This window comes from Xanthomarina sp., assembly GCF_035306605.1.
Lineage (GTDB): Bacteria > Bacteroidota > Bacteroidia > Flavobacteriales > Flavobacteriaceae > Xanthomarina.
Map to the genome: position 1 here is coordinate 114,272 of NZ_DATGNR010000047.1, position 57,671 is coordinate 171,942.

Genomic DNA, 57,671 nt, shown 5'->3' on the forward strand with positions numbered 1-57,671 from the left:
TATATAAGATGAGTAATTTTTAAAGAAATTAGATTGTAAGGAATATACTCCGGCCTCATGCACTCGATAAACTGCCGATTCAAAGTCCATAAAAACTCCTTTTCCGTTCTGTAAAACTAGAATATAAAGAGAATTGTCTTTAGAGTGTTTTAGTGATTTTAATAATTCTAAATTTAAAGCCTCTTTTTTAAATACAGTTGTTAAAGTTAAGGTGCAATATGGCGAAAAAAGATTATCGTAATCAATAGTAGTATTCGCTTCTTGATGATTAAAATTATTAGAAGAATAACTTTTTCCGTTAAAAATTTGATAGTTCGTCCATGATATTACATAATCAGGATTAACCTCTAAAAAATCCACTTGCTTTTGAAGCTTTAAGGGATCAGTCCAATAATCATCTCCTTCACATAAAGCAATGTACTTACCTTGTGCTTTTGGAAATAAATAATTAGGCCAAATTTTAATGTTTTGGGAATATTGATTTTCAGTTTGAAGTATAGAAACTATCCTACTATCTTTTTTTGCATACTCTTGTATTATTTCAACAGTTCTATCTGTTGAAGCATCGTCATGAATAACAATTTCGAAGGAAAAATTAGTTTGTTGAGCAAGAAACCCTTCTAAAGTCTTTTCTAAAAACTTTTCATGATTAAAAGTGGTACAACAAATACTTAGTAAGGGCTTCATTTAATTAACCTCTTTTATTTTCCTTGCCGGATTACCAACAAGCACACATTTTTCTGGAAAAGATTTGGTGACATTCGATTTTGATCCAATTATACAATCGTCGCCAATACTTAATTTTAAAGGAATTACTAAGGCGTTCATTCCTAGTAAAACTCGTTTTCCTAAGCTACAATATGAGCCAACCATAGCCATAGAAGACATATAACAAGCATCTCCTAAAGTTGCATGATGCGCTACCAAACTATTAAAGTCTATAACACAATCATTTCCTAGTTTGCAGTTGGTGCTAATTTTTGCGTTTAAATGAATAAAGCAACCTTGACCTAAAACTGCGGAAGGACTAATAAAAGCTCTTGGGTGAATTAAATTAGGGGTAATTCCTCCAAAACTTCTAAGTTTTGAAGCAATTTCGTTTCGCAGTTTGTTGTTCCCCATAGTTACCGTAAAGTTTTTCCCTTTAATTTCTGTGGTGTATAAGTCTTCTGTACAACCAATAATAGGAAAACCCATTACCGACTCTCCTACTCGATCATTATTATAATGATATAAGCCTTTTATATTAAAACCACAATCCAAAGCAAGTTCTATTATAACTTCTGTATAATTACCAACCCCTATTAAATACAAGTCTTTTTGCATCAGCTTAATTTTTCTTTAACAATGGTACTTATGGTATCTATTTGTTCTTTGGTTAAATCATAAAACAAAGGTAAACATAGTATTCTTTTAGAAATAGATTCTGCAATTGGCATTTCCTGGCCCTGCAAGTAGTTAACCGTATTTAAAGCAGGATAAAAATACCTTCTAGGAAAAATATTAGCATGATTCAAACCTTCTATAACCCGTAATAATTGCGCTTCATTTTCAAACAACACAGGAATATAGGAATAATTATACTTGGTGTTTTCTAATATTTTTTGAAAACCTAAAGAGGTATTCTTTAAAAGCTCTTTATAATGTGCATAGGCAGCTTTTCTTTTCTCTATGATTTGATCAATATATGGCAAAATAGTTAAACCCATGGCACCTTGAAGCTCACTCATTTTAGCGTTTATTCCTAAACCGTGAAAAGCTTCTGGCCCGTTATGTCCAAAGTTATGAAGGTGATACATGTGTTCATGAAGCGTTTCATTATTAGTAAAAAGCGCTCCTCCTTCACCTGTATGAAATATTTTGGTTGCATGAAAACTACAGGTACTTATGTCACCGTAGCTAAATATAGATTTTCCCTTATGCTCCACACCAAAAGCATGAGCAGCATCATAAATAGTTTTTAGTCCGTGTTTATTTGCAATACCCTCAATAGCTTCTACGTCACAGGGATTACCAAAAACATGGGTTGCAATAATGGCTTTGGTATCTTCTGTAATTGCAGCTTCTATCTTAGTAGCATCTATATTATAAGTTTCACTATCTATATCAACAAAAACAGGCTTACAATTTTCCCAAACAATACTAGAGGCTGTTGCAATATAACTAAACGGGGTAGTGATTATTTCACCTCTCAACCCTAATCCTTTAATGGCTAATTGCAATGGTAAAGTCCCATTGGTAGTAGCTATTATATGGTCAATATGATACTTTTCTTTAATTTGGTTTTCTAGTTCCTTAACTAAATCTCCTCGATTAGTTATCCAAGATGTATCCCATGCTTTTTTTAATATCGCATTATATTCTTTTTGATCTGGCAAAAAGGTCTTCGTTACATGAATCATGGAGGGTTCCGATTAATTATCTTAATTGTCAAAGATAAAGGCTTTACTATTACTACACAATTATTATTTTTGTACTATGAATGCACAGCAAGAAATAAAAAAAGCCGTTGAAACGCTTAAGCAAGGCGGAGTAATACTTTACCCTACAGATACAGTTTGGGGAATTGGTTGCGATGCAACAAATGCTGAGGCTGTTGATAAAATATTTAAGCTCAAACAAAGAAGCGACAGTAAAGCTCTAATTTGTTTGGTTGCAGACGATAGAATGCTAAAAAAATACATTAAAAACATTCCAGATGCCGCTTATGACATCATGGATATCGAGAATACCCCTATTACTATTATCTACGATGACCCTCAAAATTTAGCACAAAATTTAATTGCTAAAGACAATTCCATTGGTATTAGAATTCCGGATAACGACTTTTGTTTTCAGTTACTACGAAAATTCAACGGAGCCATTGTATCAACCTCAGCAAATATTTCTGGACAACCCACTCCAAAATCCTTTAAAGAAATACATGAAGACATTTTAAAAGGTGTGGACTATGTTGTAAATTTGCCTGACGAAAAATTAGGTACTAAACCATCAGCAATTATTAAATTAAGTAAAGATGGAAAAGTACAAGTTATACGACCATAAAACTTCAATTTTCAATAACTTAATTCAGTTTAAAATTAGTTGAAATTTGGACACTGGAATTTAACCAATGAATCACAAACAAGCCTTAACCCATCCAATCTTTAAGATTATTTCAAAGTCTGCAAAAGAACTTCAACTTGATGCTTATGTTATTGGTGGCTTTGTACGCGATTACCTCCTACAACGAGGTTCGGCAAAAGATATTGACATCGTAGCTGTTGGGTCTGGAATTGAGTTAGCAAAACAAGTAGCTAAAAATTTACCTAATAAACCCAAAGTTCAAGTTTTTAAAACCTACGGAACTGCCATGTTGCGTTTTGAAGATATTGAAATTGAATTTGTTGGAGCTCGAAAAGAAAGCTATAATGAAGACAGCAGAAACCCTGTAGTTGAAAATGGAACTCTTGAAGATGATCAAAATCGTCGCGATTTTACTATAAATGCTTTGGCAATAGCCGTAACTGAAGATAAGTTTGGAGAATTACTTGATCCTTTTAATGGCATTCAAGATTTAAAAAAAGGTGTTATTCGCACTCCTTTAAACCCAGATATCACATATAGTGACGACCCATTGCGCATGATGCGAGCCATACGGTTTGCTACTCAATTAAATTTTCAAATTGAAGATGCATCACTAAAGGCTATTTCTAAAAACAAAGAGCGCATAAAAATAATAACCAAAGAACGTATTGTAGTAGAATTAAATAAAATCATAGAAAGCAAACAGCCTTCCATAGGATTTTTACTGCTAGATAAAACTGGTTTATTAGAATATATTTTACCTGAATTAACCGCATTAAAAGGTATTGACGAAATAGAAGGTCAAAGACATAAAGATAACTTTTATCATACCTTAGAAGTAGTCGATAATATTTGTAAAACCACAGACAACCTATGGTTGCGCTGGGCCGCTTTACTACATGATATTGGAAAAGCACCAACCAAGAGGTTTGATAAAAAAATTGGATGGACCTTTCATGCACATGAATTTAAGGGATCTAAAATGGTATATCATTTATTTAAGCGTTTAAAAATGCCCTTAAATGACAAAATGAAATTTGTCCAAAAAATGGTTCTCATGAGTTCAAGACCGATTGTAATTGCTGAAGATATGGCAACAGATTCAGCTGTTAGAAGATTGGTTTTCGACGCTGGTAAACATATAGAAGATTTAATGACTCTTTGCGAAGCTGATATTACAACCAAGAACCCTAAAAAGTTTAAAAAATATCATAACAACTTTAAAATAGTTCGTCAGAGAATCGAAGAAGTTGAAGAGCGAGATCATGTTAGAAATTTTCAACCTCCAGTTACAGGTGAGGAAATTATGAAAGCCTTCAATATAAAACCTTCAAGAGAAATTGGTATCATAAAAGAAACTATTAAAGAAGCCATTTTAGAAGGAGAGATTCCTAATGAATATGAAGCTGCTTTTCAATTAATGCTAAAAAAAGGAAAAGCTTTAGGCTTAACTCCAACCATTACAAAATGAAAGTAAAATTTAGACAAACAGTAAAAATAGGATTGGTACTAGTTTATCTAGTTATCATTGCGGGAGCTGTAGTTCGTATGACAGGTTCTGGAATGGGCTGTCCAGATTGGCCAAAATGTTTTGGATACTACATCCCACCAACTGAACTTTCTGAATTACAATTTAAACCAAACCACGAGTATAAAAAAGGAGTGGTAATTATTGTAGACGAAACACTTCAGGTTGCAAAGGAAGATTTTACTTCGGGAGAATCACTTGATTTATCACATTGGAATAAATATACCGCTCACGATTACGCTACCTTTAATCCGGTTCACACTTGGGTAGAGTATATCAACAGACTTTCGGGAGCACTTTCTGGAATTCCTATATTAATATTTACCATAATGTCAATATGGCTTTGGAAGGATAGAAAACGATATTTATTACTATCTATTTTCACCGTAGTTGCCATGGGATTTCAAGCTTGGTTAGGAAAAACGGTTGTTGACTCAAACTTAGCTCCATTCAAAATCACTATTCATATGGTTATGGCATTAGTAATTGTTGCCGTCATTTTATATCTAATTTTTATTTCTAAAGAGAAATTCAAATTAGTGAAATTTGACCCAGTTTTTAAAAATATCCTCATTTTTGCAACGCTTTTAACTTTAGTTCAAATTGTTTTAGGCACACAAGTTCGCCAACATGTTGATGAACAAGTGAAAGCTATTGGCTATATAAAATCCATGTGGTTAGACAATCCTACATTAGATTTCTACATACACAGAACACTTTCTATTCTTGTATTAGCTGTTAATGTTTGGCTTTACTATAAAAACAAAAAACAACATTTGGGCTACACTAAATTAGATTGGGTATTGGTTTGTATAGCGCTAGAAATTGTAACTGGTATGGCCATGTACTACCTAGATTTCCCTTTTTCAACACAAACTTTACACCTTGTTATAGCAACAGTCTTAATTGGAATTCAATTCTATATTGTATTAGAAAGTAGTCGTAGAAGTCAGGACAAAACTGCAATAGCTTAAACATAAATTATATCTTTGCATATTCTTAAAACAAAAAAATGATTTACAGATTTAGAATTATACTAGACCACGACTCAGAAGGTGATATATTTAGAGACATTGAAATTCGTGAAACAGATACTTTAGAAGATTTACACAACAGTATTACACAATCTTTTGGATTTGATGGTACTGAAATGGCTTCGTTTTATTTAAGCGATGATGAGTGGAATCAAGGTGAAGAAATTTCTTTATTTGATTTAAGTGAAGCATCTAATGAAGTAAAATTAATGGGAAACACTCCTATTAATGAAGTAACTAACGAAGACAAAACCCGATTGATTTATATCTACGACTTTTTAAGTATGTGGACTTTTTTAGTGGAATTAGCTGAAATTGTTGAAGAAGCTCAGGGTACAGATTACCCTAATTTAATGTTTGTTCATGGCCAAATTCCAGATGCAGCACCAGAAAAAACCTTTGAGGCAGAAGATTTTGAAGATTATAATGATGAGTTTGATGATGATTATGATTTAGACGACTACGACAATCTAAATTTTGACGAGAACTGGAATTAATCTTTCACAAGCGAACCTAATATAGACTTGTATTTTGTTAAGTAGATTGTGTGATTTTCAACACACTATCTTAACAAATTACAAGTCATTTTTTTTAGTAGAAATTCCTCATATTAACATCCTCGTAATTACGTTTTACAAAATCTAAGGCATATTTTAAAATATCGCCCATAGTTTCACAGGTCTTAAAATTAATATCAGAAGCAAATTCAAAAATTTCAGAACGCAATTGTTTTACATTTTCTGGTTTAGAAATAACATCCTCAACCATACATCCTATTAAATGATGGATTCTATCTTGATAACTAATTAATCGTTTAGCCATAATGGAACGCTCCTCTAGCTTGTATTGATCTATAGATTCCGCTTGAAACTTCTCAGTAACCAACTTTACCATTTCATAATTTTCCTTAAAAAACTGTGGTTTATATATATTAAACTTGCCTTCATAACATTGTTGATCGAAATCTATGGCACGAATTTTATAGACAACATGATCAAAATCGTGAGTTGGAACAATTACATAATTATAAGACCGCATATCTCCAAGTAACCTAATGGTACAACGTTCGTTAAATTTAACAAACTCTTTAGCTATTTGCGATTTCTCCATAGGGTTACAGTTTGGCAACATGGATTTTATAAACTCATCACCAGGAATTCCTGCAACATGCTCTTCAATTAAAGTATCTTTATGTACTAGAAAATTTAAGTTATATGGAGATAGCATATGTTCCAATTCCAATCCATAAATCCGAGAAGCATCGGCTTTTTTAATGTAAAAATATGTGTAATTGTCGTTTAGTATATTTCTAACTTTTACACGAAATGGTTTCGAATTTCCAAAAGTACAATAGTCAATAGCATCTACAGTTAAAAAGGGAATTGTTTTCTCATTTCCATCGGAATGCAAAATGGTATAGACCTTCTTCAAGCTTAAATCTATTTCCTTTCCTTCAAATTCATTATAATAAACGCGCACCCACAAGGTATCTACTTCGTGTTTATCGTAAACAACTACAGACCCCTGAAATCGTAACAAATCGTCATAAAAAACAGGTAACCTTATATTTCTATTATACTCAGAAAGGTATTGATGTAATTTATCACTTACCGGATAAGATGGCTTTTTTTTTGATATCTTTAGATCTTCCATAGAAAACGAATTCTTCAAATTTAAGTTTTTATTTTTATCAATGTAACAATTTTAAAATACTCTCGTCGTATAGACACATATTAAATCAAAAACCGTTTCTTTAAACCATCAAAACCCAACAATTTGGAACCTATTCTTACAATTAACAATCTAACAAAGAAATATGGTTTTCTAACAGCCGTCAAAGACTTGTCATTTACTATAAACAAAGGAAATGTTTATGGTATTCTTGGACCTAACGGAAGTGGAAAGTCTACCACATTAGGTATTGTTTTAAACGTAGTAAATAAAACATCTGGAGATTTCAAGTGGTTTAACGGAACTGTTTCCACCCATGAAGCACTAAAACGAGTCGGAGCAATTATTGAGCGTCCAAATTTCTATCCTTACATGACAGCTGCTCAAAACCTGAAGTTGGTTTGCAAAATAAAAGACGTAGATTATTCTAAAATAGAAGAAAAGCTAGAAGTCGTAAATTTATTGGATAGAAAAGACCATAGATTTAGCACCTATTCTTTAGGTATGAAACAGCGTCTAGCTATTGCTTCTGCCTTACTAAACGATCCTGAAATTTTAATTTTAGACGAGCCTACAAATGGTTTGGATCCTCAAGGCATACATCAAATTAGAGAAATAATTAAAAACATTGCCAACCAAGGTACAACCATACTTTTAGCTTCGCATTTATTAGATGAAGTTGAAAAAGTATGTTCGCATGTAGTGGTTTTAAACAAAGGTGTAAAACTATATTCTGGACGCGTTGATGAAATGATTTCAAGTTTCGGATTTTTTGAATTGAAGTGTGAAAACCATGAGGAACTATTAACTTATTTAAATTCAAGTCCCGATTTTGGAACTATAAAGGTAGAGAATCAACTAATCACAGCGTTTTTAAATAAACCAATGGATGCAGTAACCTTTAACAAACTTATGTTTGAAAAAGGAATTGTATTATCTCATTTAGTAAAACGTAAAGAAAGCCTAGAGGATCAATTCTTACAACTAACCAATAAGTTATAATTCAATCTATTTACACTGATTTTATACTAGTAAAAAACCAACTTCATGTTAAGACTTTTAAATCTAGAATTACAAAAACTGCTTTTAAGTAGAACCAGCAAAGTGTTGATATTTGTTTCATTTGTATTACCATTTACTGTACTGATACTTTCATCTATAAAAATAAATTTCTTTGGTTTTTTTACTTTAGAATTAGGCGAATTGGGGATTTTTAATTTTCCTATTATTTGGCACATAACAACGTTTTTTGCTTCACAATTCAAATTTTTCTTTGCCATTGTGGTTGTAAGTATGATTGGAAACGAATACAGCAACAAAACCTTGAAGCAAAATCTAATAGACGGCTTAAGCAAAAAGGAATTTATTCTCTCTAAATTTTATACCATTATTTTCTTTTCCTTAGTTGCTACTTTATTAATTACCCTAGCTTCCTTTTTTATAGGTTTATATTATTCTAGTTATACAGAAGCCGCCATTATTGTTAGGGAAACCAACTTCTTATTAGCCTATTTTGTAAAACTTGTAGGATTTTTTAGTCTGTGTTTATTTTTCGGGATGTTAGTGAAACGTTCTGCCTTTGCTTTAGCTTTTTTATTCATTTTATATATTTTAGAATGGATTGCTTTTGGAATCATTTCCTGGCAAGTAAATATGGATCTTGCTAGTAAAATACAAGCTTTCTTTCCGTTAAAGTCTATGTATAACCTTATTGATCAACCATTTCAAAGGGTTATGATGGCAAAATTTCCTGAAAAAGGCGATTTAATGTACGACTATGGAGTGCATTGGTATGAAATAGCCATTGTATTAGGCTGGACAGCTTTATGCATCTTTTTGTCCTATAGATTATTAAAAAAGCGAGATTTATAATACCTTTGTCAACTATACTTAGCTTAATGAAGAATCTCCTTTTTTACATTATTTTCATAAATTTTTTATGCGTTTATTCTCAGCAAGAAGCCTCTAACTGGTATTTTGGTGAAAATGCCGGAATTCAATTTGGAGGAGATGGCTCTATTACTGTTTTAAACGACGGGCAATTAAATACAGTAGAAGGTTGCTCATCCATTTCCGATAATTCTGGAAACCTACTTTTTTATACCGATGGGACCACTGTTTATAACCGCTTACATAATGTAATGCTAAATGGTTCTGGTTTATTAGGTGATTCTTCTAGTTCGCAATCAGCGATAGTTGTCCCAAAACCAAACGACCCTAATATTTATTATATTTTTACGGTTGGATCCAACCAAACTCTAACTGGTTTACATTATTCTGTTGTTGACATTACTCTAGCAGGAGGTTTGGGAGGAATTGTTCAAAAAAACATTAATTTATTAAATAAAAGTTCTGAAAAAGTAACTGCTGTTTTAAAAGATTGTCAATCTCAGTCGATTTGGGTTGTTAGCTTATCTAATCCAACTGGATCTTCAATCTCTCCTTTAAACACTTTTCACGCATTTGAAGTTACAACTACAGGAGTTAATAGTACGGCTATAACTTCTACATTCACAAATATAACCATGTCCAATGTACGTGGTTATTTAAAATTATCTCCAAATGGCGAAAAATTAGCTTGCGCCAATGGTAATAATAATGAGTTGTATTTATTTAATTTTGACACAGACACAGGAATTGTTAGTAATGGTCAGAGATTAAACATTAATAGTGCTTATAACACCCCTTATGGTATTGAATTTTCCCCAAATAGCGAATTACTATACGTGTCGTCTTCAAACGATTTTTTTGGAGGTGGAGATCAAAATCCAGCAAACCATTATTCAGCCCTATCACAATTTGATTTAACAAGTACCGATATAGTTGGAACTCAACAATTAATAGACCAGCAAAACCTATATAGAAGTGCCTTACAACTAGGGCCAAATGGAAAAATCTATCGTTCCATGTCAGCCACTTACGACCAAGGACTTCCATATTTAAGTGTTATTAACAGCCCAAACGAAATTGGCCAAGCATGTAACTATCAAAACAATGCAATCAATTTAGGAACTAATAATTCCACACAAGGATTACCTCCTTTTATCTCATCTTTCTTTGTTGAAAAAATAGATATTATAAATAATAATACTAACCCAATTGCCAATAATTATTTGCCCTTGTGTAATGGTCAAACATATACTTTAACGGCTGACGATATTCCTGGGGCTATTTACACATGGACTTTAGATGGAAATCCCATACCAAATACAGATCATTTTTTAGATGTAAATCAAAATGGAGTTTACGAGGTGATTATCGATTTAAATAATGGTGGTTGCGACTTTCTAGAAGGCGAAGCCATTATTGAATATTTCACTTCTCCTGTAGCCAATCCAATTCCAAACATAGAAATATGCGATGATAACAATGATGATAGTTGGACATTTAACTTCACTAACCAAGATGCGGCTATATTAGGAGGGCAAGATCCTAGTCATTATGACGTACAGTATTTTGAATCGCAAGTAGATGCCGATTTAAACCAAAATAAAATTACCGGATTATACATCAATACAACTAATCCTAAAGAAATATTTGCCCGAGTTAACCTAACAGGAAGCCCTAATTGTTACGACGTTACTTCTTTTTTTATTGAAGTCTTTAATAGCCCAACTGCAAACTCCGTTAACACACAAGAAGTATGCGATAATGATGTAGATGGCGATTATACTAATGGACAAGTTGAAACGCTACTTCACGATTTCGATTCCATTGTTTTAGGAAACCAGGATGCAACTGCTTACACTATAACGTACCACCCAACGTTAATAGATGCCGAAAACAAAACAACGGAACTTCCAGAGCCGTACTATAACGCAACACCTTTTACGCAAACTATATTTGTTAGAATTGAAAACAATTTAAACCCAAATTGTTTTGACACCACATCATTCGACATCATAGTTAATCCATTACCAACACCTTTTAATGCCACCCTCATTCAATGTGACGAAGATGGCATAAACGATGGTTGGACCTTTTTTAATCTAAACGAAGCTAACGACGACTTAACTGGCGGAAACGCTAATCTTTCAACTGAATTTTATTTAAATAATCTAGACGCTCAGAACAGTAACAACCCTTTAAATGCGAATAGTTATAATAATATATCCAATCCACAAACGATATATGTCCAAGTTATTGACAACACAACTAGATGTTTTAATATTGCCGAGCTGTACCTAGAGGTAAGCACCACCCAACTTTTAGATTATCAAGCCCCACCATCTTGTGACGAATTAGGCTCTGAAGATGGTATTAACACTTTTAATCTAGATGATTTTGAAACTGATATGCAATCCATTAATGGAATAACCTATCCCATAACTTTTTATGAAAGCTATCAAGATGCCTTATTAGAACAAAACGAATTGAATTCTTCTTACACCAACACAATTGAATATAACCAAACACTTTATGCAAGAGCAGAAAACAACAATGCTTGTTATGGCATTAGTGAAGTTTATTTAACAGTGAACAAACTGCCTTCCCTAAAAGAGAGCGAAAGTGTTCTATATTGTTTAAATACCTTTCCACAAACTATTCAATTAGAAGCTGGAATTTTAAACGACTCACCTAACAATTACACCTACGTTTGGTCTAATGGAGAAACAACTGAAACTATTCTTGTTAATGAAATAGGCACATATACGGTTACTGCTACAAATGCTGCTGGCTGTATTAAATCAAGAAGTATTACAGTAGAACCTTCAAACACGGCTACTTTTAACGATATTATTGTTGAAGACGTTACAGATAACAATACTATAACTGTTCTAGTTTCTGGAGAAGGTGATTATGAATTTGCGCTTTACAATCAAAACGGTTTATATTATACCTATCAAACAGACAACACTTTCTACAATGTTTATGGAGGTATTTATACGGTTTCTGTGCGAGACATTAAAAATGATTGTGGCATTGTAACTCAAGATGTATCTATAATTGGTTTCCCTAAATTATTCACACCTAATGGAGATGGTTATAACGACACTTGGAACATAAAAGGAGTATCCAATGTATTCCAACCAAACACCATGATTCGTATTTATGATAGGTATGGAAAACTAGTAAAACAAATAAATCCGCTTGGTGAAGGTTGGGATGGAACTTTAAATGGACATCCTTTACCTGCAGACGATTATTGGTTTTCAGCCACCTTACAAGATGGCAGAGAATTTCAAAGTCATTTTAGTTTAAAACGATAAACTTAAAAGTTGTACATTTATTTCAATTATTATAATATAATTGAATGTTTAGACTGTATAAATACGTTTTATTACTTTTTTTACTAACTAGCAACCTTATTTGCAGTCAAGAAGTAGAACTATTTCAACAATTTAATGGTCGTTATGATTATTTGGCATTTGGAAACACCTTAAATCCCGCCGAAAACAATTTAGATCGTTCCTACTGTGATGTTTTACCCGAATCTGAAGCTAATTTCCTTCTTCCTTCAAACTCTAATATTGTAGCTGCATACTTATATTGGGCAGGCTCTGGCGAAGGCGACTTTGAAGTTAGCCTTAACAACACTTCAGTAGTGTCTGACCATAATTATTTAGTAGAGTTTAACGATAACACTTATGGAACTCTTTCTTATTTTTCTTGTGTTTCAGATATTACAGAACTTATTACAAATATTGGAAGTGGAAGTTACACATTAACTGATTTGGATATTTCTGAAACCCTTGAATCCAATCCAGGCTACTGTCAAAATCGAACAAACTTTGCAGGATGGTGTGTTTATGTTATTTATGAAGATGAACAACTCCCTTTAAATCAAGTGAACCTATTTCAAGGTTTAGAAATAATTAATAGAAATGTACGAGAAAAAATCATCATCTTAGATAATGTTAATGTTTTAGATAATCAGGGAGCTAAAATTGGCTTTCTTGCTTGGGAAGGAGATTCCAACCTAGCCTATGGAGAATCATTGTTAATCAATAACAACATCATTTCAAGCCCTCCATTAAATCCTGCCAACAACGCATTCAATGGAACAAACACTTTCACGAATAGTGACACCTTTTACAATGGAGATTTAGATGTATATAACATTCAAAACAATATTGCTATTGGAGATACTTCCGTAGAAATTAAACTAACCACAGGAGATTACGATACTAATGGTGTTTTACAAGCCGATCTCATTATTATCAACAACATAATAACCGTTTTAAATAGTCAGCTACCCGATGCTACAGTCCACATAGATAATATTCATCAAGAATGCTCTAGCCGAGAGATTACTATTTATTATACCATTCATAATATTAATAGTACAGATATATTACCTGCAGAAGTTCCTATAGCTATTTATGCAAACAACCTACTTGTTGGCAATACTTTTACAACTACACAGCTTGAAATTGGAGCTTCAGAAAACGGGCAAATCACCGTAAACATTCCTGAAAGCTTGCCAAACAATCTAACCATAACCATACAAGTAGACGATATTGGTATCGGCATGGGAATAATTACAGAATTAAACGAACACAACAATTCTTTCTCTGAAAACATCCAACTTTTAGAAACTTTAATGATACCTCTTAAAGCATTATCTAATTGTGATGAAAGTTTTGATAAGGCACATTTCAATTTAAATTTAGTTTTAGATAAAATAGAAACAAACGGACAAGTAACTTCCTTTTACGAAACTCTTGAAGATTTAGAAACGGATAATAATGAAATTCTAAATCCTAGTTACTTTCAAAATACCTCAACGCCACAAACCATCTATTTAAAAGTAGAAGATTCGCCCTGCTACCAAATTTACTATTTCGATTTATTGGTTGAAAATTGCCCTCCACATATACCACAGGTTTTCACCCCTAATAATGATGGTTATAACGATTGGTTTAATATTCAAGGTTTGTATGATATTTTCGAAAAGCACAAACTACTTATCTACAACCGTTATGGCACTTTAGTTTTTGAAGGCGATAATGAAAATCGGTGGACTGGAAAATCCAACCGCGGATTAAATAATTCTGGCAATATCCTACCAACCGGAACTTACTTTTATGTATTAAACTTAAATGACATATACTATAAAACTCTTACAGGATGGGTGTATTTAATAAGATAAAATGTTAAAATCATGCATTTTGTCGATTAATTATGCATCTCACCTATTTTATTCACTACCTTTGCATTAGATGAATAAAAAATCTATTTCGATTTTCAAAGTAAACTTTAATAGCACTCCATTAAAGTTTAAAACTTCCAGCTATTTTTTAGTTCTTTTTTTTATAGCTTTTGTTCAAATTTCCAAAGCCCAACAAATATCAGTAACAGACAACATTCCTTTAGACACTTTAATAGAGACTCACCTAGTTCAAGGTTGTGTAGAAGTTTCTAACATCCAATCTACTATTAATGGATCTGTAAATCAATTAGCTAGTTATGGTTATTTTGAAAGAGCTAATTCTAATTTCCCATTTCTAAATGGTATAATGCTTTCTACGGGAGCTGCGAGCTCCGCTGGAAATACTACAAATACAAATCTACTTAATGAAGGAGAACCTTCTTGGGAAACAGACCCAGACCTAGAATCTGCTCTAGGGATTACAAATACCTTAAATGCAACCTCAATTGAATTTGATTTTATCTCCGTATCCAATCAGGTACAATTCAATTACATCTTAGCTTCCGAGGAATATTACGCCAATTACCCTTGCGATTATTCCGATGGTTTTGCCTTTCTAATAAAAGAAACTGGTTCTGCTACACCTTATCAAAATGTAGCTTTAGTCCCTGGAACAACAATTCCTGTAAACACAAGTACGGTTCACGAAGAAATAGTCGGGTTCTGTCCTGCAGAAAACGAGCAGCACTTTGATGGTCATAATCTTGGAGACACCAATTTTAATGGTAGAACAACCGTTTTGTCCGCCATAGCAAATATACAACCCAACGTTCAGTACCATATTAAATTAGTAATTGCAGACCAATCTGATGAGAATTTTGATTCTGCAGTTTTTATTGAAGGTAACAGCTTTAATGCAACAGTAAATCTTGGTCCTGACATTACAACTTGTGCCAATAGCGTTGAATTAAACGGGGATATTCTGAATAATATGGCTACCTACGAGTGGTTTATAAATGGACAACTTATACCTGGTGAAATTTCAGAAACACTAACAGCTAATACAAGCGGAACATACTCATTGGTTATTACTATTCCAATAAATAATACCACTTGTATGATTAGCGATACGGTAGAAATTACTTTAAACTCGGAACAGGCTGCTGGTCCAATTTCTGATTATGAAATTTGCGATGACACTAGCAACGACGGTATTGAAACCTTTGATGTAAGCACCAAAAGCAACGAAATTTTAGCCTCCGTTCCTCCTTCTAATTATAGTATCAGTTATCATTACTCATTCACGGAAGCCCAAAATAATTTAAACGAAATTACCAGCCCTATTCAAAATTCAACAAGTCCACAAACCATTTTTGTTAGAATTCTTGATACGGATAATGGGTGTTTAGCTTATACTAATTTTAATTTAATTGTAAACCCCTCGCCGGTTATCACAGATCCTCAACCACTAGAAGTATGTGATGATCAAACTGCAGATGGTTATACCGAAATTGATTTAACACTAATTGATGATGAAGTAAGCAATAACAACCCAAACTTAATTGTTACCTATCACTACTCTCAAGCTGACGCAGACTCGGGAAACAACCCGATATCTTCCCCTTATGTAAACACCAATCAAACAGAACAGCTATACATTAGGGTTTTAGATGCAATTACAGGATGCAAAAACACATCTACAATTACTGTTAAGGTTTTAGATAATCCAAATATCAATATGGACCCACAAACCATAAATGCATGTGAGCAAGACGGAGATGGCCATGATATTTTCGACCTCTCTACAGTAATAAATGATATTTTAAATGGATTAACTGGGGTTTCAACTACATTTCATACAACATATCCTGATGCACAAACAGGAGAAAATCCAATTCAAGACATTGAAAACTATGAAAACACAACACCAAATGTACAAACCGTTTACATTAGAGTGATTGACGACCAAACAGGGTGTGTTTCTATTTCATCTATTGAATTACATACTAATATTTTAGAATCCGGAACTAATATTAGAAATTTTTATGTCTGCGATGATGCTTCAAACGATGGAATTGCCAATTTTAATTTAGAAAATATTGGTAACGTTATAGCAAACAATTTAGAAGGTGTTACAGTTACTTTTTACGAAACGGAAGAAGATCAAACAAATGAAACAAATCCAATAGATCAAAGTATTCCCTTCGAAGTAATTTCAAGTCCTCACCAATTATTTATAACTATTGAAAGTTCGGATTGCACCTATTACGCTGACATAAATTTAATTATCAATTCCGCAGTTGTACTAACTCCTTTCGACGCTGTTAATTATTGCGACACCGACGATGATGGCACTACATCTATAGAATTAGCCACCTTTGACACTTATGTAGCTTCTGGCATTCCAAATGCTAATATCACCTATTTTCTAACTGAAGAAGATGCAGAAAACAACGAAAACATTTTACCCCCATTTGTAACAAACTCCAACAATCCTCAAATTGTTTATGTTCGAGTAGCAGATGGAACAACCGGTTGTCATGATATTGCCCCACTTGAAATCAACGTTATTCCAGCTCCAACTCTATCCCAACCAATGGATGTAATAATTTGTGATGATGATCAGGATGCTTTTTACATAGTTAACTTAGACGAAAAAATCCCTGAAATAGTTCCCGATACAACAAATCTAAACGTCACATTTCACAGTACGGAAGTGGATGCAAACACCTCTGAAAATCCTTTTACAAATACAACAACATACAGCGCTAATACGCAAATAGTTTATGTAAGAGTTGAGAACGAATTAACAACTTGCTATGCTTTAGTCAGCTTTGAAATTATTGTAAATACCGAACCAGTTTTTATAGATATTAGCAATTATAGAAATTGTGAAACCGATGGTAACCAAACAGCAGAGTTCTATTTTGTTGATAAAGATGTTGAAATCCTAAACGCGCAAACGGGAAAACAAGTTTTATATTTCAATTCTGAAGATGACGCTGTAAACCGAGTAAATATTATTGATAAAGCAACAGCGTACACCAATCAATCAAATCCTGAAACCATTCATGTTCGTGTAGAAAATATTAGCAATGAAGGCTGTTTTGGGGTTTCGTCTTTTGTTATTGAAGTAGGTTCTATTCCTGTTTTCGATGCGCCATTAAACGCTTATTTATGTGATGATAGATCCAACGACGGACAAGAGTCATTCGACTTAAATACTATTATTACTGAAATGTCGCAAAACAGCCCTGAAGACTTATCAATTTCATTTTACGCAAACTTAACAGACGCTGAGAACGAAGAAAACCAGCTACCTTTAAATTATACTAATCAAACCAATCCTCAACAATTATTCGCACGTGTGGAAAATGACACCTACTGCCATGCTATTGCAGAGTTTGGATTAAACGTAATACAAGTTCCTTTAGTAAACTCTGCTTCTGCACTAATGGCCTGCGATACAAATCAAGATGGGGTTGTTAGCTTCGACCTTACAGTTTCTGAATCGGAAGTTTTGGATATTAGGCAAAATGATATTTTAGTTACCTATCATGAAACCTTCGAAGATTTAGAAAACAACAATATTACCATTCCAAACCCAAGTAATTACAGCAACACTTCCAATCCACAAACAGTTTATATTCGAGTAACTAATACTGTTTCAAATTGCTACGTTGCCATCCCCTTAGACTTGATAGTTAACTTGCCTCCTATTATCAATACTACAACAATTGAAATTTGTGAAAGCAATTCAAATTCATATAATTTATTAAATACTGTTGAAAATTTAATAGGAACTCAAACCTCGTTAGACCTGTACTTTTATTCCAATTTAACAGATGCACAAAACAGTCAAAATCCATTAAATACAGATTATAACTATACTTCTAATAACGACACTATTTTTGTAAATGTTATTAATACAGTCACAGGTTGCTCGACTATAGGCTCTTTTAATTTATTAGTAAACCCAAATCCGATAGCTAATCAACCGCCAAACCTTATGGGGTGCGATGATGATTTTGACAACCTATTACACTTTGATTTATCGCAACAAACGCCTTTTATTCTTGGATCTCAAAACCCAAATCAATATACAGTTCGTTATTTTGAATCAGCTGACGAAGCTCTAGAAAACACCAATCCCATTGAAGATTTATATTATAATGCACTAGATCAGCAAACCATTTATGTCCGAGTTCAAAATAATTCAACCAATTGCTTCAGCACAACATCCTTTAACACCATTGTAAACCGGAAACCGGAAATCAATATTCTAGACCAAACGGTTTGTTTAGACAATTTACCTTTAGTGGTTTCTGCTGAAACTGGCTATTCTAACGACACTTATTTATGGTCGACAAATGCGTCAACTTCTGAAATAGAAATAACAACTATTGGAACTTATTCTGTAACTGTAACCACAGTAAATGGCTGTCAAACAACAGTAAGCTTCAATGTTATAGAATCTGAACAAGCAACTATAGAATTTACGGAAACAGTGGATTTTTCAAATCCAAACAACATTACTGTAACTATAAGCGGTATTGGAAATTATCTCTATACTTTAGATCATGGTGTGCCACAAGAATCCAATGTGTTTTATAATGTTACCTTAGGACCACATATTATTGAAATAATCGATTTGAATGGCTGTGCTTCGGCTGTAAAAGAAATTGTTATTATTGATGCGCCACTATTTTTTACTCCAAATAGCGATGGCCATAACGACACATGGCATATTACAGGAGTCGATCAATTAGTAGGAACTATAGTTTACATATACGACAGATATGGCAAACTGATTACTACACTAACCCATAGTTCACCGGGTTGGGATGGAACTTACAGAGGTAAAAATATGCCATCCAACGATTACTGGTTTGTGGCTCTTGTTAAAAAAGGTGAAACTTCCTTCGAAGTAAAACGTCATTTCAGTTTGAAACGATAACTTAAAACTATTCAAGTCTTTAAAAAACTTTATTCTTTTAAAAAATGTATATTGGTTATCTTTGCAAACTAATAATTTTAGATGAAGCATTTTTTATTAATCATATTCTTATTGCTATTCGGAGTTTCACATGCCCAAAACGTAACTACCAATAGCAGTACTTATACCGCTCAAGAACTAATTGAAGACATTTTAATTGATAGTAATTGTATTTCAGATGTAGTTGTTACTAATGTTGTTGGTGGAAATTTCAATGGCAGCGACGCAAGTTATGGTTATTTTGAGTCTAATGGCGCTAACTTTCCATTTCAAAATGGCATTGTTTTAAGCACTGGAAAACTAGCAAACGTACAAGGCCCAAATACTTCTTTAAGTGATGATAACGCACCAAACTGGGGAGGAGATGAAGATTTAGAAGAAGTTTTAAACGAATCTAGAACTACAAATGCCACCGTTTTAGAATTCAATTTTAGAGCTGTTGCAGACCAAATTAGTTTTAGATATCTTTTTGCTTCAGAAGAATATCAACAAGGAGACGCAAATACATGTCGATATTCCGATTTATTCGGATTCTTAATTAAAGAAGCAGATGGTGGTAGATATGATAACATTGCAGTAATCCCTGGAAGTTATACACCCGTAAAAGTAACAACCGTACACTCTGGTATTCCTGGAGCTTGCAACCCTATTAACGAAGCCTATTTTGGAGGTTGGAACGGAACAAATGCTCCAATAAATTTTAATGGACAAACAGCTGTTCTAACTGCTATTGCAGATGTTACCCCAAATGTATTATATCATGTAAAATTAGTAATTGCCGACCATATAAATTATAGATATGATTCAGCTGTATTTTTAGAAGCTGGTAGTTTTCAGTTAAACACCGACTTAGGCCCCGATATGCTAGTTTCTAGAAACAATGCCTTATGTCCTAACGAAACGGTAACACTAAATGCATCTCAGCCTGGTACCAACACCTATAAATGGTTTAGAAACGGCGTGGAAATTCCTATGGAAACCAATTCCACATATGTAGTTTCAGAGGCTGGAACATATAGTGTAGAGGTAATTATTGATGGAAGCTGTTTTTCCTATGGGAACATCCAAATTGAATTAGCTACAAACCCTATTGTTTTCGATACAACTCTTATTACTTGCGATTATAACTTAGATGGGTTTACTACTTATAATTTGTACCATGCTGAAACCGATGTTATAAATAATGACCAAAGTTTAAACTTAGAAAACTTCTATCTTACATCAACCGAGGCCGTCAATGGAACAAATCCTATTACTAATCCAACTAGTTTTAACAACACTAGTATGAATCAAATTATATACGCTAGAGTTTCAAATGCTAATGGTTGTATTTCTGTAGCTGAAGTAACCTTGAACATTACAAACAACCAAGTAACCCTTCCTATGTACTCGGTTTGTGATGACCAAATAAACGATGGAATTACCATACTCAACCTAGCTGACTTAACGTCCTTTATTCTTTCTCAAAATGAGGTTCCAAACACATCTAGTATCACGTTTTATAAATCTCAAGAGGATTTAGAAAACCAATCAAATGAACTTTCTGGTACTTACGAAAATACAGAGTCTCCAAATTTTGATAATTTATATATTCAAATTACAGACAACGGAATTTGTTACGCTTATACATCAATACCTATTACGGTTAATCCAAGCCCGGAATTATTGCCTGATGAAGAAACTAGCTATTGTTTAAATTTATTTCCTCAAAACATCACTTTAAAAGCTGGAATTATTAATGGAATTCCTTCAGATTTCACATATGAATGGGAATTGGATGGCGTAGATTTAGCTCTAAACACAGAACAGATTTCTGTAAACGAAATGGGTGTTTATACGGTTACTGCAACCAATAACTACAACTGCTCTACTTCAAGGACTATAACAGTGCTTCCGTCTAACATTGCTACAATTGAAGATGTTTTTATTACTGTAGCCTCAAGCAATAATTCCATAACAATTTCGGTTTCTGGAGAAGGTGAGTACGAATACGCTTTAGACGAGGGCATTTTCCAAGATAGCAACAGCTTTTTTAATGTATCTGCTGGATATCACACTGTTTACGTTCAAGATAAAAATGGTTGTGGTATTATTTCTAAAAATGTTTCTGTACTAGGCTTTCCTAAATTCTTTACACCTAATGGTGATGGTTATAATGATTTTTGGAACCCGATAGGAATAGACTATTCCAATACTTCTACAAAAGTCAAGATATTTAATCGATATGGTAAACTTTTAAAAGAACTGAAAACCTCTAGTTCTGGTTGGGACGGTACGTTTAATGGCAAGGATGTACCAAGTGATGATTATTGGTTTCTTGTTTCCTTAAGCAATGGAAAAGAATATCGAGGTCATTTTTCTTTAAAAAGATAAGTATAGTAACATTCACTTAACTTGTCGTTCCTTAATTATTTTCTATTTTTGTCGGCCAATTATTTTTCTATGAAACATCTTATACTATTACCTGCGTTTATATTTACGCTTGTTTGCTTCAACAATACCTTTGCTAACACTAGTACTGATTTAAATTCCGAGAACAAAGCTATCACCTTGTGTCCAGCACCGGTGATTACTTCATTTTCTCCGGCTGAAGGGCCAACAAATACATTGGTAACCATAACAGGTAGTAATTTCAACAGTGCTAATACAGTGCTGTTTAATGGTGTAAATGCCTGTTTTACAATTATTAACGACACAGTAATAGCTGCTTATATTCCTGACGGACTTAACACAAATGCTACTATTTCTATAGAAAGCACAGGTGGCTGCACAGGTACTTCTTCAACAGATTTTACTTTACTTTCTACGGAATGTGCTACAGCAGATATTTATATTTCAGAGGTCTATGATGCCTATAGTGGTAGTTATGCAGTTATAGAGCTTTATAACCCAACTAATTCCCCTGTTGTTTTAGATACAGACTACATCATTAACCGTTATGGCCAAATTGGTGATCCTGATCCAAGCCACGAATATGATATTCAAGGAACAATTCTTCCTTTAGACACGTTTATTATCATATTAGGAAGCGGTCCTGATTGTCCGACACTAACTCCAGATTTCAATGTTCTTACAGGAATTAATGATAACGATGAGTTAAGATTATTAAAAAACGGAACATTAATAGATATTGTTCACACTCCTGATGAAAGAGGTTATACCATAATCAGAAACCCAAATGCTCCTATACCACAAACAACGTTTAATACTAGTGATTGGTCTATAAGTTCTGAAGAAGATTGTAGTAACTTAGATTCACACACAGCAGATCCAATTCCTGATAACACACCTACAATTACACACCCTTCATCACAAACAATATGCGAAAATGCTTCGGTTAGTTTTTCAGCTTCCGAAAGTACTGGCACCTTTTCCTATCAATGGAAATATCTTGATGCATCAGGAAACTGGGTAAATATTACCAATAATACAAATTATTCCGGAGCTCAAACTAACACACTTACAGTATCTAATGCTCCAGCTAATTTTGATGGTAATCAATACTACTGTGAAATCACTTCGTCATCCTGTACTTTAGTTACAGACGCAGCTCAACTAACGGTTAACCCAACTCCTCCTGTAGATACAATTCCTAATCAAACAGTTTGTACCAGCTATACCTTACCAAGTTTAACAAATGGTAATTATTATACAGTAACAAATGGTGGTGGAACAGCATTAACCGCAGGTCACGTGATAACTACTAGCCAAACGATATATATCTATAACGAAACAGGTATTACACCTGATAACTGTTCTAATGAAAGCAGCTTTACAGTTACAGTAAATACAACGCCACCTGTTGACACATTAGGAAACCAAACGGTTTGTACTAGCTATTCTTTACCTAATTTAACACATGGTAATTATTTTTCTGAAACAAACGGAGGTGGAACCCCTCTATTTGCTGGAGATGTAATAAATACAACACAAACAATTTATATTTACAACGAAGTAGGAACTGCTCCGAATATTTGTTCTAACGAAAGCAGTTTTACAGTAACTGTAGGTGGAAATCCGCCTGTAGACACACTATCAAATCAAACGGTTTGTACTAGCTATACTTTACCTAATTTAACACATGGTAATTATTATACGGCAACAAATGGTGGCGGAACACCATTAACCGCAGGAGAGGTAATAACTACTAGCCAAACGATATATATCTTTAATGAAGTAGGAACTGCTCCTGATAATTGTTCAAACGAAAGTAGTTTCACAGTAACAGTGACAGGAATACCTCCAGTTGACACCTTAGGAAATCAAACGGTTTGTACTAGCTATACTTTACAACCATTAACAAATGGTAATTATTTTTCTGAAACAAACGGAGGAGGAAACTCTCTATTTGCAGGAGATGTAATAAATACAACACAAACAATTTATATTTACAACGAAGCAGGAACTGCTCCGAATATTTGTTCTAACGAAAGCAGCTTTACTGTAACGGTAAATGGAGCTCCGCCTGTAGATACGATCTCTGATCAATCAGTATGTACAAGTTTTACGTTACCTACCCTAACTAATGGAAACTATTATACTGCAACTAATGCTGGAGGAAATACGTTAAACGCAGGTGACATTATTACAACTTCTCAAACTATATTTATCTATAACGAGATAGGAGCAGCACCAAATAATTGTACTAATGAAACAAGTTTCAATATCACTATAGTACCTGCTACAGATTTCACACTTGAACCAACGAACATTGTTATCAACGAGAACACAATTACTGTTATGATGGCAGATCCAAGCATTACATATGAATACGCGGTTGATAATTCAAGTTTTCAGTTGAGCCCAGTATTCACCAATCTTTCAAGCGGAATCCATACATTATATGTTCAAGATGTTAATGGATGTGTTTTGAAATCCATTCAATTTGAAATTGAAGGCATTCCAGATATTCAAATCCCCTTGTTTTTCACTCCAAATGGAGATGGGCATAATGATGTATGGCAAATTGTTGATCCTCATAACATAATTGAAAGAATTTTAATTTTTAATAGATACGGCAAACTACTAAAGCAATTGTCCCTTCAATCTAAAAGTTGGGATGGAATATACAATGGTCATATTTTAGAGTCTAATGACTATTGGTATCTAATCAATTTAAAATCTGGCGAAACCCGCAAAGGTCATTTCACCTTAAAACGCTAAGTCTTATTACAAAAGGACACATTTATTTTGCGTAATTTTGCGGCATGAAGTTCAAGATAAAATCAGAATTCAGCCCAACAGGAGATCAACCTTCAGCAATTAACCAATTAGCAGAAGGTCTTGATGCGCAAGAAAAATATCAAACCTTATTAGGTGTAACGGGATCTGGAAAAACATTTACGGTTGCCAACGTTATAGAAAGAGTGCAAAAACCTACATTGGTTTTAGCACATAACAAAACATTGGCAGCCCAACTCTATTCGGAGTTTAAACAATTTTTCCCTGAAAATGCTGTTGAATATTTCGTGTCCTATTACGATTATTATCAACCAGAAGCCTACATTCCTGTTTCTGGCGTTTATATTGAAAAAGATTTATCTATAAATGAAGAAATCGAAAAAATGCGATTAAGCACAACTTCTTCCCTACTTTCAGGACGAAGAGATGTTATCGTAGTAGCTTCGGTATCGTGTTTATACGGAATTGGAAATCCTGTAGAATTTCAGAAAAACGTAATTTCACTTGAAAAAGATCAAGTCATTTCTCGAACAAAATTACTTCATCGATTAGTTCAAAGTTTATATTCTAGAACAGAAGCTGAATTCAATCACGGAAATTTCAGAATAAAGGGTGATACCGTAGATATATTCCCTAGCTACGATGATCACGCTTTTAGAATTCATTTTTTTGGTGATGAAATTGAAGAAATCGAAGCCTTCAACATTCAAACAAACGAGGTAATAGAAAAATACGACAGAGTAAATATTTATCCCGCCAATATGTTCGTGACTTCTCCTGAAGTTTTACAAGGAGCCATAAATAGTATTCAAGACGATTTAGTTAAACAATACGATTACTTTAAAGAAATAGGCAAACACCTAGAAGCTAAAAGATTAAAAGAGCGTACGGAATTTGACCTAGAAATGATTCGCGAATTAGGTTATTGCTCTGGAATTGAAAATTACTCACGATACTTAGATGGCCGACAACCAGGCACTAGACCTTTCTGTTTATTAGATTATTTTCCAGACGACTATTTAATGATTATAGATGAAAGTCACGTAACCATTTCTCAAGTTCATGCCATGTATGGAGGTGACCGTAGCCGTAAAGAAAACCTAGTAGAATACGGCTTTAGACTACCTGCAGCTATGGACAACAGACCTTTAAAGTTTGAAGAATTTGAGGCTCTGCAAAACCAAGTAATTTATGTTAGTGCAACACCCGCAGATTACGAACTACAAAAATCAGCTGGTGTGTATGTAGAACAGGTTATTAGACCAACAGGACTTTTAGATCCTATAATAGAAGTGAGACCGAGTCTGAATCAGATAGACGATTTAATTGAAGAAATCCAACAACGTGTAGAAAAAGACGAACGTACTTTGGTTACAACTTTAACCAAACGTATGGCTGAGGAATTAACTAAATACTTGAGCAGAATCCAAATTCGTGTACGTTATATACATAGTGATGTGGACACCTTAGAACGTGTAGAAATCATGCAAGATTTAAGAAAAGGTTTATTTGATGTACTTGTTGGAGTAAATTTACTTCGTGAAGGACTGGATTTACCTGAAGTGTCGTTGGTTGCTATTTTAGATGCTGATAAAGAAGGTTTTTTACGTTCCGCAAGGTCTTTAACACAAACTGTTGGGCGAGCTGCAAGAAACCTCAACGGAAAAGCTATTATGTATGCAGATAAAATAACCAACAGCATGCAAAAAACAATTGATGAAACAAATTATCGTCGCGAAAAACAAATAGCATATAACACAAAACACAATCTTACGCCAAAAGCCTTAAACAAAAGTTTAGATAGTGCGTTATCAAGAAATTCAGTAAGTACATATAGCTATGAGTTAGAAGCTATTAAAGCAGCAGAGCCAGAGAGCAAATATCTTTCTAAGACTGAATTGGAAAAGAAAATTCGTGAAAAACGAAAATTTATGGAAGAAGCAGCGAAGGCATTAGACTTTTTACAAGCTGCCAAATTTAGAGACGAAATAAAAGCTTATCAGGAAAAGTTAGAAACTATAAAGTCCTAATTAGTATTAAGTAACGAAGATTAGAAGTTTTTAGATTGGAGAAGAAAAACAAGAAATTACTAGAATTATTCCGTTTAATTTAAGGTTTAGTTGTACTGCACCTTAAAAATATCTATTAATACATCTGGTGGAACAACTTTATTAGGAAAGCTCTCCATTAAATAAAAAACCTTATTGATAGATTCGTGACCTAAACCCATTCGAATTCCGTAGTTAAAGAGCTTTACTCTTTCTTTATCCGTGTGTTCATCACTAATATTCATTAATAAAACCAATCTATGAAATTGCACAATCCGCTCACTGTGAGATTTTAATGGAAAATAACATATAGGGTGATCTATCAAATAGTCGAAGTCTTCTCTAGAAACTCCAAGCTGCTTAGCAATTGCAATTAAAAAAGTATATTCAATTGGCTTTAATTCGTTTTCGCTTTTTGCAAATGAAATCATTTCAGACAAAAGGCTTAATTTTTCAACTCTGTTAATCATTTTTACGGATAGATTAATAGTTACCTTATAAAGATACTTATAAACAATATTTAATAATCCATGATAATTTGTAACTTGTCGAAAAATTATGTGCGATATATCGTTAATATATTACATTAATCCTGTTTATTTAACAAATAACTGATTGTCAACACCTTGCAAAGAAAGAAATTATCTCATTGATAGTTTCAATTTTAGAAGAAAACAAAACAACAAATTTCCGTATATGACTAATAATGACATATTTAAAAAACTAAGAGTCGCTTTACAGCTTAGAGATGACGAAATAGTAAAAATTTTAGAATTAGTAGATTTTAGAATTACTAAAAGTGAATTAGGTGCTTTTTTTAGAAAAGAAGATCATCCAAAATATATGGAATGTGGCGACCAAATTCTTAGAAATTTTTTAAATGGTTTGGTAATTCATCTTCGCGGACCTATGCCTAAAAAAGCCGAGAAGAAACCAATGATAGATAAAAAATTAAAGAAAGATTAAATTACATAGTTTTAAACTAGAACTTTAACATAAACAAAAAGAGCAACTTTAAATTAAAGTTGCTCTTTTTTATTGATATACTCTTGGATTAACCTTGAGTAAAATTTATTACTTACTTAGTACTTTTTGTACTTTATCTGCAGCTTCTTGGAACTCTGTAGCACTTAATACATCTAAACCAGAATTATCAATTAATTCTTTAGCGATGTCTGCATTCGTTCCTTGTAAACGTACAATAATTGGCACATTAATATTACCCATATTTTTGTATGCATCTATAACTCCTTGAGCTACACGATCGCAACGTACAATCCCACCAAAAATATTAATTAGAATAGCTTTTACGTTCGGGTCTTTTAAAATAATTTTAAAAGCAGCTTCAACTCTAGCAGCATCTGCAGTTCCACCAACATCTAAAAAGTTAGCTGGCTCTCCTCCTGCTTGTTTAATTAAGTCCATTGTTGCCATGGCAAGCCCAGCTCCATTAACCATACATCCAACGTTTCCGTCTAAATCTACATAGTTAAGACCTAAAGCACCTGCTTCAACTTCAATTGGATTTTCTTCACGTAAATCACGTAAATCGATATAATCTTTATGTCTGAATAGTGAATTATCGTCAATGGTTACCTTAGCATCCACTGCCATAATTTTATTATCGCTAGTTTTTAAAACTGGGTTGATTTCAAATAAAGAAGCGTCAGATGCTACATAAGCTGTATAAAGATTAGTAACAAACTTTGTCATTTCTTTAAAAGCCACTCCTTCTAAACCTAAGTTAAAGGCAACACGTCTTGCTTGGAAAGGCATTAACCCTACAGAAGGATCTACTTCCTCAGTAAAGATTAAATGTGGAGTTTCCTCAGCAACAGTTTCAATATCCATTCCACCTTCTGTAGAATACATAATCATATTACGTCCAGAAGCACGGTTTAATAATACAGATATATAAAACTCACTTGTTTCACTTTCTCCAGGATAGTAAACATCTTCAGCAACTAGTACTTGGTGTACTTTTTTACCTTCAGCAGATGTTTGAGGCGTAATTAAGTTCATGCCTATAATTTGCCCAGCAATTGTTTCAACCTCTTGTAGGTTTTTAGCAAGTTTAACACCTCCACCTTTACCACGTCCACCAGCGTGAACTTGGGCTTTAATTACATGCCAGCTAGTACCGGTCTCTGCAGTTAATTGTTTTGCTGCAGCAACAGCTTCTTGAGCACTTTTTGCAACAACACCACGCTGAATACGTACGCCAAAACTGGCTAATATGTCTTTTCCTTGATATTCGTGTAAATTCATCTTTATTAATTTAGTTGTCATTCCCTTTACAAAAGGAAACTCTTAAATCTATTGTGGTGCAAAAGTAAACAACCTATTGCTTTTTACCAATAATTTTATTGATGATTATTCTGATTTCATTAAATATATTTTGTTATTCAATTATGTGATAATTATTAAAATTAAAATTCTCATAACTCAAAAAAGCGTCTCCTAAATTGAAACGCTCCTATTTCTTTAAAACCGGGTATTAATTTTATTTTTTCAAGAACTTTTTAGTGTAAACACCATTATCAGTGGTAATATTTGCGATATAAATTCCTGCTTGCAAATTAGACACAGAAATTGAAGCGAAGCTCTCATTAATAGTTAAAATCCTTCTTCCACTGATATCTGTTATAGTCGCATAACGAATGGGATTATTTTGATTAATACTAATGTTTACTACATCTTCAACTGGATTAGGTATTAATTTTATATCTGTACTTGTAACCTGATTATTTGAAATGCTTAACGGACTAGACAAGAAGCTTTCCATAATAGTTGTAGTTTCATTTATACCTGCTAAAGAAACCAAAACATGAACGGTACTTGTTCTGAAAATTAAAGTTCCGTCATTAGCATCGTAATAGTAATAACTTATTTGCTCCACTGTCCCCACATTTGGAATCATATACGTAAGGTTTAAATTTTGAACTATTTTCAACCTTGTTACCGCTCCACTATATGCCCCTTCTCCAAGATCGTTTATATTTAGTGTGCCATAAGCATCTGCAATTGTATTAATTGTTCCCGAAAAAGCACCAGTATAGGTGTCGAAATTAAATGTTCCAGCAACAGCATCGGAATTCGGGGAATTATAATTTAAAGGAAAAGTACCAATTACAGCATTATTTGAAGCATAATTTAACAATAATCCAGCAGATTCTGCAGCAGTTAATGACACTTGTCCTGCCACATTTCTACTAAAGATTTTACTTGAAGCACCTGTTACATTTTCAGTAATTGTAAGAACCGATGTCGTACCTGGATATGTTATTAGTTCACCACTAGATGGATTTGAATAAGTATCTAAAGAAGTGTCTACAGGTGATAAGTTGGTAAAATTCCATGTTAAATTGGCTCCACTTGCACTTTGGTCTACAGCTGTGGAAGATGTTACAACAGCAAAACTAGACTCCGGTAAACTATAAAAAGAATTTATAGGTGTTTGCCCAAAAGTAAACACTGTAAATAACATAAATAAGAAAGGTAATTTTGTCTTCATAAGTAATGGTTTTAATCAAAACTATCAAAAACACTTTCTTATGAACAAAAATCAAGTTTATTGTTAAAAATTAACGATAAAGTGCTGATATTTTTTAAATATTTTTAAAATTTCACTGTTAATTCTTAATAAAAATTAATATTTTAACTATTTATCCACTTAATTAAATTTCTAAAAATCACAAGTCTCAGCTTTTTTTTTAGTATCTTTAAATTCTCCTAAGGTCTTTATTAATAGCATTAAAAGACCCATGAAAACTATTAGAATCAAGTTATTCAAGTTTTTCAACACACCATGCAAATGCTGTGACCCAATAAACACATACTTCACTCATTCGACTTTTAACTTTATTACCTCCAAATTTTATCTAGTCATTTTATTTGCATTATTCACACATTCTTTTCTTGGTCAAAACAACAAAATAGACAGCTTATCTATTGTTCTAAAAAACACAAACAATAATAAAAACAAACTAAACATTTTAAGTGATTTAACTTTAATAGCCTCTCAAACAGACTTAGAAAAAGGCTTGTTATATGCAAGACAAGGTGTCAAAATTTCTGAAAACACAAAAAACTCCCAATGGCAACCAAGGTTTTATGAAATGCAAGGCAGGATACACGCAAATCTTCTAGAACTGGATTCTGCTACTTATTATTTTAGTAATGCCTTAAAAGGCTACACCGACATTAATGACAAAAAAGGACAAGCAACTACTTATTTTAAAATTGGTTGGATTCACAAAAAAAAAGGAGAACTAAACGAAGCTCTGAAGGTCGACTTAGCAGCTCTGAAACTCATGGAGTCAATCAACAATAAAGAGGGAATTGCTGGAGCTTACAGTCGTATTTCTGAAGATTTAAGAACTCAAGAACGATTTAGCGAAGCTTTAGAATACGCATTAAACACCATAGCCTTATGTAAAGAAAATCAATTAAATAATGAATTGGTATACGCCTACACAGCTGCAGGAGACAGCTATATCTCTATAGGCAACAACAAGGAGGCATATTCCTATTTTAATAAGGCATTAAATTTAGCCACAGCTTTAAAATTTTCAACATTCGATATATTAAACTTCTCTAACAATCGAGCAAATGCACTTAAACGCCTTGGAAAATATAAAGAAGCTAAAAGTGAATACGAAAGCGCCCTAGCCAAAGCAAAAGAAGTAAACTATGAGAATGGTTTTTATGTAATAACCGCAAATTTAGGTGAAGTAAACCTATTATTAGGGAATTATAATGAAGCCTTAAAATACCAACTTCAAACAGTTGCCCTTCAAGAAAAAAATAAAGATGTTTCTAACCTAACGGAAAATTATGATCATGTTAGTACTATTTACGAAAAACTAGGCAACTACCCAAAAGCATTGGAGTATGAAAAAAAAGCAAGAGTTATGAGGGATAGTATCGTATCTATGGAAAGCGATAAAGCCATGTCTAAATTATTAACTCAATACGAAGCTGTTAAAAAAGAAGAGACTATTGCTAACCAAGAAGCAAAAATATCACATCAAAAGAAAATAGAAATTCTATACATAGCCATTGCTAGCTTAGCCATAATAAGTTTAATTGGCATGTTTTCTAGTATGAAAAACATCAGAAGAAAACGTAAAAAACTACAAATATTAAACAAAGAATTAGAGTTAAAGAATAAACAAAACGAATTATTACTTAAGGAAATTCATCATAGGGTTAAAAACAACTTGGAATTAGTGAAAAGCTTAATTTCTTTACAAGCTTCACAACTACAAGATTCAGCCACCAAGGATGCTATGATAGCTAGTCAGAACCGGGTTGAGTCCATGGGGATTATTCACCAAAAACTTTATCAAGGTGAAAATCTGGAAAGTATAGAAATGAAAGATTATTTTATCAATCTAAGCGAAGGAATTTTAGATACGTTTAACTCAGAAGATCGAGTGAAAATTGAATGTGTCATGGATCAACTGGAATTAGATGTAGACACAGCTGTTCCCATAGGCCTAATTGTAAACGAACTACTAACCAATGCCTTAAAATATGCGTTTCCTAACAACCAAAAAGGCAATATCAAAATTAGTCTCCTTCGTGATAAGTCAGATATACTAACACTTAATGTTTCAGATAATGGCGTAGGAAAAACTCAAGATGCACCCCCAAAAGGAACAGGGTTTGGATGGCAATTAATTAATCTTTTAACTCAACAATTAAATGGAAAAATAGTAGAAAACAATCTGAATGGCACGTCGGTATTATTTCATTTTAATTTAAATTCAACCGTATAAAATGAAAACACCACTAAAAATCCTAATAGTTGAAGACGAAATGATTATTGCCGCAAATATTTCGTTGCAATTAACCTCGCTTGGTTACGATGTAATTGGAATTATACCCCGAGGGGAAGAAGCGCTTTTACACATTAAACAAAACCAACCAAACATCATCTTATTGGATATTAATTTAAAAGGAAAATTAGACGGTATCGAAACTGCCCAATCCATGCAACAATCTTATAATATTCCAATAATTTATTTAACCGCCAATGCAGATAGCATCCATTTTGATAGAGCTAAAGCCACCCATCCTTACGCTTTTATTTCTAAACCGTTTAAAAAACTAGATTTACAGCGCGCTATTGAATTAACGGAAAATCTTATAAAATCGAAAGAAAATGGAAACAATAACATTGGATTAGACCTTGAAGAACCATTAGTATTAAACGACTGTATTTTTGTACGCCATCATGAAAAAATGATCAAAATAAACATTAAAGATATATTGTACATTGAAGCAGAAAGGAATTATTGTCGCATCTATTCAAAAGGTAAAGAGTATTTATTAGTAACTACCTTAAAAGCTATTGACGAGAAGTTGCCTCAAGATCATTTTTTGCGAATCCATAGATCATTTATTGTAAATATATCTCAAATAGATGAAATTGCTACTAGTCATGTAGTAGTTTCAAGAAAAGCCATCCCCATTAGTAAGCAATTAAAGTCTGAACTTCTAAAGCGTTTACATACAATTTAACCTCAACTCCTCCCTACAAATCATAAAGTTTTTAATAAGAAATTGTTTCGATAAAGAATAATAGCTTCTCGGACAAACATTCTTATTCTTCGTCCTAACCACCTTTCAAACCCCTTATTTAATTACGAACTTAGTTATAGAAATTAACGAAAACAACTCGTAATATGAAAACTTCAAAACACATTATTGCCATCATTTTTGGGATAGTATTTTCCTCTTTTTCAAGTCATTCTCAAATCCAAAACAATGAAGTAATCGCTATTGAAGAAGTTTACAACCATATTATAATACATGAAGTTTCAGAAACAAAAGAATGTTGGCCAGAATCCCCAGACTGCTCAATTGTAGGAACAAATCAAGCAACCTCTATTTTCTTATTTAATTCTGCCATAGTAAAAAACCTAATAACAGACTTTAAAATGAACTGGGAATTTGTGGTATTTAGCAATGTTAGAATTACAGAAATAGATAAAGAAAACATCTTAGTAACTGGGTTTTTAACAGGAAAAAACTTTGAAAAAGGAATGGTTAACTATTTGGAATTTCAACACAATTGGATAATTCAAAATGGAATACCCATAAAAATAATTCAACAATCGAACCCCAACTAATGAAAAGGCAAGTGGTAATCTAAAGAAGAAGAGTTATAAACGATTACCATCCGCCTTCTTTTTTAAACACAAATAATCTATTACATAAATCATAAATATTATGAAAAAAACAGGCATCATAGGAGGATCAGGTTTTATTGGAAGCCACATAACCAAAGTATTTCTAAATAAAGGTTATGACGTTAAGGTATCCACTACTGATATTTCAAAAAAAGAAAAATATGAGCATTTAATGAACCTGAAGAATTCTGATCATTTATATCTAAGTGAACTTAAAATGGAGGATAAGTCTCTTTTGAAAGAATTTGTAAAAAACTGCGATATTATAATTCATAGCGGCACACCATTTCAATTGGATTTTAAAGATGCTCAAACAGAATTATTCGATCCAACTATAAAAGGAACTGAAAATTTCTTAGAAATAATAAAAGAAACACCTGGATTAAAAAAAGTGGTATTTATAGCCTCGGTGGCTGTATTTAACACCAATTTTCCTTTACCCGTTAACGGCAAATCTGCCGACGAAACCTTTAGTGAAAACGACAAACCTTTTATAAGTAAAGAAAGTCATCCCTATGCTCAAGCCAAATTTATGGCTCACCAAACAATAGAGCAGTTTATTACAAACAACCCTGATTTGGAAGTAGAAATTACTAGTGTTTCCCCTGTAATGGTGGCGGGAAACTCATTATCAAAACGTGAGGACTCAACATCTACCAACCTGCAATTTTTAATTAAAAAGAAGCAAGCCCCAAACCCATTTATTCAATCACTATACGATTTGGATGTTGATTTTGCCATAGTTGATGTACGAGATGTGGCTAAAGCGGTATTTAACGCAGCTACCACTTCTGGTTTAAATGGAAAAAATTATTTATTAAGTAGCGAAACTTATCCTGTATCAGATATTTCATTGATGTTAAATCGTAAAATGCCTAAAAACCCACCAAAAACTATTTATCAAAACCAAATGGCAAAAAATGATTTAGACATGTCCTTTCGTGCAGTGAAAACAACTTTAAATAATTACTTAAATTAATAGCTAAAAAAAGTTCATGCTTACTTTATTCCAATGTCTAAAAACAAATAAGCATCCTTAGTTTAAATAAAAACCATTATATAAAAACTCCTATAAATTATACTATAAACAATAAAATTATGGAAACCACAATCATACAAGCTACTCCAACAGCAATCCTTCAAACGGGTACTGGCTTTTGGGCTTCAAAAACCTTACTTACAGCAGTAAACATGGGTTTATTTACCCTTTTAGCAAATGGTGAAAAATCGGGCCAGAAGATTCAAGCTGAATTGAAACTACACAAAAGAAGTCTTTACGATTTTCTTGACGCCTTAGTTGCCTTAGGCTTCTTAATCCGATCAGGAATAAAAGAATCGGCCGTTTATAAAAATACTGAAGAGACAGATTTATTTTTAGACAAAAACAAACCCACTTATGTAGGCGGAATTTTAGAAATGGCAAACAACCGTTTATATCCATATTGGAACAATTTGGAAGAAGGACTTAAAACCGGTTTACCACAAAACGAAACCAAAAATAATGGACAATCAACATTTGATGCTATCTATTCTAATCCTAAAAAACTTCGCGAATTCATTAATGCCATGGCTGGCGTGCAAACTGGCAACTTTATAACTTTTTCAAAAACTTTCAATTTTTCAAACTACAAAACCCTTTGCGACATAGGTGGATGTGGTGGCCATCTTTCTATACATGTAGCTAGGACTAACCCTCATATACATTGTACTTCTTTTGATTTACCAGAGGTTAAACCAATTGCAACAGACATAATAAACTCCATGAACATGAGCGGAAACATTAAAGTAGTATCTGGCGATTTTTTTAAAGATGAATTCCCAAAAGCCGACATCATCACAATGGGCAATGTGTTACACGATTGGGGAGAACAAGAAAAATTAACCTTAATAAAAAAAGCGTACAAAGCCTTACCTGCTAGTGGAGCCTTGGTAGTAATTGAAAACATTATAGATGATTCAAGAAGTAAAAATGCATTTGGATTATTAATGTCTTTAAATATGCTAATTGAAACAGAGCAAGGCTTTGATTTCACCTTTGAAGATTTCAACAGATGGACAAAAACAGCCGGATTTACTTCTACCACGTTAATGTCTTTAATAGGGCCGTCGAGTGCTTGCGTTGCTTATAAATAATTAATTAAAAAAACAGAATAATATGAAAACCGTACTAATTACAGGAACAAACAAAGGCATTGGCCTTGAAACTACGCTAGCATTTGGTCGTGCAGGATACAAGGTGTTTGCCACAATGAGAAATCTGGAAAATGCTACTGAATTAACCAAAAAATTCAAAGCTGAATCCTTAGACATTACCATTTACAAAATGGATGTAAATTCCGACTCATCTGTAAACCTTTGTATAGATTCAATTTACGACAAGTACAAACAAATTGATGTTTTGATAAATAATGCTGGTATTGAAAGACATGGATCTATTGAAGAAATGGATATAAAAGACTTTAAAGATGTTATGGAAACCAATTATTTTGGAGTACTAAGATGTATAAAACGAGTATTGCCTAAAATGCGAAAAAACAAAATGGGTTGTATTATTAATGTAGCATCGGTTGCTGGTCATATTTCAAACAGTCCGTTAGGAGCTTATGCTGCTAGTAAATTTGCTTTAGAAGCTTTAAGTGAAGCATTGGCCCAAGAAGTAAAACCATTTAATATAAGGGTTGCCATTATCGAACCAGGCATTATTAACACACAAATGGCACACGACATACAAGTATCTGAAAATTCCATTTACCCACATTCAAATCGTTTTGGAGGACTCTTTACTGCTTCACTTAAAAACCCAACATCACCATCAATTGTTGCTGAAAAAATACTGAGCATAACAGAAAATGACACCTGGAAATTAAGACATCCAGTTGGACCAGATGCTGAACCTTTTTTGCAATGGCGAGCAACTAAAACGGATGAAGAGTGGATAAACTGGAATGCAACAGATGATGCTACTTGGTACAATTCTGTGGAAAAAGATTTTGGATTAAACGCGAGAAAGACAGTAACCATTTAGATAGCACTTTTTAATATGCAAACAAGATAATTAACCTTCTAAACATGGTAAAATCGAGATGAATTTTATGAATTCAGAAACTCTTATTTCATAACCTAAGACTTTTGTAAAAATAAAATGACAACTTGTAAGAATTCAATAACAATATTTTGTATTTTTACTTGAGTACCAGATATTTAAATTATCTATTACTCAAATAATTTTTGTTTTAATAACAAACTGCCCTATTTGTTATTTACTATAGGATGATGCTATAACAACCATTTTGATTATCTCAAAACGGCTTTCTTTGTTATAAGCTTCTAAATATCATCTTATTTTCAAACACAATACTAATTTTAACCTAAAACCCGAACATCATGAAAAATATCATTTTAGCTGGTTGTCTACTTTTAATCTTTACTGCATGTAGTAACCAACATCGCTATACACAAAGCTCAGAAGAAATAGAAATTGTTAAAGCAGTTATTAGCGATTACAACTATCAAGAATGGGAAAGCCTAACGTCCCATTACCATGATACCGCAAACATTTATTTCAATTCTAGGTCCTTAATTTTATCTCCCACAGATCTTGAAGAATATCATAAAACTCACGATGCAGGTTTTTCTACGCGTGCCTTTGAAGATGGAAACAGGGAGTACGAAATGATTGAAGACAACAGTGGAAAATCTTGGGTGAACTTTTGGGGTATTTTAAAAGGAAACCTAGCAGATAACAACAAACAAGTTACAATTCCTGTACATATTACTTTTCAGTTTATAGACAAAAAAATTGTTACAGAATATGGGTATTGGGACTCTTCTGAAGTTCTTGCCGAATTACAGAAAATAGAATCTATGGAAGTTATGTCAGATCCCGTTGATGAAGAACCGATGAAGGTTGAAGATGTCCCTGATGTGGTGGAAATTGAAGAAAATGAAGATGATTTTAAATAACGCATACATCAGCCTACTCTGACCTCGATAAAAGTTTCGTCCTAAATCAATTTTATAATAATTCAACTGGCACAAGCATAGAATTCAACAATTATTGAAAAGGATGGAACTAGAAGAAATAACAGAAATAAAAGGAAGGGATCACAAGCATACTGAAGAGTTGGTCGACCATTATTGGGGAAGCATAACTTATGTGTCCTCACTTATAAAAGCCTCTGAAATAAAAGCTGGACTAATTCTTTCCTTTTATGGAATTTCGTTGAACTTTTCATATAAATATATCGAAATACTTATAGAAACGGCTGCATCTAAAACACTTTTATACGTACTATTGGGTGCTTGGTTTGCTTCTACAATTACTTCTATATATTTCAGTGTTCGTTGCTTTATGCCTAGAATAGAAACGGCGTATGAAAAAAACATCTTCTTTTTTGGAGATGTTATATCCAAATTTGGCTCCATTACAGAGTTCTCCAAAATATTTTATAAAATAAGCTTAAATGAGCAACAATTATTTGACCAATTAGGACAACAAATTTATGTTATTTCAAAAATAGCGGCCATTAAGTTTAGCTATGTAAATAAATCATTTCGCTTTTTAGCAATAAGCCTTTTTCTTTTACTTGTTTTATTGGCGTACAATTTAATATCTACTTCTATTTAATATAACAAACTCCATAGCTATAACTATCTATTGGATGTAAGCAGAATTAAATAATATCGAAAAAAGTTGAATAAATAAAGTGAACTTTAGAGGACACAACATTGTGCTGTTTCAATCAGACTATGGTGCAACTAGCTAGTATTTTATTTAAAATTTCTTGAAGTTCTTCGTCTTTTTGAGTTCCAATCACATACTTTCTTCCATCAAAAAGCTCTAAAGACATGCCTTTATCTCCTTTAGTATTATAAACAGTTCCATGCATGCTACTATAGCGCAAACCATACCCAACGAACTTATAATTTATAATCTTAACCGATTTTAGATCAGTCCATAAAAAACACTTTTTCACGAAAGGCAGGAAATCCACCCGAATGCCCTTTTCGTCTATTTCAGTTTTTAAGTGCATAAACCAAAACAGGGCAATAATAGCAAAAATAAAAATTGAAAATAAAACAAGACCTAAATCTGACATGGGATTGTCTCCAAACTTCTCACCAAGAATAAATTGTTTATAAATACCGAAAATTGGAATGTTTCCTAATCCAATTAAAAATAGCCAAAGCCACCATTGTGAAAACTTTTGCTCTTCTTTAAAATAAATTTTCATGTGAAGTTTTATTTTACCAAACCATATTTATCAAACAAATAAACCAAGCTTGCCATAGAAGCTGCTCCTAGTTCTAATTCACGTTTATTTACAGCATCAAAAGTATCGTTAGCGGCATGGTGATAATCGAAATATCGTTGCGAATCTGGACGTAAACCTGCTAAAACATTAGAATCTGTTTTTAATGGCCCTACATCTGCTCCACTTCCTCCTTTTTCAAAATAATGAATTAAATATGGTTTAAATAAATCTTTCCAACCTAATACCTGATTGAAATTAGCATCACTGCAATCAAAACTGAATCCTCGCGGTGTAAAACCACCAGAATCACTTTCTAAAGAAAAAATATGTTTTTCTCCTTTTTGCTTAGCAGCCTCAGCATATTTTATGGCTCCACGCAGTCCGTTTTCTTCATTCATAAATAAAACCACTCGAATACTGCGTTTGGGCTTTATGCCCGTTTCTTTAAACAATCGTAACACTTCCATAGATTGTACAACTCCTGCCCCATCATCATGAGCTCCATCGCCTAAATCCCAAGAATCCAAATGGCCGCCAACAATTATATATTCATTTGGGAATTGACTTCCAGTAATTTCACCAATAACATTGTATGATTGTACATCATCCAATTGTCTGCAGGTTTGATTGAAATAGAATTTTATATTTTTATCCAAGGCCAACATAGTGCTTAAGGTATTAGCATCATTTGTACTAATTGCTGCTGAAGGAATTCGTTTTGACAAAGGTAAATTTCCATAAGTCATACTTCCTGTATGAGGGAAATCGTCTTGGCGTAAACTTAAAGATCGTACTAAAACACCAACTGCACCATATTTAGAAGCCTCCAAAGCACCTGAATACCTTTGGTTAGCACAGCTTCCGTAAGCTTCAAATGTATGAATAACGTCTGGTTGCATTGGTCTATTAAAAAACACGATTTTTCCTTCTATATTTTCCTTCCCTAGAGTTTCTAATTCCTCCATACTTTTCACCTCAACAACATGAGCTTTCAATCCGCCTAAAGGAGTAGCAACGGAACCTCCTAACGCACAAATATTCACATTGGTTGTAGAGCCTAAAGCCGATTCTATAAAAGCAAATTCTGGAGCGCCACGAACCCATTTTGGAACCATAACAGGTTGAAGCCAAACTTTGTCAAGCTCTAATTTTTCAAGTTCTAGTTTAGTGTATTCTACAGCCAATTCAGCATTTAACGAACCCGACAAACGTCCTCCAATCTGATTAGATAAATAATCTAGCCATTGATAGCTATTTCCATTTGTAAGCGAGGCTTTATAAAGACTTTTTAAAACCTCTTCATCTGTTTGTGCTGAAGTATTTAATACAAGAAAAAAACTTAAAAATAAGAAGGTAAGTCGCATAAACTATGTTTTATAAATAAGGGTAGAATGAAAAAAAATTATTAATTATTCGTTTTCAAGTTGATTTTTATAAAGTTCAAGATTAGCTTTCACTTCATCGTCTAATTCCGGTTCTTTAATATCCTTATACTTTTTTAAGGTTTCGTAAATAATATTAGCAACCAAATATCTAGCAGTAGGCTTATCGTCAGAAGGGATAGTAAACCAAGGTGCATGAGGTTTAGATGTTCTATTTAATGCATCTTGGTAATAGGTCTGATAATCATCCCATAATTCACGCTCTTCTAAATCTCCAGGAGAGAATTTCCAGTTTTTATTTGCCTTTTCCAAACGTCGAAGCAGCCTATTTTTTTGCTCTTCCTTAGATAGGTGTAAATAGAACTTAAAAATGATTGTTCCGTTTTCGGCAATATGTTTTTCAAAATTGTTAATCTGATCAAATCGCTTATCCCAAAACTCTTGGTTTATATCTTCCTGAGAAGTTACATTTGGTAAGTTTTCGCCTAAAATATATTCCGGATGAACACGGGTTACTAAAACATTTTCATAATGTGTTCTATTAAAAACTCCAAACTTTCCACGGGCCGGAAGCGCTATGTAATGTCTCCATAAAAAATCGTGTTTTAGCTCTAATGAAGTTGGAACTTTAAAACTATGCACAACCACACCTCTAGCATTTAAATCTTTAAATACTTCACGAATTAAACTATCTTTTCCAGCCGTATCCATTCCTTGTAAACACACTAAAACAGCATATTTACCATGAGCGTACATCGTATCTTGAAGTTTGGCTAGTTTTTTTCTAATTTTACCTAACTTCTTTTCAATTTTCTTTGAATCTGCCTCTAAATCGAATATTGTAGGGATTTCATTTAATTGAATAGGCTTAGTTACTTTAAACTGCTTGTCGTCTATTTTTTTCATGAAGTTATGATTTTCTTTGAATTATTTTGAAGCAAACATTTTAACATCGTCTTCTCCAACTTCTTTTTCGCCTAAAATAATAAGGCGCTCAACCACATTTCGAAGTTCACGAATATTTCCAGTCCAATCGTAATCTTGAAGCATTTTTATAGCTTTTTCAGAGAACATTTTTTTAGCGGTACCATGTTCTTGTGAGATCTTTTCAGTAAAATAATCTATCAATAATGGAATGTCCTCTCTTCTTTCGTTTAACGACGGCACCTTAATAAGTATTATCGCTAAACGATGGTATAGATCTTCCCTAAATTTTCCTGCTTCTATTTCCTTTTTTAAGTCTTTATTGGTAGCTGCAATAACGCGTACATCAACTTTAATGTCTTTATCGCCACCTACTCTTTGAATTTTACTTTCCTGTAAAGCTCTTAACACTTTAGCTTGTGCAGACAGGCTCATATCTCCAATTTCATCTAGGAAAATTGTACCCTTATTGGCAGCCTCAAACTTTCCTGCACGATCTTTAACGGCGCTAGTAAAAGCACCTTTTATATGTCCAAATAATTCGCTTTCTATAAGTTCCGAAGGAATAGCCGCACAATTCACCTCTATTAAAGGACCATTAAAGCGTTCGCTTTTTTCGTGTAACCAATGTGCCACCAATTCCTTTCCTGTTCCGTTAGGACCAGTAATAAGAACACGTGCATCTGTAGGTGCCACTTTCTCAATCATGTTTTTTATATTTGAAATGGCCTCACTTTCGCCAATCATTTCATAGTTTTTGCTCACTTTCTTTTTAAGGCGTTTGTTTTCTACTACGAGCTCCTTACTATTTAAAGCAATACGAACAGTATTTAACAGGCGGTTTAAATCTGGTGGTTTTGATATATAATCGAAAGCCCCTAACCTCATGGTATTAACAGCTGTGTCTAAATCGCCATGACCAGAAATCATAACCATTGGAATTTCTGGTTTGATTTTTTTTACGGCTTCTAAAACCTCAACACCATCCATTTTTGGCATTTTAATATCACACAAAATAAGGTCGAAATCTTCATTTTTTATTTTTTCAATTCCAACTAAACCGTCTTCAGCTTCTTCTACATGGTAGTCAGAATTTTCTTCTGAAAGAATTTTAACCAATACACGTCTTATAGCCGCTTCGTCTTCTATTATTAATATTCTTGACATTGTTATATTTATTCTTTTGTCTTTATTTATTTTCTATGTTACCTAAATCCTAACTAATACTTAATCCACTTAAGCAACTCTTTATAACTCGGTTTTTTACCATACATTAAAATACCTACGCGATATATTTTTGCAGCAAACCACACGGTTAAAGTAAAGGTACCTACCAATATTACGAAAGATAACAATTGTTGCCAAATTGGAACACCAAATGGAATTCTCATTAGCATAACAACAGGTGAAGTAAATGGTATAAATGAAAATACAGTAGAGACGGTTCCGTGCGGATCTTCTATTACAGTAAAGATACCAATATATACGGCCAAGATTAAAGGCATTAAAACAGGTAATAAAAATTGTTGAGTATCTGTTTCATTATCTACAGCAGCTCCAATTGCAGCATATAAAGAGCTATACAGTAAATAGCCTCCTATAAAAAATAAAATAAATGCAATGATTAAATTAGTAATTGGTAAATTATAAAAAGCAGTTATGACATTTTGAATTTCGGTATTTACATCCGGATTTTGCATGGCTTGATTAATTAGTTCCTGTTGCCCAGGTTGAGATTGTGCTAAATCAATTCCAAAAACCAAGGATAAAATTGTCATTAATACACCTCCAAGGATAATCCAAACTACAAATTGAGTGATTCCAGCCAAGGATGTACCAATTATTTTCCCTAGCATAAGCTGAATTGGCTTGACTGAAGAAATAATAATTTCTATAATTCGACTAGTTTTTTCTTCAATCACGCTTCGCATAATCATATTACCATAAATAATGATAAACATAAAGAGCAAATAACCCGCTAGTCCACCAAAAATAAGTTTTACAACACTATCAATTTTGGATGTTTTTTCGCCAATAAAACTTTCTTGTCCGATATTTACAAGAACTCTTGCTGCTTTAATTTGAGCAATATCTACGCCTTCAATTTCTAATTGCAAATCTGTAAGCTGCTTTTCTAATTTATTTTCTAAAGCAGACATAAGTGATAATGAAGGTGATTCTTCAGAGTAAAACTTAATATGACTCCCTAGTTCATTAATATCTTTAAAGTTGTCTATATGTAATAAACCATATTCCCCAGTCTCATAAACCTGTTTTTTAGCTTCTTCTAAAGATAAATTTTCAATAATATTGTACTTAATGTTCTCTGTATCCACAAAGGAACTTTTTAAAATCCCAGATTCGTCTAAAACAGAAATCGTACGTTCTTTATTATCGTTTAATTGAGATAAGTAACCAACAACAGCAATAAGTGCAATCATAATGATTGGACTTAAAATAGTCATTACAATAAACGATTTGTTTTTAACCTTAGTTAAATATTCTCTTTCTATGATTAATCCTAAGTGATTCATTTTAATTATTCTTTATAGCTTGAATGAAAATATCGTTAGCGCTCGGAATTACTTCTACAAAATGAGACACAGCTCCCCTAGAAGTTAAAAAGCTCAACAAATCGTTAGGAATATCATTTTCTGCTAGCTTTACGTTAAGTTTTAAATCATCTCCAAGAGTTTTAAAATTAGCAGGAGACACATTGAATTTTTCGGAAATTTCCTTTTCCAACAATATGTTATCTGTAGCTCTAATTCCTATTTCAAAAGTATTGGTTTTAAACTGTCTTTTAATATCTGTTAATTTTCCATCAAGTATTTTATTGGATTCGTGAATTAAAGCAATTTGATCACACAATTCCTCTACAGATTCCATACGATGCGTTGAAAAAATAACCGTAGCTCCATTATCTCTCAACCTTAATATTTCATCTTTAATAAGTATGGCATTAATTGGGTCGAAACCAGAAAAAGGTTCATCGAAAATCAACAGTTTTGGTTCGTGTAAAACCGTCACTATAAATTGGATTTTCTGAGCCATTCCTTTTGAGAGCTCTTGGATTTTTTTGTTCCACCAATCTCCTATTTCCAACCTTTCAAACCAATATTTTAATCTGGTTTTTGCTTCAGATTTACTCAATCCCTTTAAACGAGCTAAATACATGGCTTGTTCGCCAACTTTCATGGATTTGTATAAACCTCGTTCTTCTGGCAAGTAACCAATATCACGAACATGATGCGACTTTAAAGATTCTCCGTCTAGAAAAACTTCTCCTTGATCTGGCATGGTAATTTGATTGATAATTCGGATAAGAGTTGTTTTACCTGCTCCATTTGGACCAAGTAGACCGTAGATACTTCCTTTTGGGACTGAAATAGAGACTTGGTTTAAAGCTGTAAAATCTCCGAATTTTTTAGAAACAGAATGGGCTTCTAATAGGTTATTCATATGAATTTATTATTAGGAATAGAATGGTAAAGATATTAAATGTGTTAAAGCAATCCCTAATTTAAGCCTATAAATTAGTATGACAATGGAAGAAGTATATAAAAACAAAACCCACCCTGAAATATATTAATATTTTAGGATGGGAAAAAATTGCTATGAAAAAGAAAAAACCACTATATTAAATAGTGATGTTTCAAATATAGTGTTTTTTAATAAGTAAACGAAAATTTAGAATAAATATGTTCCTAAAAACTAAAAACCCGTGGTTTAGACGGGTTTTACAAAGCTTTTTTATTATTATGTGAACATATCTTTTACTTTTTCAAAGAAAGATTTGTCGGAACTTTCCGGCTTTGGCATAAAGTGTTCATCGTCTTTCATTGATTCAAAAAAGTCTTTTTGTTGTTTGCTTAAGGTTTTTGGAGTCCATACATTAACATGAACTAATAAGTCTCCTTTTCCATATCCATTAATGCTAGGTATACCTTTTCCTCTTAAACGCAATATTTTTCCAGATTGTACTCCTGGTTCAATTTTAATACGAACTTTTCCTGTTACGGTATCTATTTCTTTAGAAGTTCCTAAAACTGCATCAGGGAAACTCACGTATAAATCGTAGTGTAAATTATCTCCTTCACGTTGCAAAGTAGTGTGTTTCTCCTCTTCAATCGCCACTAACAAATCTCCTGAAATGCCGTTTCCTGGAGCTTCATTTCCTTTTCCTGATACTTTCAACTGCATTCCATCTACAACTCCAGCTGGAATTTTAATAGAAACAGTTTCTTCTTTAACAATTAAACCGTGTGCATCTGCGCCTTCTGGTTTTTTATCTATAGTTTGTCCAGCGCCACCACAAGTTGTACAAGTGGTTGCTGTTTGCATACGCCCCAAAATAGTGTTTGTAATACGCGTTACCTGACCTGATCCATTACACATACCACAAGTTTGGTAAGTAGTCCCTTCTGCTTGAACTTTACGTCTTACTTTAACCTTTTTCTCAACTCCATTAGCAATTTCTTCAAGGGTTAATTTAACACGAATACGTAAATTACTACCTTTTACACGACGTTGCTGACCGCCAAAGCCTCCTCCAAAGCCAGAGAATCCGCCTCCGCCTCCAAAGGCTCCGCCAAAAATGTCACCAAACTGACTGAATATGTCATCCATATTCATGCCTCCGCCACCAAAACCACCATTTCCATCAAAAGCTTGATGTCCAAACTGATCGTAACGTGCTTTTTTGTCCGGGTTACTTAATACTTCGTATGCTTCTGCTGCCTCTTTAAACTTTGTTTCAGCGTCTTTGTCATCCGGATTTTTATCTGGATGATATTTTAATGCCTTTTTTCTATATGCCTTTTTAATTTCGGCAGCAGTGGCATTTTTATCAATTTTTAATACTTCGTAATAATCTCTTTTAGCCATTTTCTTATTGTCCTATTACTACTTTTGGAAATCTAATTGTTTTATCGCCAAGCTTATATCCCTTTTCAACCACATCAACAATTTTTCCTTTTAAATCGTCTGAAGGCGCTGGTATTTGAGTGATAGCTTCATGATCATCCGCATTAAACGTATCACCTGTAGCTAAAGTAATCTCTTCTAACCCTTTAGATTTTAGAGTGTTTTTTAATTTATTACTAATTAACTCTACACCTTTCAATAAGTCTTTTTCTTTAGTTTTAGAAATTTCAATATACGCTCTGTCAAAATCGTCTAAAATTGGCAACAAGGCCAACATCACCTCTTCACTAGCCGTTTTAAAAAGTTCTATACGCTCTTTAGAGGTTCTTCTTTTATAGTTTTCAAACTCAGCAAACAGACGTAAAAACTTGTCTTTTTCTTGTTTAAGCTCTTCTTCAAGGATTTCTTCCTTGCTTTGCTCTACCTGATCAATAACCTGACCTTCAACTTGTTCAGAATTTATATCTGAATTCTCATCTTTCTTACTCATAGTCGTATCACATAAATTATTTTTAATACTTCTTTTTAATGGCAAAAGTACTGCCATTCTTGTAAAAATGTCAAAATGTCATTAAAAAATTTTAATGTTTTATTTAGAAATTATTTAGGGATAATTAACTACTTTTGCAAATTAAAACTTAAAATTTATTTAATTATGAAAACAAGATTATTTACAATCTTAACAGTTGCAGCAATGACATTAGCATTAACAAGCTGCAAAGATAAAGCTAAAGAAGTAGCAACTAACGAAGCCCAAGTTGCAGCAGAAGCAACAGAAGTTTCTGCAAAATACAAAGTAGACTCTGAAGCATCAACAATTACTTGGACTGGTCATAAACCAACAGGCTCTCACCACGGAACAATTAGTATTGAAACTGGAGTTTTTACTGTTAACAACAATGTTATTGAAAGCGGAACATTTTTAATTGACATGAATTCTATTGATGTAAAAGATATTCCTGCTGACAATGAAGATAACGCAAGATTAGCAGGTCACTTAAAAAGTGCTGACTTTTTTGATGTAGAGAAATTTCCATCAGCTGCTTTTGAAGTAACTAAATTAGAAACTGTAGAAGGAAAATCTATGCTATCTGGAAACTTAAAAATGAAAGATGTTTCTAACAATGTTACTATTCCTGTAAATATTGATTATAATGACGATTCTGTTACTATTACTAGTGACACATTTACTATTGATCGTTCTAAATGGAATGTACAATATGGTTCAAAATCATTTTTCGACAACTTAGGTGATAAGTTTATCAATGATGAAATTGAATTAAAAATAGATATTAAAGCTGTTAAAGCTTAATACCTTTTTAACTTAAAAAAAAGCCGTTACAATTGTAGCGGCTTTTTTTTTACAACAAATCTTCTAATGCAGGTTTAAGATTTACATAACGAAAATTGAAACCTGAATCAATTATCTTTTTGGAACACACACGCTGACTTTCAAAAAGTAACACATGCATCTCACCTAAAACTAATTTCATAACTATTTTCGGGATATTCGGCAACCATAAAGGCTTGTTTATAGTTCTTGCAATAGCTTTTGTCAACTCCTTATTTGTTACTGGGTTTGGAGCTACAGCATTAAAAACCCCATCTAATTCATGTTCTAAGACATGCACAAATATTTTAGCTAAATCCTTTATATGAATCCAAGATTGCCATTGTAGTCCGGTTCCAAAAGCTGCTCCAACTCCAAACTTAATAGGTTTTACCATTTCCGGCAATGCCCCTTGGTTAGAGTCTAACACCAAACCAATTCTAATTTTTGTAACTAAAATCCCTAAGTCTAAAAACTCGTCGGCCGCCTTTTCCCAACTATGGACAACTTCACCTAAAAACCCCGAAGACTTGTCCAATGAACCCTCTTCATAATAGTTAATAATAGAGTCTGAATAAATCCCCACAGCACTTGCTGAAACTAATTGCTTTATATTTATATTTTCTTTTTTAATAGTAGACCTTAACAATTGTAAGGACTGCAACCTACTATTTAATATATTCTGCTTATAACTTTGTGTCCATCTTTTAGAGATTGGTGCTCCAGCTAAATTGATTATAGCATCGACACCTTCAAAACATGCCTTGTCTATTTCTTGCTTGGCAGGATTCCAATAAAAACCTTTGTAGTTTTCTGTAGTTTGTATTTTTTCCTTTGAAGTGGTTAAATAGTGTACAGAAATAGATTGTTTTTTACATTGAGCTACAATTGCATCTCCTACCAACCCCGTGGCCCCAGTAATTAAAACCTTCATATTTATTTTTTATATAAATATACAGCTTACAATTGCCTCTAACAGCTACTTTAGATAAGGTTTAACAGATTTAACGAAAGTTTATGGATTTGACAATGAATAACCAAAGTCCTTTTTGAAGAATTTGAATAGCGAACAAGTTATCAAACGACAATCTTTCTGAGATTATAAAATACTTGTTAGCCTTTAGGCTTGCTTGCGCGAAGCATTTCACGTTTTCCAGGAGGACCAGGAAGTTTTTCTACCAAAAAACCTACTGCTTGCATAGCACGACGCACACTTCCTTTAGCCGAATAAGTAACCAAAATACCTTCTTCTTTTAAGGAATTGAACATAATCTGAAATATAGATTCCGTCCATAATTCGGGTTGGACACGTGCACCAAAAGCATCAAAATAAATAAGATTGTATTTGTCTTTATCTTCAATCTTATGGAAATGCTTTTGTTGTTTCTCTAAAGTAAAATAGGATGTTATTTCAACTGGTTTTTCCCAAGTAACTAAGTGAATTTTTTCATATAACAAATTAATCTCATTGTCTTGAAACAAACTATTATAATTAAGAGCAAGTACTTCGTCCTGTGAAATAGGAAAAGCCTCTACACCAACATAATTTATTAAACATTGAGTTTTTTTAGCCTCAACCAAGGTAGTCATGGTATTTAAACCGGAGCCAAAACCAATCTCTAAAATAGAAATGGGTCCATGGTTATTAGACCTATTTTGAATCAGGTATTGTAAGCCTTGTTTTATAAAAACATATTGAGATTCTTGTAATGCACCGTGAATAGAATGATACTGCTCGTCTATTCCTACAAGTTGGATTGTTTTTGAACCATCAGCTGTGGTAATAATTTTACGTTCCAAAATTTATTTAATTAATAATTTCCGGATCCTTGGAATAGGTCCTGTACATTCCGTTTGGTGACAAGAAATACAAAGATTTACTGCATAATTAAACCGTTCCTCAACGGGAAGTTCTGACTCAGTATTGAAGATTTCTTTTTCAGTTTGAATAAATAGTTTTGAGAAACTTTGAAAGGTTTCGTTTCTACTTTTGAAATCTGATAATTCTGCTGTATGAATTTTTAGGAAATCTAATGGAAATTGGGTTGGCACTTTTCCACTAAGTATGTCTTGCTTTAGTTTTAAATTCTGAGCATACATTTCATTCATAAGATTAGCCATTTCGGAAGGTTGGTACATATCGTAAACCACCTCTTCTTTAACTGAATTTGAAGACTCCTCTGTATGCTTACAACTCGATAAAAAAAATAAAAAACAAATAGCGAAATTAATGACCTTCATCTATTCTTCTATTAAAAGAACACCATTAGCCTCAAAGGAATAAGTGCGTTTTGGTTCTGTAATAGCAGCAATTTCTTCTAGAGATTTTCCAGCATCTTCAGCATAATGACGAAGTTCTTCAACAGACATTTCGTTTACAAAGGCTTTCCCATTAATAATTACTTCTTTACCTGCTATGTTTTTAGGCATAAAAAAGCCGTAATCTTTAAACTTTACCATTACCTGTTCATCATTTCCTAAATCCATTTTCATCCAACAACCTTTGGACTGACAAACCTGATCTACTTTCCCTATTAATTTAGTTGAAACACTATCTCCAACTTTCATGGTTTTATAGTTTTCTACCATAGAAGCAAGCTCGACAGCTTGATCGGCTACTATTTCCTCTCCAAATGAAACATAAGTTAATTCATTTTTTCCTTCAGACACTTCTAGATTTTCACTAGGATTATTTTTACAAGAAAATACTAATAATGAGGAAATAACAAGGATAAAAATATGCTTCATGATAAATGTAAATTAAATTATGACTATCTACAAAGGTACGGTATTTTTAAAAAAAGTTTTGGTTTTTTATCACACTTAAATTAATTAAATTCGCGGTTCTAATAAAACGTCATGACATATATTACTAGCACCCCTTTAAAGATTGTAAAATCGGAAACCTCAAAGATTAAAAGTGTTGATTTTGAAAATTTAGCTTTTGGAAGAATTTTTACTGACCACATGTTTGTTTGTGATTATGTAGATGGCGCTTGGCAAGAGCCACAAATCATACCTTATCAAGCTATGAGTTTTGAGCCTTCTTCAAGAGTTTTTCACTATGGACAAGCTGTGTTTGAAGGTATGAAAGCATACAAAGATGAAGCGGGAAAGATTTGGTTATTTAGACCAGAAGAAAATCACAAACGTATTAATAAATCTGCGGCTAGATTGGCTATGCCTGCATTTCCTGAAGAATATTTCTTTAACGGTTTAGAAACTTTATTGAAAATGGATTCAGAATGGATTAAACCTGGTGTAGGAAATTCATTGTATTTAAGACCATTTGTCATTGCCACTGAACCTGCAATTTCGGCATCGCCAGCCAATACTTATAGGTTTATGATTATTTGTTCCCCAGCAAAAGCTTACTATTCTGGAAAAGTACGAGTTCTATTTGCAGAAAAGTATAGTCGTTCAGCCGATGGAGGTGTTGGTTTTGCTAAAGCAGCAGGAAATTATGCTGCTCAGTTTTATCCTACTTCTCTAGCTCAAGAAAAAGGGTATCAACAAATAATTTGGACCGACGCAAGTACACATGGCTTTTTAGAAGAAGCTGGTACTATGAACATCTTTTTTAGAGTAAATGATAAATTAATTACAGCGCCAACAAGCGATAGAATTTTAGATGGTATTACTCGTAGAAGCATCCTTCAATTAGCAGAGGATAATGGTGTTGAAGTTGAAGTAAGACGTGTTCCTGTAGAAGAAATTAAAGAAGCTGCCAGAAATGGAAGTTTAAAAGAAATTTTTGGGGCTGGAACTGCAGCTGTTGTGAGTCCTATTTCTGCTTTCGAACATGGAAATGAAGTGTTTGAAATCCCTGATAACGATAACCCTTATGCTAGTTTGTTTAAAAAGCAACTACAAGAAATTCAACATAATATATCGAACGACAAACACGGTTGGAGACGAGAGGTTAAATAGTTCTATGTAATAAAAAAATTATAAGTAGAATTTTATCGATTCTACTTATAATTTTCTATATTCTAAATATTATCCACAAATAATACTTTACTTATCAAGTATAGCTGCAATGTTGGGTTGAAAATACCCAGGGCCTTTTAGCACTTTTCCATCCTCTCGATAAATTGGTTCTCCGTTTTCACCAAGCTTACTCATATTACTTCGTTGGATTTCTTCAAAAACTTCATCTATTTTATGTTGCATTCCATGCTCTATAATGGTACCACATAAAATATAGAGCATATCGCCCAAGGCATCTGCAACTTCAACCAAATCGTTGTTATTAGCTGCTTCTAAATATTCTTCGTTTTCTTCTCGCATTAATTTATAACGTAACAAGTTTTTTTCATCCCCTAAATGTGCTTTAGGAGTTTCTCTATATCCAATTTTAAATGCTGTGTGAAAAGCTTTAACAGCTTCTATTTTATTTTTCATAGAAATTTTATTTTATACCAGAGTGTGAATGTTTGTCAACAAAAGATCCGGAATTTTTAATTGTTTTTTCATTCCCTAAAACAGAAACCATCTAGGAATGTTTTTGTAATTTCGCATAAAATTAAGGATATGTTTTCTCAGGGACAATGGGTTTTTGGAATTTTATTTGCAATCGCATTTATTGTAGTCATTTTCTACTCTTATAGACGTGATTTAAAACTTCATAAAAAATACTATAAAGGAAGTATTTGGGTGCTATTAGCCTTTATTTCATTTATTATATTTATTGCTTCAATTAAATGGTTTTTTAAATAATTACTTTTTTAATTAATCTTATTAATTTAATACCCAAGTAGTACCGACATTTTTAATTTCTCTAAGTGTTGAACTGGTTTATCATTGAATAAACTTATTGAAACACATAAAAATTCTTCAAAAACATAGATATATCAATTCCATCTAAGGCTAGTATCTATAAAAATTTCATACAGAAAACTAAACAATTATTTTAAGTGTTTTCAAAGCTTAATTAGCATTTTACTAATTTTAATTCTAGCCCATTTTAAGAGATTCTTATTTTTATCCTAAAAAATACTCAATTTGAGTATTGTACGATAAACAGATATATTATAACTTAGAAGTCTGTTAATCAATACTATAAGGTTATGATTCGTACTCTACTGTTTTTACTCACACTCTTTTTAACTACAAATTTCACATTTTCTCAAACCCCACCTAACGACCATATAACAAATGCGATATTAATAAATCAGTCTCCTTTTGTGCATAGAAACGTAAATATTACAGATGCAAATGTTGGAGATGGCGGACAAATTGGCTGTGACATTGGCGCTTCCTACAAATCGGTTTATTATAAATTTACTGCTACTAGCACAAGCAATGTTAAAATAACAGTTGAAGATTCACGCGAAGGTTGGGCACTTGGTGATGCCTTTGCAATTATTTACTCTGCTCCAAATTTAAATGCTACTAGTGATAGTCAATTAACAAATGTATCGCCATGCAGTCTTGGTGGTGTTACAAATTTCACACCAACAATTGGAACCGACTATTATATTTTAGTGCATAGATCTAATGGAGCATCTGTTTGGACAACTATAACTGTAGATATACCACAATATGTATCATCTAGTGAAAGGATTGCCTTATTTGACTTTTACAACAGTACTGGCGGAGGTAATTGGACCGACAACACTAATTGGAATACTTCTGAACCTGAGTCTTCGTGGAATGGTGTTGCTGTGAAAAATGGACATGTTTCTAAGATAGACCTTAGCAATAACAATTTAGTCGGGGCTATACCTTTAGCAATTACAACAGAACTCCCTTACCTTGAGGAAGTAAATTTTCAAAATAACAATTTAACTGAGACACTACCTGATTTCTCTTCTATAACAACAATGACTGCTTTAGATATACAGAACAACAATTATTCTTTTCAAGATTTAGAAACAAATTATACAAACAATTCAACTTTAACCACTTTTAGCTATCAAACTCAAAAGTTAAGAGATACAGAAATGAGTTTCGACGGAATAATAGGTGATAACTATAACTTATCTATGACTGCAATTCCTGGAACCAATGTGCAATATCAATGGTATAAATCTCGAATGGATTATTTCTCTCCTAGCGATGAACTTATTCCTGGAGAAACCTCTAACACATTAGATATTATAAACTTACAAAACGAAGATATGGATGTGTATTTTTGTAGAGCAACAAGCCCAATTATTCAGGACTTAAATATAGATAGATATACTATTGAAATAAAAGGTCCGGTATCACAATTGCAAAGGGATGCATTAATTGCAATTTATAATTCAACCAATGGAAGTAATTGGAATAACAATACCAATTGGTTAAGTACAGAACCTATTTCAACCTGGCATGGAGTTACTGTTAAAGGAAATAAAGTAACTGAATTGGAGTTAGGTGACAACAATTTAACAGGAACTTTACCTCCTGAAATTGGAGACTTAACAGGCCTACAATATCTATCCTTTTATTACGGTAATAGTATCAATGGAAACTTACCTCCGGAGATTGGTAATTTAACTGAGCTACGCTTGATAAGTATTGAAAACAATAATTTTACAGGAGAAATACCTGCCTCTTATGCTAATTTAACCAATATCAGAGGTTTCTGGTTTAATAATAATCAACTCTCTGGTGAAATTCCAAGCTTTGTTACATCTAACTACCCGAATCTGGTATTTTTCGATATTAGTTATAATAATTTCCAAGGTGTGTTACCCGATTTTACTGTATTAGCTAATTTAAGGTATCTAAGCATTTCCAATAACCACTTTTACAGTTCTGATTTTGAAAATGAATACAATTACTATTTAGATTTACAGTACTCATGGTATAATTCTTATTATTATTCTCCTCAAACAACTTTAGACCAACCAGAAAATCTTAGTTTAAATGAAGGTGATAATATTGTGCTTGAGGTAAGTGAAAGTTCTTCTAGATATGGAATTACAGCAAGAGCACAAACCTTACAATGGTACAAAAACGATGTTTTAATTCCTGGAGCAAATACAAATCCCTATATCATCGAAAATGCAACACCTGCAGATAGCGGGAGTTATCATTGTATAATTTCAGACACAAATTTTCCTGATTTTGAAATTGTTAGAGCTCCAATTGTTGTGGATGTTACCCTAGGAATTACTAGTAATGAAATAGAAGATTTTCAACTATACCCTAATCCAACAAACAATATATTATATCTTAAAAGTCCTTCGTCCAATGAAGCTACAGTTACTATTTATGATTTAAATGGACGTTTGGTTTTAAATCAGAACATTAATAAAGCCATAAATGAAATTAATCTTAGTCAGTTTCAAAACGGCATATATGTTTTAGAGTATAAAACTGAAAACACTAAAATTATTAAACAAATTATTAAACAGTAATTCAATAATTATTAATTAAAAACACAAAAGCCCTAATTTAAAGACATTTGTGTTTTTTAACCACCTAATTTTCATCCAAATAAAAGCTGTATTTTGATTGTTGTAATACAACTCCAAAAAGTATTGTTTGCATCATAAAATTGATAACCAATTAGACCTTATTCGATATATAATAAAAATCGACTATTATGAATTCGTTTTTAATTTTATTTTGTTTGCTTGCTATAAACTTTATTCTATTAAAGTTTGGTGTCAACAAATAAGTATTGTTTTTAAACTACATAAACAAAAAAAGCCTTAATGATTCTATCATCATTAAGGCTTTTTTTTTAAATTAAAATACTATTAATTCTCTTCTGGCAGAAAACTATAATTCTTACTATAGTCTAACATCTGACCAGGAAAAGTTTCTGGTTGTGTTACTTTTATAGCAATAATTTCACCATTATCATCCATTTCAGGTACTAATACAGGATTCACAAAACCACTATAAGGAGCTGATGTAAATTGCTTATTACGTTCTAAAATTTCAGCATGTAGTTCTTGATCAACTTTTACTCCATAAGTTTCAACCAAGGCTTCAACTGCTTTATAATCTCCTTCAGATTTAATTCGTTGAGTTTCGCGTAATAACTGTCCAAATAAATCATGTAACTTATCGTAATCAGTTATGTTGTAATATGTCTTTCCGTCACGTGTTACTTTTTCAATGACATTGTCTGCTTTACCTTTATCAAAAACCCAAGCACTTACCCATTGTCTATTTCTCATATGGGCTTGTTCAACGTCATCTCCTAAGTTTAATCGAATTAATTGTGTCATCAATCCGTTTCTAAGATAACCATCGTAAGCCGTTTTCCCTAAAGACTTCCAATCATCAACTAAACCTAATTCTTGTAATTTTGGATTGTATAAATAATAAAGACCTACTAAATCTGCACGACCTTCTTCTAAAGTAGAAGCATAATTTTTAAGTGTTTCCTTAGTTTCTCCTACTCCTGGATTTAATTGTCCAGACGCGTGACCTATTACTTCATGCAAAGCTGTGTGTAATTTATCTGCTACTTGCCCGTATTTTTCTTCTAGTTGCAATTCTTCTTCATCGTGTACAAATTCTTTTAAACGACCAGTACTTCCTGCATTGTTATAAGCTTCAATAATATTTCCTAGAGAAACAGATTTACTTCCTACTGCGGCACGAATCCAGTTTGCATTAGGTAAGTTAACACCTATTGGAGTGCTTGGTGAAGCATCTCCAGCCTCTCCTGCAACATTAACAACTTTATAAGTTACACCAACAACATTTTTCTTTTTGTGTTCATCCATTAAAGGGGAGTTATCCTCAAACCATTGTGCGTTATCCGATAAAACCTTCATTTTTTGAGACATATCGAAGTCGTTAATTTGAACGATAGACTCAAAAGTCCCTCTATAACCTACTGGGTCATTGTACACTTCAATAAAACTGTTAATATAATCTACGTTACCCTCAGTGGCAGCAGTCCAAGCTACATTATAATCATCCCAAGTTTGTAAATCTCCAGTTTTATAATATTCAATTAATAAACCGATAGCATCTCCTTGCGCTTTATTTTCAGCAACACCTTGAGCTAATTCTAGCCATTTAATAATTTCATCAATAGCAGAACCATATAATCCTCCTGATTTATAAACCAATTCTTTTAACTGTCCATTTTCTTTTACTAACTTAGAATTTAGACCGTATGATAAAGGCTTTTCTGGGTTTGGAGATTTTTTACTTTTATAAAAAGTCTCTACATCTGCATTGGTTACATTTGGACCATAAAAATTAACTGCAGAAAGGGCTACGTTATCCGCTCCTTTTGCCTTATTCACTTTCTTTGAATCGACATCATTAAAAATAACATCAAAAGCTTCTCCTTCAAGTGTTGTATTAGTTTCAGCTAATAAGGTTTTTAAATAATCTTCCGAAAATTCCGATTTCAATTTATCGTTAGAATAGTGGTGGTGAATTCCATTGCTAAACCAAACTCGCTTTAAATAAGTTTCAAAAGCATTCCAGTCATCGCTTGTTTTATCCCCAGAATAATTAGCATAAACAGATTCTAATGCCTTTCTAATTTTTAAATTATGTCTGTAATTTTGATCCCAAATAATATCTCTTCCGGCCAAGCCAGCTTGAGTTAAATAGTAAACCAATTTTTGTTCTTTTAATGTTAGCTTATCCCATCCTGGAATTTGATAACGTAACAACTTAATGTCGGCAAATTGCTCAACGTTATAATCGAAGTTGTTTTCTACTTTTACTTCGGCTACTTCTACCGGTTCTTTTTTATCTTCATTACAAGACACAAAAGCGGTTAAGGCCAATGCAAAACCTAATACATGTTTAACTTTCATCTTTTATTTTTTATATTGTATTACAAATGTAACATATATTAAGATAGTACAAAATTGATTATCTTTGAAAACAACTAGACTCACTAAATGAAAGCACTAAAGTATATTCTATTTTTAATTCTTACATTAATTATTGGTTTAACCATTTACATAGCCGTACAGCCTAATTCCTTTGAAATAAAACGTACTAGAACCATTGAAGCACCAACTCAAGTAATCTATAATAACGTTATAGATTTTGAAAACTGGGAAGCTTGGTCTCCTTGGACGGAAAAAAACAATGAAACGAAAGTAACTTTAGGTGAAA

47 protein-coding genes (2 of these 47 running past the window's edge) are annotated in these 57,671 nt (G+C 32.9%); 26 read left to right on the forward strand and 21 right to left on the reverse strand.

Features of this window, described 5'->3' with window-relative positions; genetic code table 11:
- The 3 genes in view from VKY41_RS07490 to VKY41_RS07500 are tightly spaced (each overlapping or abutting the next) and all read right to left on the reverse strand, a layout consistent with a single transcriptional unit that may run on beyond the window.
- Positions 1-687 carry the 5' portion of a glycosyltransferase family 2 protein gene (locus VKY41_RS07490; RefSeq protein WP_500813817.1) on the reverse strand. It extends 231 nt beyond the left edge of the window, so the window shows 687 of its 918 coding nt (coding positions 1-687); its start codon is at positions 685-687; the stop codon falls past the left edge of the window.
- A complete protein-coding gene (locus tag VKY41_RS07495; RefSeq protein WP_500813818.1) occupies positions 688-1,326 on the reverse strand; it encodes a NeuD/PglB/VioB family sugar acetyltransferase in 639 nt (212 codons plus the stop codon).
- Positions 1,326-2,402, reverse strand: coding sequence for a DegT/DnrJ/EryC1/StrS family aminotransferase (locus VKY41_RS07500; RefSeq protein ID WP_500813819.1), 1,077 nt, complete (start codon positions 2,400-2,402; stop codon positions 1,326-1,328). Before VKY41_RS07500 ends, VKY41_RS07495 begins: the two co-directional genes overlap by 1 nt.
- Before the next feature lie 76 nt (positions 2,403-2,478).
- Between VKY41_RS07500 and VKY41_RS07505 the strand changes: the two genes are divergently transcribed.
- The 4 genes from VKY41_RS07505 (at position 2,479) to VKY41_RS07520 (ending at position 6,125) form a co-directional block, all read left to right on the forward strand.
- A complete protein-coding gene (locus tag VKY41_RS07505) occupies positions 2,479-3,045 on the forward strand; it encodes an L-threonylcarbamoyladenylate synthase (RefSeq protein WP_500813820.1) in 567 nt (188 codons plus the stop codon).
- A 67-nt stretch (positions 3,046-3,112) separates the two neighbouring features.
- Entirely contained in the window at positions 3,113-4,537 is a 1,425-nt protein-coding gene (locus VKY41_RS07510; protein ID WP_500813821.1) for a CCA tRNA nucleotidyltransferase, read from the forward strand.
- Positions 4,534-5,568, forward strand: coding sequence for a COX15/CtaA family protein (locus VKY41_RS07515; protein WP_500813822.1), 1,035 nt, complete (start codon positions 4,534-4,536; stop codon positions 5,566-5,568). Before VKY41_RS07510 ends, VKY41_RS07515 begins: the two co-directional genes overlap by 4 nt.
- 38 nt (positions 5,569-5,606) lie before the next feature.
- Complete coding sequence (locus VKY41_RS07520) at positions 5,607-6,125, forward strand: IS1096 element passenger TnpR family protein (protein WP_500813823.1); 519 nt, start codon at positions 5,607-5,609, stop codon at positions 6,123-6,125.
- A gap of 94 nt (positions 6,126-6,219) precedes the next feature.
- On the opposite strand, the gene VKY41_RS07525 is transcribed toward VKY41_RS07520, so the two are convergent.
- Positions 6,220-7,281 carry a hypothetical protein gene (locus tag VKY41_RS07525; RefSeq protein WP_500813824.1) on the reverse strand — a complete coding sequence of 354 codons (1,062 nt, stop codon included), beginning with the start codon at positions 7,279-7,281 and terminating at the stop codon, positions 6,220-6,222.
- A gap of 123 nt (positions 7,282-7,404) precedes the next feature.
- Here VKY41_RS07525 and VKY41_RS07530 point away from each other — a divergent pair, with 123 nt between their 5' ends.
- From VKY41_RS07530 to uvrB, 8 genes are all read left to right on the forward strand, one after another.
- Positions 7,405-8,301 carry an ABC transporter ATP-binding protein gene (locus VKY41_RS07530; protein ID WP_500813825.1) on the forward strand — a complete coding sequence of 299 codons (897 nt, stop codon included), beginning with the start codon at positions 7,405-7,407 and terminating at the stop codon, positions 8,299-8,301.
- Between the two features lie 45 nt (positions 8,302-8,346).
- On the forward strand, positions 8,347-9,171 hold the full coding sequence (locus VKY41_RS07535; protein WP_500813826.1) for an ABC transporter permease: 825 nt from the start codon (positions 8,347-8,349) through the stop codon (positions 9,169-9,171).
- Between the two features lie 26 nt (positions 9,172-9,197).
- The gene (locus VKY41_RS07540; protein ID WP_500813827.1) at positions 9,198-12,509 is read left to right on the forward strand and encodes a T9SS type B sorting domain-containing protein; all 3,312 of its coding nucleotides are present in this window, start codon (positions 9,198-9,200) and stop codon (positions 12,507-12,509) included.
- A 44-nt stretch (positions 12,510-12,553) separates the two neighbouring features.
- Positions 12,554-14,392 carry a T9SS type B sorting domain-containing protein gene (locus VKY41_RS07545; RefSeq protein ID WP_500813828.1) on the forward strand — a complete coding sequence of 613 codons (1,839 nt, stop codon included), beginning with the start codon at positions 12,554-12,556 and terminating at the stop codon, positions 14,390-14,392.
- A 70-nt stretch (positions 14,393-14,462) separates the two neighbouring features.
- Positions 14,463-19,349 carry a T9SS type B sorting domain-containing protein gene (locus VKY41_RS07550; RefSeq protein WP_500813829.1) on the forward strand — a complete coding sequence of 1,629 codons (4,887 nt, stop codon included), beginning with the start codon at positions 14,463-14,465 and terminating at the stop codon, positions 19,347-19,349.
- An 81-nt stretch (positions 19,350-19,430) separates the two neighbouring features.
- The gene (locus tag VKY41_RS07555) at positions 19,431-21,761 is read left to right on the forward strand and encodes a T9SS type B sorting domain-containing protein (protein WP_500813830.1); all 2,331 of its coding nucleotides are present in this window, start codon (positions 19,431-19,433) and stop codon (positions 21,759-21,761) included.
- Between the two features lie 69 nt (positions 21,762-21,830).
- The gene (locus tag VKY41_RS07560) at positions 21,831-24,551 is read left to right on the forward strand and encodes a T9SS type B sorting domain-containing protein (RefSeq protein WP_500813831.1); all 2,721 of its coding nucleotides are present in this window, start codon (positions 21,831-21,833) and stop codon (positions 24,549-24,551) included.
- Positions 24,552-24,595: 44 nt separating this feature from the next.
- The gene (gene uvrB, locus VKY41_RS07565; protein ID WP_500813832.1) at positions 24,596-26,599 is read left to right on the forward strand and encodes an excinuclease ABC subunit UvrB; all 2,004 of its coding nucleotides are present in this window, start codon (positions 24,596-24,598) and stop codon (positions 26,597-26,599) included.
- An 86-nt stretch (positions 26,600-26,685) separates the two neighbouring features.
- Here the strand turns inward: uvrB and VKY41_RS07570 are convergent, their stop codons facing one another.
- A complete protein-coding gene (locus VKY41_RS07570) occupies positions 26,686-27,087 on the reverse strand; it encodes a TerB family tellurite resistance protein (protein WP_500813833.1) in 402 nt (133 codons plus the stop codon).
- 226 nt (positions 27,088-27,313) lie between these two features.
- Between VKY41_RS07570 and VKY41_RS07575 the strand changes: the two genes are divergently transcribed.
- On the forward strand, positions 27,314-27,583 hold the full coding sequence (locus tag VKY41_RS07575) for a DUF1456 family protein (protein WP_500813834.1): 270 nt from the start codon (positions 27,314-27,316) through the stop codon (positions 27,581-27,583).
- 108 nt (positions 27,584-27,691) lie between these two features.
- Here VKY41_RS07575 and sucC read toward each other — a convergent pair whose 3' ends face one another.
- Both sucC and VKY41_RS07585 read right to left on the reverse strand, forming a co-directional pair.
- On the reverse strand, positions 27,692-28,885 hold the full coding sequence (sucC, locus tag VKY41_RS07580; RefSeq protein WP_500813835.1) for an ADP-forming succinate--CoA ligase subunit beta: 1,194 nt from the start codon (positions 28,883-28,885) through the stop codon (positions 27,692-27,694).
- 235 nt (positions 28,886-29,120) lie between these two features.
- Entirely contained in the window at positions 29,121-30,131 is a 1,011-nt protein-coding gene (locus VKY41_RS07585; protein WP_500813836.1) for a T9SS type A sorting domain-containing protein, read from the reverse strand.
- A 250-nt stretch (positions 30,132-30,381) separates the two neighbouring features.
- Between VKY41_RS07585 and VKY41_RS07590 the strand changes: the two genes are divergently transcribed.
- From VKY41_RS07590 to VKY41_RS07625, 8 genes are all read left to right on the forward strand, one after another.
- Positions 30,382-32,400 carry a tetratricopeptide repeat-containing sensor histidine kinase gene (locus VKY41_RS07590; protein WP_500813837.1) on the forward strand — a complete coding sequence of 673 codons (2,019 nt, stop codon included), beginning with the start codon at positions 30,382-30,384 and terminating at the stop codon, positions 32,398-32,400.
- 1 nt (position 32,401) lies between these two features.
- Positions 32,402-33,145, forward strand: coding sequence for a LytR/AlgR family response regulator transcription factor (locus VKY41_RS07595; protein ID WP_500813838.1), 744 nt, complete (start codon positions 32,402-32,404; stop codon positions 33,143-33,145).
- A gap of 164 nt (positions 33,146-33,309) precedes the next feature.
- Positions 33,310-33,756: a hypothetical protein gene (locus VKY41_RS07600; protein WP_500813839.1), complete on the forward strand. Its 447-nt coding sequence runs from the start codon at positions 33,310-33,312 to the stop codon at positions 33,754-33,756.
- Between the two features lie 100 nt (positions 33,757-33,856).
- The gene (locus VKY41_RS07605) at positions 33,857-34,795 is read left to right on the forward strand and encodes an NAD-dependent epimerase/dehydratase family protein (RefSeq protein ID WP_500813840.1); all 939 of its coding nucleotides are present in this window, start codon (positions 33,857-33,859) and stop codon (positions 34,793-34,795) included.
- Positions 34,796-34,914: 119 nt separating this feature from the next.
- Positions 34,915-35,949, forward strand: a complete 1,035-nt coding sequence (locus VKY41_RS07610; protein WP_500813841.1) for a methyltransferase — start codon at positions 34,915-34,917, stop codon at positions 35,947-35,949.
- Between the two features lie 22 nt (positions 35,950-35,971).
- Complete coding sequence (locus VKY41_RS07615) at positions 35,972-36,841, forward strand: SDR family oxidoreductase (protein ID WP_500813842.1); 870 nt, start codon at positions 35,972-35,974, stop codon at positions 36,839-36,841.
- A gap of 359 nt (positions 36,842-37,200) precedes the next feature.
- Positions 37,201-37,779 (forward strand): nuclear transport factor 2 family protein, encoded by a 579-nt coding sequence (locus VKY41_RS07620; RefSeq protein WP_500813843.1) that lies wholly within the window; start codon positions 37,201-37,203, stop codon positions 37,777-37,779.
- Positions 37,780-37,882: 103 nt separating this feature from the next.
- Positions 37,883-38,443, forward strand: a complete 561-nt coding sequence (locus VKY41_RS07625; RefSeq protein ID WP_500813844.1) for a Pycsar system effector family protein — start codon at positions 37,883-37,885, stop codon at positions 38,441-38,443.
- Positions 38,444-38,558: 115 nt separating this feature from the next.
- Here VKY41_RS07625 and VKY41_RS07630 read toward each other — a convergent pair whose 3' ends face one another.
- The 8 genes from VKY41_RS07630 to VKY41_RS07665 form a co-directional block, all read right to left on the reverse strand.
- Positions 38,559-39,050: a hypothetical protein gene (locus VKY41_RS07630; RefSeq protein ID WP_500813845.1), complete on the reverse strand. Its 492-nt coding sequence runs from the start codon at positions 39,048-39,050 to the stop codon at positions 38,559-38,561.
- 8 nt (positions 39,051-39,058) lie between these two features.
- Positions 39,059-40,435 carry a M20/M25/M40 family metallo-hydrolase gene (locus tag VKY41_RS07635; protein WP_500813846.1) on the reverse strand — a complete coding sequence of 459 codons (1,377 nt, stop codon included), beginning with the start codon at positions 40,433-40,435 and terminating at the stop codon, positions 39,059-39,061.
- Positions 40,436-40,480: 45 nt separating this feature from the next.
- The gene (locus VKY41_RS07640) at positions 40,481-41,359 is read right to left on the reverse strand and encodes a PPK2 family polyphosphate kinase (protein ID WP_500813847.1); all 879 of its coding nucleotides are present in this window, start codon (positions 41,357-41,359) and stop codon (positions 40,481-40,483) included.
- A 21-nt stretch (positions 41,360-41,380) separates the two neighbouring features.
- Positions 41,381-42,544 (reverse strand): sigma-54-dependent transcriptional regulator, encoded by a 1,164-nt coding sequence (locus tag VKY41_RS07645; RefSeq protein ID WP_500813848.1) that lies wholly within the window; start codon positions 42,542-42,544, stop codon positions 41,381-41,383.
- A gap of 53 nt (positions 42,545-42,597) precedes the next feature.
- Positions 42,598-43,911 carry an ABC transporter permease gene (locus tag VKY41_RS07650; protein WP_500813849.1) on the reverse strand — a complete coding sequence of 438 codons (1,314 nt, stop codon included), beginning with the start codon at positions 43,909-43,911 and terminating at the stop codon, positions 42,598-42,600.
- 1 nt (position 43,912) lies between these two features.
- Positions 43,913-44,839 carry an ABC transporter ATP-binding protein gene (locus VKY41_RS07655; protein WP_500813850.1) on the reverse strand — a complete coding sequence of 309 codons (927 nt, stop codon included), beginning with the start codon at positions 44,837-44,839 and terminating at the stop codon, positions 43,913-43,915.
- A gap of 297 nt (positions 44,840-45,136) precedes the next feature.
- Positions 45,137-46,264: a molecular chaperone DnaJ gene (gene dnaJ / locus VKY41_RS07660; protein ID WP_500813851.1), complete on the reverse strand. Its 1,128-nt coding sequence runs from the start codon at positions 46,262-46,264 to the stop codon at positions 45,137-45,139.
- Between the two features lie 4 nt (positions 46,265-46,268).
- Entirely contained in the window at positions 46,269-46,793 is a 525-nt protein-coding gene (locus tag VKY41_RS07665; RefSeq protein ID WP_500813870.1) for a nucleotide exchange factor GrpE, read from the reverse strand.
- A 165-nt stretch (positions 46,794-46,958) separates the two neighbouring features.
- Here VKY41_RS07665 and VKY41_RS07670 point away from each other — a divergent pair, with 165 nt between their 5' ends.
- Positions 46,959-47,615: a YceI family protein gene (locus VKY41_RS07670; RefSeq protein ID WP_500813852.1), complete on the forward strand. Its 657-nt coding sequence runs from the start codon at positions 46,959-46,961 to the stop codon at positions 47,613-47,615.
- A gap of 49 nt (positions 47,616-47,664) precedes the next feature.
- On the opposite strand, the gene VKY41_RS07675 is transcribed toward VKY41_RS07670, so the two are convergent.
- The 4 genes from VKY41_RS07675 to VKY41_RS07690 all read right to left on the reverse strand — a co-directional run bounded on the left by VKY41_RS07675 (position 47,665) and on the right by VKY41_RS07690 (position 50,381).
- Positions 47,665-48,567, reverse strand: a complete 903-nt coding sequence (locus VKY41_RS07675) for a TIGR01777 family oxidoreductase (RefSeq protein WP_500813853.1) — start codon at positions 48,565-48,567, stop codon at positions 47,665-47,667.
- Positions 48,568-48,746: 179 nt separating this feature from the next.
- Complete coding sequence (gene mnmC2 / locus VKY41_RS07680; protein WP_500813854.1) at positions 48,747-49,433, reverse strand: tRNA (5-methylaminomethyl-2-thiouridine)(34)-methyltransferase MnmC2; 687 nt, start codon at positions 49,431-49,433, stop codon at positions 48,747-48,749.
- Positions 49,434-49,436: 3 nt separating this feature from the next.
- Complete coding sequence (locus tag VKY41_RS07685) at positions 49,437-49,874, reverse strand: hypothetical protein (RefSeq protein ID WP_500813855.1); 438 nt, start codon at positions 49,872-49,874, stop codon at positions 49,437-49,439.
- Positions 49,875-50,381 carry a DUF4920 domain-containing protein gene (locus VKY41_RS07690; protein ID WP_500813856.1) on the reverse strand — a complete coding sequence of 169 codons (507 nt, stop codon included), beginning with the start codon at positions 50,379-50,381 and terminating at the stop codon, positions 49,875-49,877.
- Between the two features lie 111 nt (positions 50,382-50,492).
- Here VKY41_RS07690 and VKY41_RS07695 point away from each other — a divergent pair, with 111 nt between their 5' ends.
- Positions 50,493-51,563, forward strand: a complete 1,071-nt coding sequence (locus tag VKY41_RS07695; protein WP_500813857.1) for a branched-chain amino acid aminotransferase — start codon at positions 50,493-50,495, stop codon at positions 51,561-51,563.
- Positions 51,564-51,650: 87 nt separating this feature from the next.
- On the opposite strand, the gene VKY41_RS07700 is transcribed toward VKY41_RS07695, so the two are convergent.
- Positions 51,651-52,037 (reverse strand): pyrophosphohydrolase domain-containing protein, encoded by a 387-nt coding sequence (locus VKY41_RS07700; RefSeq protein WP_500813858.1) that lies wholly within the window; start codon positions 52,035-52,037, stop codon positions 51,651-51,653.
- A gap of 129 nt (positions 52,038-52,166) precedes the next feature.
- On the opposite strand from VKY41_RS07700, the gene VKY41_RS07705 reads away from it, so the two are divergent.
- On the forward strand, positions 52,167-52,352 hold the full coding sequence (locus VKY41_RS07705; RefSeq protein WP_500813859.1) for a hypothetical protein: 186 nt from the start codon (positions 52,167-52,169) through the stop codon (positions 52,350-52,352).
- Between the two features lie 350 nt (positions 52,353-52,702).
- Positions 52,703-54,982, forward strand: coding sequence for a T9SS type A sorting domain-containing protein (locus VKY41_RS07710; RefSeq protein ID WP_500813860.1), 2,280 nt, complete (start codon positions 52,703-52,705; stop codon positions 54,980-54,982).
- Between the two features lie 345 nt (positions 54,983-55,327).
- Here VKY41_RS07710 and VKY41_RS07715 read toward each other — a convergent pair whose 3' ends face one another.
- Positions 55,328-57,364: a dipeptidyl-peptidase 3 family protein gene (locus VKY41_RS07715; protein ID WP_500813861.1), complete on the reverse strand. Its 2,037-nt coding sequence runs from the start codon at positions 57,362-57,364 to the stop codon at positions 55,328-55,330.
- Positions 57,365-57,451: 87 nt separating this feature from the next.
- Between VKY41_RS07715 and VKY41_RS07720 the strand changes: the two genes are divergently transcribed.
- Positions 57,452-57,671 carry the 5' portion of an SRPBCC family protein gene (locus tag VKY41_RS07720; RefSeq protein WP_500813862.1) on the forward strand. Its footprint extends 800 nt past the window's final position, so the window shows 220 of its 1,020 coding nt (coding positions 1-220); it begins with the start codon at positions 57,452-57,454; the stop codon falls past the right edge of the window.

Bases quoted from the DNA above. Each gene is read 5' to 3' on its own strand.
- VKY41_RS07495 (WP_500813818.1), bottom strand. From the start codon at position 1,326: ATGCAAAAAGACTTGTATTTAATAGGGGTTGGTAATTATACAGAAGTT.
- VKY41_RS07500 (WP_500813819.1), bottom strand. From the start codon at position 2,402: ATGATTCATGTAACGAAGACCTTTTTGCCAGATCAAAAAGAATATAAT.
- VKY41_RS07505 (WP_500813820.1), top strand. From the start codon at position 2,479: ATGAATGCACAGCAAGAAATAAAAAAAGCCGTTGAAACGCTTAAGCAA.
- VKY41_RS07510 (WP_500813821.1), top strand. From the start codon at position 3,113: ATGAATCACAAACAAGCCTTAACCCATCCAATCTTTAAGATTATTTCA.
- VKY41_RS07515 (WP_500813822.1), top strand. From the start codon at position 4,534: ATGAAAGTAAAATTTAGACAAACAGTAAAAATAGGATTGGTACTAGTT.
- VKY41_RS07520 (WP_500813823.1), top strand. From the start codon at position 5,607: ATGATTTACAGATTTAGAATTATACTAGACCACGACTCAGAAGGTGAT.
- VKY41_RS07525 (WP_500813824.1), bottom strand. From the start codon at position 7,281: ATGGAAGATCTAAAGATATCAAAAAAAAAGCCATCTTATCCGGTAAGT.
- VKY41_RS07535 (WP_500813826.1), top strand. From the start codon at position 8,347: ATGTTAAGACTTTTAAATCTAGAATTACAAAAACTGCTTTTAAGTAGA.
- VKY41_RS07540 (WP_500813827.1), top strand. From the start codon at position 9,198: ATGAAGAATCTCCTTTTTTACATTATTTTCATAAATTTTTTATGCGTT.
- VKY41_RS07545 (WP_500813828.1), top strand. From the start codon at position 12,554: ATGTTTAGACTGTATAAATACGTTTTATTACTTTTTTTACTAACTAGC.
- VKY41_RS07550 (WP_500813829.1), top strand. From the start codon at position 14,463: ATGAATAAAAAATCTATTTCGATTTTCAAAGTAAACTTTAATAGCACT.
- VKY41_RS07555 (WP_500813830.1), top strand. From the start codon at position 19,431: ATGAAGCATTTTTTATTAATCATATTCTTATTGCTATTCGGAGTTTCA.
- VKY41_RS07560 (WP_500813831.1), top strand. From the start codon at position 21,831: ATGAAACATCTTATACTATTACCTGCGTTTATATTTACGCTTGTTTGC.
- uvrB (WP_500813832.1), top strand. From the start codon at position 24,596: ATGAAGTTCAAGATAAAATCAGAATTCAGCCCAACAGGAGATCAACCT.
- VKY41_RS07570 (WP_500813833.1), bottom strand. From the start codon at position 27,087: ATGATTAACAGAGTTGAAAAATTAAGCCTTTTGTCTGAAATGATTTCA.
- VKY41_RS07575 (WP_500813834.1), top strand. From the start codon at position 27,314: ATGACTAATAATGACATATTTAAAAAACTAAGAGTCGCTTTACAGCTT.
- sucC (WP_500813835.1), bottom strand. From the start codon at position 28,885: ATGAATTTACACGAATATCAAGGAAAAGACATATTAGCCAGTTTTGGC.
- VKY41_RS07585 (WP_500813836.1), bottom strand. From the start codon at position 30,131: ATGAAGACAAAATTACCTTTCTTATTTATGTTATTTACAGTGTTTACT.
- VKY41_RS07590 (WP_500813837.1), top strand. From the start codon at position 30,382: ATGAAAACTATTAGAATCAAGTTATTCAAGTTTTTCAACACACCATGC.
- VKY41_RS07595 (WP_500813838.1), top strand. From the start codon at position 32,402: ATGAAAACACCACTAAAAATCCTAATAGTTGAAGACGAAATGATTATT.
- VKY41_RS07600 (WP_500813839.1), top strand. From the start codon at position 33,310: ATGAAAACTTCAAAACACATTATTGCCATCATTTTTGGGATAGTATTT.
- VKY41_RS07605 (WP_500813840.1), top strand. From the start codon at position 33,857: ATGAAAAAAACAGGCATCATAGGAGGATCAGGTTTTATTGGAAGCCAC.
- VKY41_RS07610 (WP_500813841.1), top strand. From the start codon at position 34,915: ATGGAAACCACAATCATACAAGCTACTCCAACAGCAATCCTTCAAACG.
- VKY41_RS07615 (WP_500813842.1), top strand. From the start codon at position 35,972: ATGAAAACCGTACTAATTACAGGAACAAACAAAGGCATTGGCCTTGAA.
- VKY41_RS07620 (WP_500813843.1), top strand. From the start codon at position 37,201: ATGAAAAATATCATTTTAGCTGGTTGTCTACTTTTAATCTTTACTGCA.
- VKY41_RS07625 (WP_500813844.1), top strand. From the start codon at position 37,883: ATGGAACTAGAAGAAATAACAGAAATAAAAGGAAGGGATCACAAGCAT.
- VKY41_RS07630 (WP_500813845.1), bottom strand. From the start codon at position 39,050: ATGAAAATTTATTTTAAAGAAGAGCAAAAGTTTTCACAATGGTGGCTT.
- VKY41_RS07635 (WP_500813846.1), bottom strand. From the start codon at position 40,435: ATGCGACTTACCTTCTTATTTTTAAGTTTTTTTCTTGTATTAAATACT.
- VKY41_RS07640 (WP_500813847.1), bottom strand. From the start codon at position 41,359: ATGAAAAAAATAGACGACAAGCAGTTTAAAGTAACTAAGCCTATTCAA.
- VKY41_RS07645 (WP_500813848.1), bottom strand. From the start codon at position 42,544: ATGTCAAGAATATTAATAATAGAAGACGAAGCGGCTATAAGACGTGTA.
- VKY41_RS07650 (WP_500813849.1), bottom strand. From the start codon at position 43,911: ATGAATCACTTAGGATTAATCATAGAAAGAGAATATTTAACTAAGGTT.
- VKY41_RS07655 (WP_500813850.1), bottom strand. From the start codon at position 44,839: ATGAATAACCTATTAGAAGCCCATTCTGTTTCTAAAAAATTCGGAGAT.
- dnaJ (WP_500813851.1), bottom strand. From the start codon at position 46,264: ATGGCTAAAAGAGATTATTACGAAGTATTAAAAATTGATAAAAATGCC.
- VKY41_RS07665 (WP_500813870.1), bottom strand. From the start codon at position 46,793: ATGAGTAAGAAAGATGAGAATTCAGATATAAATTCTGAACAAGTTGAA.
- VKY41_RS07670 (WP_500813852.1), top strand. From the start codon at position 46,959: ATGAAAACAAGATTATTTACAATCTTAACAGTTGCAGCAATGACATTA.
- VKY41_RS07675 (WP_500813853.1), bottom strand. From the start codon at position 48,567: ATGAAGGTTTTAATTACTGGGGCCACGGGGTTGGTAGGAGATGCAATT.
- VKY41_RS07685 (WP_500813855.1), bottom strand. From the start codon at position 49,874: ATGAAGGTCATTAATTTCGCTATTTGTTTTTTATTTTTTTTATCGAGT.
- VKY41_RS07690 (WP_500813856.1), bottom strand. From the start codon at position 50,381: ATGAAGCATATTTTTATCCTTGTTATTTCCTCATTATTAGTATTTTCT.
- VKY41_RS07695 (WP_500813857.1), top strand. From the start codon at position 50,493: ATGACATATATTACTAGCACCCCTTTAAAGATTGTAAAATCGGAAACC.
- VKY41_RS07700 (WP_500813858.1), bottom strand. From the start codon at position 52,037: ATGAAAAATAAAATAGAAGCTGTTAAAGCTTTTCACACAGCATTTAAA.
- VKY41_RS07705 (WP_500813859.1), top strand. From the start codon at position 52,167: ATGTTTTCTCAGGGACAATGGGTTTTTGGAATTTTATTTGCAATCGCA.
- VKY41_RS07710 (WP_500813860.1), top strand. From the start codon at position 52,703: ATGATTCGTACTCTACTGTTTTTACTCACACTCTTTTTAACTACAAAT.
- VKY41_RS07715 (WP_500813861.1), bottom strand. From the start codon at position 57,364: ATGAAAGTTAAACATGTATTAGGTTTTGCATTGGCCTTAACCGCTTTT.